The organism is Lactonifactor sp. BIOML-A5, assembly GCF_009677585.1.
Classification (GTDB): Bacteria; Bacillota; Clostridia; order Lachnospirales; family Lachnospiraceae; genus Lactonifactor.
In genome coordinates this window covers 1-57671 of sequence record NZ_WKYV01000006.1, presented here as the reverse complement: position 1 = coordinate 57671, position 57671 = coordinate 1, and the positions used below count along the sequence as shown (strand labels likewise).

The following is a 57671-nucleotide window of genomic DNA, read 5'->3' as shown; positions in this document are numbered from 1 at the left end:
GGAATCAGTCCGAAGGGCACTGCGTCGCAGAGTCTGGTCGCTCCCAGATTTACGATAAAATCAGGTGCCACAGGGATATTTCTCCTCTCCAGAATCACGTCTGCCTCTGGAGTGGTGGGTATATTGGCAGCTTCCACAATCAGCTTAAACTGCAGCTTTTCAGCATTCTTTTCGTTGATCACCCCGTCCAGAGCTGCCGGCATAAAGATGTCACAGGCGATTTCCTCCCACTGCGTGTTCTTCATCACCTGATATTCCGGAAGGAAGGCTTCCTGGTTCAGATAGCCTCTGTCTTTTACAGAGTTTATAAGGAGATCCACGTCCAGGCCGTTCTCACAGTATACCATGCACTTGGCATCGCTGATGGCCACAACCTTGTAGCCCATCTCGCTGAGACAACGGGCTGCCCCGGTCCCAACAGCGCCGAAGCCCTGAATCATAACAGTGGCTCCAGGCCCGCCGCCCATCTGCTTCCAGCTCTCATCCAGCCCTGCCGCCGCTCCGTAGCCGGTTATAGCATCGTACATCACAAAGCCTCTGTACGGCATATCAAATAAGGTATCGTTGTCCTTTAATCCCTGGATAATCTTAGGGTCGCTCTCATATTTCTTCGCAACCAGATGGGGAACGCCCGGGATGGCCAGCTCTTTGTACAGATCCATCACCTGTCCGTATCCAATCCCCAGATCGCCGCCCAGTGATACTCCGTTTTCCAGATAGGGGGCTATGGCCAGAAGGAAGCGCTTTACTACCTCTAGTTTATCCGGTTTTGTATTGTCATACCGGATGCCGGCCTTGGCTCCGCCCCCCACTTTGGAGTGGCAGGCAGCGTATTTGTATCCCATTCCCGTGGCCAGCTTAATTACTTCTTCTCTGGTAACCGTCTCGTGTACCCGCAGGCCGCCGCTGCAGTAGTTGCTCACAAAGTTAAAACAGCACAGCCAGCCCACAGCATCCGTTTCCGTATCATTCCATTCAATTACAATATAAGGTTTATTCAGCATATTCATATCCTCCTTCAATTGATTCCTCATGCCTCTGCCTTCTTTGGGGCATCTCCAAATACATTCTCTCTCCTGCTCTTCTTATACAGAAGGAAGGCGCTGATCCCCCCTGCGGTCAGAAGTACCAGGGTAAATATAAACATATAAATATATCCCGTATTTCCGTACTTATCCAGCCAGTGTCCGAACAGCGTATGCTGGAACAGATCCGGCGCATAGGCGATGGCTGCATACAGCCCCATAGCCGTCCCGCTTGCATTTCTGGCCACATTGGCCTCCGGTGTCATAGCCAGACAGATGTTGGTAAAGAGTGTGGAAAGTACTCCGGTTCCCAGAGATACGGCCACAAGAACTCCCACCGGCACATAGGCTGCAAAGAGCAGTACCAGCACAAACAGAGTAATCAGGAATACTGCCCCGAACACTACCATCCGGGAGACATACTTTGTCTTTGTAGCAATCTTGCCCAAAATAGGGCTGAAGAGTCTGCCTCCATACATATTCAGCACGCCCAGCACGCCTGCAAAGGTAATGGCAACTCCGAACACATCATGGAAATAAGGAACAAAATACGATGCGGTAAGGGTTGTGGAGTATAGACAGAACCCGCAGATAATCATCATCCAGAGCCCCGGCTCCTTCATAACCAGCAACAGCTGGCTGAAGGTGAACTTATCTTCCTCTTCTCCCTCTTTTTTCACATCCTTGACCTTTCTGAACACCAGCATGCAGCCCAAAGCCGCAACCAGGGTAAACGCCGCATAGGTCCACACTACCCTGGAAAATGCCGTTGCCTGGCTGACCTTGTTCTCCGACAGGTTATACACATACAGGGAGGCAAAATTAATGATCATATAGCTGATGGACTGGGCAAAGGAAAAAAATCCAATGGATTCTCCTACCAGTTCATCCGGAACTATCATACGGGGCATTTTAAATATTGCGGGGTTAAACACAAAGAATGTGGTCAGTCCGAACAGCCCCCAGATAATATACATGTTAATTACCGACGGAGCCAGCGCCAGCCAGACACTTAAAATTGTGGTCCCCAACAGGGACACAACGATACATTTTTTGTAGTCCAGTTTATCAGTCACAAATCCCCCGATGAGGTTAAACACAATATTTCCGAACCCATACACGGACATGATCAGCCCCAGCTGCGTGTTGGAAGCGCCTGTTGCCTCCATCATGGGACCATAAAATACACCTTTAATATAAGGCAGGGAGTATGATGCCGCGTAGCATAGTCCTGCGATCATTAATGCGGCCATCACCCATCCGCCAAGACCCTTTTTCTGTTCCATCCCTTTCCTCCTTTCGCGCACTGCGCCTTCCCGTTGCTTCTGTTATGGTTTTTCACTCAATACCACCAGCCCGTCGGCAGCACTGACCCCCTCTTTATCGGGGTATACAAATACAGGGTTAATGTCCATTTCCACAAGGGTATCCTTATACTCTGCCGCCAGATTGCTTACCTGCACCAACACCCGGGCCAGAGCCTCCGTGTCAAGGGGCGGTTTCCCTCTGTAGCCGCGAAACAGCTTACTGCCCTTTAAAGAGAGTATCATCTCTCTGGCCTCCCATAGATTCAGGGGGGCGGGATAGAGGGCGGCGTCCTGGAATACCTCGGTAAAGATACCTCCCAGACCAGTGAGAATCATAGGTCCAAGCTGGGGATCACAGGTTACTCCCACGATGGCCTCCATGCCCGGTTCCAGCATTTTCTGTACCAGAACTCCGTGAATCAAGGCCTGGGGATTATACTTCTTCGCATTTTCCAGAATCTTGCGGTATGCGGTTCTCACCTCTTCATCGCAGGCAATCCCTACTTTCACGCCTCCCGCTTCTGATTTATGGAGAATATCCCCGGATTCTATTTTCAGCACCACCGGATAGCCGATGGCAGCCGCAGCCTGCACTGCCTCTTCCTCTGTCTCCGCGATCTCCTCAGGGGGACAGGGAATCCCGAATTTCTGAAACAGCAGCTTTGACTCATGCTCTGACAGGGCAGTTTTTACCGGTTCCCTCCCGCTGGCCTCACTTTTAGTTACAATAGAAAGCGTCCGGTTTTCCATTGTCTCCAGATAGTCTGTGTAATCCAGGAGTTTTTTTATGACCCGGTATCCATAGTGGGGCGGAGGGAGAATGGGTACCCCTACGGCCCGCAGGCGTTCCAGCACCTCTTCCTCTCTGCTGGATTCAATCAACGGCACCACGGCCACCGGCTTTTTCTGTTCCTTTTCACAGTGCCGGATGAGACCGTTCAGGAAATCATAGATGGTGATATCTGAGATCTTTTTTGTAATCTGCAGAGAGGTGATGAGCATCTCAATGCCCGGATCCTCCAGCACAATATCAGCCACCCGTTCAAAGGTATCCCCGTTGGAGCCGCCGGTGAGATCCATTGGGTTCTGGGCTGTGGCAAAGGCGGGCAGGACTTCCCGCAGCTTCTTTGCAGTCTCAGGGGAAAAGTCGGGCAGCTTCAGTCCGTGAAGATATCCTGCGTCCGCGGAGATGGTAGTCTCCCCTCCTGAAATATTGACAAAAGCCAGCTTATTGCTTCTGGGAAGCACCGGCAGGGTTGCAATAGCGGTACATACAGAGAGCAGTTCCTCCAGGTCATCCACCCGGATGACACCGAATTTCCGGAAAAATGCATCTACATTTTTATCGGAACCGCTTAAATTCCCTGTGTGGGAGGCCGCCGCTCTGCTGCCCTTTTCCGACCGCCCGGCTTTCAGCACTACCACAGGTTTTTTCTTTTCTGCGGCTTTTTTCAGCACCGCTGCAAATTTCTCCGGATTCTGAATCCCCTCAACATAGGCTGCCACCACCCGGGTATCTTCGTCATCCACCAAAAATTCCAGATAATCCTCAATATTTACAATTTTACAGTTTCCTGCAGAGATGACGTAGGAGAAACTGGTCTTCTCGCTCTCCATCAGCGCCATACAAACCTGGCCGCTCTGGGATACCAGCCCTACCCTGCCGGCGGATTCCCTGGCGTGAAAGAGGAATCCAAAAGCGAATACCCGATCCACGAAATTCAGAAATCCGGCGCAGTTAGGTCCCATTAAGGCCAGATCCAGTCTTTGGCACTGATCGATCAGCTCCTCCTCCAGCTTTTTATCTTCCACCTTCCCGGTTTCCCCATATCCGCTGGCAAATACAACAGCACCTTTTGCCCCCTTTTGGGCCGCCTCCTCTAAAAGGCCGGCGACTGTCTGTTTGGGAGTGCAGATCACCGCCAGGTCAATGGTTCCCGGCAGTTCACTCAGGGTACGGTAGCATGGGATCCCGAATACAGTTTCATTTTTGAGACTGACCAGGTACAAGTCTCCGCGGCGTTTGCCGCACTGTTCAATAAACATTCTGCTGGCGAATCCTGCCATAGTTTCTTTTTCTGTCGCTCCGACAATTGCTATTTTTCTCGGGCGCAGCAGCCGGTTTAAGTCCACACGGTTTCCCCCTCTCTATACTCCCTCATACCCGGCACGATATGCCGCTTTGTTTTTCTCATTGTACTTACCTTTTCCCTTTTTCTCGAAGAAGCCGCACATTGCCTCCTCCAGTTCCTCTCTGGTAAAGAGATTTTCCCTTCTGGCCAGCGCCCCCAGGACAGCGATGTTTGCCCCTTTGGGATTCTCTGCCTCTGCGGCCAGATGGTTGGCTGCCACGGGAATGGCCTGGATATCTTTCCTGAAGCTGCGGCCGGGGTCTACCATATCTGAGTTATAATAGAGGACTCCTCCGGGCTTCAGCATATCTTCAAACCGGTCCAGAGAAGGTTCATTCATTGCAATCAAAAGATCCAGCTCACTGCAGTATGGATTCCCGATTTCTTCATCGCTGATTTTTACATTGCAGTTTGCGGTTCCTCCCCGCATCTCCGCGCCATAGGAGGGATACCAGGTCAGCCTGCAGCCCTTTTGGTATGCCGCCTGAGCCAGTATCAGCCCTGTGGTCAGCACTCCCTGGCCGCCGAAGCCAGCGCAAATAATTTCTGTAGTCATATGCTCCTCCTTTCTTATCCTAAAAATTCCCCTGTCGGGAATACCGGCAGAATCGTTTCTTTGATATATGCAGCAGCCACGCCGGGATCCATATTCCAGTTGGTGGGACAGGGAGAGAGAAGCTCGATAAAACTATACCCTTCCCCGTTCATCTGCTTTTCCAATGCTTTTATAATATATTTCCTGGCCTTCTTAATATTCCCCGCATCGCATAGGGCTGCTCTTGCCAGATACGAAATATCCATATCCTTCAGCATCCTGACTACATCCATAGTGGCCCCTCCCTCTTCCATGCTTTTCCCATGGATGGAGGAGCTGGTAACCTGCCCCTGCAGAGAAGTGGGAGACATCTGGCCCCCGGTCATGCCGAAGACACAGTTGTTCAGCACAATAACTGTTATGTTGTCATTTCTTCTGGCTGAGTGTAGGGTCTCCGCGATACCGATAGAGTATGCCGCCCCGTCCCCCAGATAGGCAATCACTGGCTGGGAGGGTCTTGCCATCTTCACTCCCACTGCGGTTGCCACCGGCCTTCCGTGGGCAGCCTCTATGGTATCGTAGCGCCACACATCAATGGGCATCCCCCCGCAGGCCACATCCAGAGAGATAATGGCCTGTTCTTCCAGGGCAAGCTCCTGAAGAGCTTCGCCGATGAGACGAATGGCAATCCCATGGCCGCAGCCAGGACAGAAGGAATGGCCGTCTGTATATGTAATCCGTTCCGGTGCCTTAATAACCATCTAAAATACCTCCTTATCCATCTTGCCTTCTAATATTTCCACGGCATATTTCACTACATCCGCACTCTTTGGAACCTTGATTCCGGTTCCGTATGTGTATACCGGATATTTGCATTCCACAGCCAGCTTCACATCCTCGGCCATCTGTCCGGTAATGCTCATCTCCACGGTCATCAGCGCTTTACATTCCCCTGTAAGCTCGGCAAATGCTTTTTTCGGATAGGGATAGATAGAGATGGGCCGTATCAGTCCCAGGGGAATTCCCTGGCTTCTGGCCTTTCTCACCGCCTCCTTGCAGACTCTGGCACTGATTCCATAAGCCACCAGCACCAGCTGGGCATCCTCCACACAAATCGCCTCGTAACGCTGTTCATTCTCCGTCATTCTCTGGTATTTGTCCCGCAGAAATGAATTATAGTCGTCCATGTAATAGAATACATTGGTTATTTTTTTCGACTCTTCCTCTCCCTTACAGCCTTTCACTGTCCAGTCATCCCGGTCGATGTCAACCTCTTCCATAGGCGGAAAGCTGACAGGTTCTACCATCTGCCCGATGGCGGCATCAGAAAGAATAATCACCGGATGCCTGTATTTCTCTGCCAGTGGAAAGGCTTCCATCATCAGGTCCACACTCTCCTGTACCGATGCCGGTGCCAGCACCAGAAGATGAGAGTCTCCGTGGCCGTTGCCTCTGGTGACCAGCTTATAGTCACACTGTCCCTGGCTGATCTCTCCGATTCCGCTTCCGAACCGGGCAACGTCTACGATGACAGCCGGGATATCCCCTGCGATAAGATAGGAGATTCCCTCCTGAAGCAGTGAAAATCCGGGGCCGGAGGATGAGGTCATCGCCCTGGCACCTGCGGAGGCTGCGCCCAGCACCATATTAATCGCTGCCAGTTCTGATTCTGACTGTACAAAAGCGCCTCCCGCTTCCTTCATCCGCCAGCTTAAATATTCCAGAATCTCATTCTGAGGTGTAATGGGATAGCCGCTGAAAAAACGGCAGCCCGCACGGACCATAGCCTCTGCCAGGGCTTCATTTCCCTTCATTAACCCTTTTTCCATAGTTTGCATCTTCCTCCTTACGCTCCTTTTTCCGGTTTACATACTTCAAATACATAGTCGGGACAGACGGTATAGCAGGTTGCACAGGCGATGCATTTCTCCTGATCCACCTGGATCACTTCATATCCTTTTTTGTTGCTGGCGCCCGATTTTGTGATTGCGCCTTTTGGACACGCACGTATGCAGTTGTAACAGCCTTTACATCTTTGCAGTTGCAATACAATTTTTTCCATTTTATTCTCCCTTTCTACTTTTTGTGCGCAATTGTGCTACTTGTCTAAAAAAATGCATTTTTATCTTTAATATTTAGTAATTTTATGTTACAATATCCCCTAAGGGGAGAGTCAATAGAAAGTTAAAATTTATGAAAAATTATTATAAAATCGGAGAAATATCAAAAATCAAACATGTGACCATCAAGGCCCTTCGTTTCTATGACCGGGTAGGACTGCTAAAGCCCGCCTATGTAGACCCTGAAACCGGATACCGGTACTACAGCTCCGAACAGCTGTTTCAGGTAGAGATGATACAGTATCTGCGCAGACTCAATGTCTCAGTGGCAGAGATTAAATTTTTGTTTGAACACTCAGAGCTTCCTGCCTGGAATGAGGCATTTGAAACCCTGCAGACAGCTATGGAGGAAAAACTGGTCTCTCTCCAGAGAGATGTTCTGAAGCTGAGAATGTTTCAGGCCCATATCTCTTCCATCGAAAAGATACAGAATCTGGAGGGTTTCTACCTCCGGCCTATGGAAGAGAGGAAGATTCTGAGTGTTCCCTGCACCTGTCCTCCATCCTCCAGCGAGGCGGTCAGCCGTTTCCAGGGACTGTACCAGGAGATTGCCAAGGAAAATCAAGTCACCACCTATCAGTCCGGCTCTCTTTTTTCCTGCGGGTTCCCCTATCAGGAGCTGGTTCGGACAGAGATTTTTCTGGATATTAATTCTGTGGCTCATGACCCTCCCATGTACTCCAGGGTTCTTCCGGCCGGCACCTACCTCTGTCTGAACCATCAGAATTCTGATTTTGAGAGTAACTCAGCCTATGAGGACGCGGCGGACGCGCTTTTGCAGTTTATCCGCAAGAGACATATAAAGCCTCTTCTGATTCTGGAAAAGGAGGCCTTTTTGGATTTTATCGGATATACGCGGCCCCTCACCGCCTTCCAGGTACTGCTTCAGGAAGATCAGATACCGGGAGATATACCTTACATCGACTGAGACTGTCTTCCCACCAGCTAAGATATGGAGAAAAAACTTATGAATTATGCAGTGAAAAAAGTACTGAGGGCGCTTTCCTATGGTTCTCTGGATGTACAGGCAGAGAGACGGCTTGCCGAGCTTAAGAAGCTGGACCCTATGCGGATTTTCGCCAGGAAGCTGGATGTACATATTATGAATGGAACCCATGAAGTTCCGGTACGAATTTACTTCCCCACCCAAAAAATGCTGGAAGAAGAGCTGATCTTTCAGTACAGCGGGAAGGTTCTTTTATTTTTCCACGGGGGAGGATGGGTGACAGAAAGTGTTGAAACTTATGACCGCATATGTTCCCGGATGGCCCAGTCCACGAATCAGCTGGTACTCTCCGTGGAGTATCGGAAGGCTCCGGAACACCGCTTCCCCACTGCCCTGATGGATGGGTACGCAGTTGCCGAGGTCTTATTTTCCGGCCAATACCTAAAAGGGGTGAGACCGGAGAATATCACACTTATGGGAGACAGCGCCGGCGGCAGTCTGACTGCCGCCCTTACGCTTCTGGCCAGAGACCGGAATGCCTTCCGCCCAAGACAGCAGATTTTAATCTACCCTGCCCTGTGGAATGACTATACAGAGACCTCCCCCTTTCCCTCCGTACGGGAAAATGGCCGGGATTATCTCCTCACTGCGGTTAAGATGGAGGAATATATGAATCTGTACCAGAGCAGAGCGGAGGATCGGAACAGCCCCTATTTTGCTCCCCTTCTCTCGGAACATCTGGAAGATCTTCCCCGCACCCTGATTCTGACCGCCCAATACGATCCCCTCAGAGACGAGGGGGAGGAGTTCGGGCGAAGACTAAAGGAAGCCGGAAATGAGGTTACGGTAAAAAGAATCGAACATGCCCTGCATGGATATTTTGCTCTTGGCATAAAATATCTGTATGTGCAGGAAAGCTTAGAGATTATCAATCAGTTTTTAAAGGAGGCGTAGCCAATGTATCCCCCTAAGAGAATACGAAGAAAACTTGACAATGCCGCAATTGCCTTTCCCGCAGCAGCCGGGAAGAAGGACAGCAGGGTGTTCCGGGTGTACTGCAAATTAAATGAGCCCGTACAGCCCCAGGTTCTTCAAAGAGCATTAGAGCAAGTAATTTTAAAGTATCCTCTGTTCCAATGCAGGTTACAAAAAGGATACTTCTGGTATTATTTTGAGCCAAGCAGTATCCGCCCTGTGATAAAAAAGGAGAAAGACGTACCCTGCAGTGCCATTTTTTCGCCCGGCCGTGATAATCTGCTCTATAAGGTTACCTACAACCGGGACAGTATACATCTGGAGGTGTTTCACGCATTGACAGACGGCACCGGGGCATTTTGTTTCTTGGCAGATCTTGTGAAAGCTTATCTTGGCCTCCTGCACAGGATTGACGGGGAGGATGCCGGGGGCGCAGGGACACTGGAAGAACAGGAGGAGGACAGCTTCTCCCGCTATTATTCTCCGGTCCGTACCGCGGTACAAATCAGAAAAAGCAGCCGTGCCTATCAGATGAAGGGGCGGAAGGTAGCCCAGGCTGATATGAAAATTATGGAATATACGGTCTCCGTCAAACAGCTTCTGCAGCACAGCCGGGCCTGCCAGGTTTCTATCACGGTATATCTAACCGCCGTCCTGCTTCAGGCGCTCTCCCGAAAGATGACAGAAGCTCAGAAGAAAAAACCGGTTGTAGTCATGATTCCGGTTAACCTGAGAAATTATTATCCTTCGAAATCCATGACAAACTTTTTCGGCTGGATGGAAATTGAGTATAGATTCCATAAAAAAGATTCCTTTGAGGATATACTGCTGCATGTGAAAAAACGCTTTTCCCAGGAACTGCTCCTGGAGCAGGTGGCCTTCCGCATGAACCATTATGTGAGAATTGAAAAGAATCTGCTGTTAAAATACATTCCCCTGGGAATAAAAAACTTCTTTATCCGGCTGGGAACTGGTCTGGGAAGCGGTAACGTATCTGCTGTATTTTCTAATATGAGTGCCCTCAGAATGCCTAAGTCCTATGAGCCATACATCAGGCGCTTCGGAGTAATCTCAAGCACAGATAAACTCCAAATGTGTGCCTGCTCCTACCGGGATACCTTCTATTTCAGCATTACCTCAAAACTGGAAGATGTAAGCGTCCAAGAGGATATAGTGTCGTTTCTCAAAGCAGAGGGATTAGATCTTGCAGAGGTTCCCTAAAAGTAACTGCGAAAGCGGGGTCCGGCATTGTTAGAATTATGTCCCCAATGCCGGACCCCGCTTTCACAGTTACTGCTTTATCCATATTTACTTTACTAACCGATACCCTTTCTCCTCTAACAGCTTATCCGCTTCCTCATAAGACTGAACAGTGTTAAGCCAGGAGATAGACTTGCCATACGGTTTTTCATTTACTCCCTCGGGCAGCTCGTATACCTTACCGTTTACATACATCAGCGCCCCCCTCCACTGGGCATGGGAGGCGGAATTCTCGTCGGTGGCATACATGACCATAGTGCCGTCGTTCAGGTAATAGGGTCTCCAGTACATCTCTTTTCCGCCCTCATAGGCAGTGCCTTTGGTAAACTGGGAGGATACTTTCAGCAGAGATCCCCGCTTCTTGTATATATCTTCGATCAGATACTTCCTGTCATCATATTTGCTTCCATCCGCCAATTTTCCATCGTAAAAGTTCTTGGCAAGCGCCAGATATCCGCCTAAGGAGGTCTCATTGCAGGGACAGATAAAGTCTATGTTCATCTTCCCGTCTGCCTCTACAAAGAAGTCTACCTCGTATTTCTGGTGGTACACCGGACACTCTGTGTCTTCCTCCTCACAGTACCCGTTCTTCACCATATACCCCAGAATATCCTGCCCCGCTGCCTGTTTCAGTTCCACAATATCTGTGCATTCTCTCAGGGCATCCTCCCCCGCATAGGCAGCCTTAAAATACCGCTGCATGCTGCTCCGGCGCACCTCACAGCTTCTTGTCTTTGCCTTGCTTATGTATCCGGTGAGCGCAGGGATTAAAATTGCCATCAGGATTCCTATAATCACAAGCACAACAATAACTTCTACTAAAGTAAACCCCTTTTTCTTATATTCCCTTCTGTATTCCTTCATCTCTGTATCTCCTGGTAGTTTAATCCATCTCCTCATAGCCAGACTCCTCTTTATGATCCACATCCTCCAGCTCCCGGAAATCGGCAATAGGGTAATAGAAAATGTCCCGGGGATACTTTCTCATAACCTGTTTTCCTCCCACATCACCGGAGAGGTTCATCAGCTCATCGGTATACATTTCATGAAAAATCACGGGATTCCCCGGCCTCCCATCTGCGGACATGCACCCAATCCTCTTGTCCTGACAAGAAAATGCCTGAAAGAAATCCTCCACACTCTTCTTTTGAAGATAAGGCTGATCCCCCACAAAAAAAGCATAATAGACTGCCTCTTTCTCCTCACCCGGCCGCCTTCCCCGCAAAGAATCCAGGCCAATCTGGAGGGAAGAAGAAATCCCCCGCTCACTGTGAGGATTCCAGAGCACAGGTATCCCCATCTCTTTTAGCCCGCTGCGCACAGCCTCATGCTGGGTCACCGCGGTCAGAGAAACTGTCTCCGCCTGGTCCCTCAGCACCGCCGTGAGAACCTCCGCAATATATCGGTACATCGGTTTTCCGTCTATCTTGTAAAGCAATTTATTTTCACCAAATCTCTTACTGAAACCAGCCATCAGCAGAATCATATGAATCTTCATCTCAGTTCCTCCCACCGGCCGCCACCTCTGAACCTTCTGTCCGGAAATGAACTTAGTATCTCTATCATATATAACATTTTGGGAAAAGTCACGTAAAAATTATAATTTTGTGTATGTGAAGCTCGCCGGCAGGCGGAGGATCGCAGACGGCAGTGTTTGCATAACCAGGCCTCCCTCCCGCCCGAACCAGACAGCCTACCGCCGCGGGATTTCCTCACCGTCCCACTCTTCCAAAAACCTCTCCACCCTCTCCTGGGCATTTTCTTTCAGGTTGTAATAATAAAACCGGAAATCAAACCTGTGAAATATCCCCAGGGGAAAGTGTCCCACGTCCGAGCTGTGATAAACTGCCGGATCTACGGTAGAGCAGATCACCGTTCCCCGCTCTTTGTCAATTCTGGCATCTGCAAATCCCTCCAGCTTTTGTTCCCGCCCTTCTACTTTGATGAGAGAACCGGCATTCTCAGAAGCAGAGGCTGGGGTTTCGTCCCTGGTCCAGGAGATGGGGTTGATACAGATGGCTCCGGGCAGAACGGTGGGATTCTTTTCTGTCATCCCCGGAGCCTCTGTGTTGTAGGAAATAATCACCCCGGTATCATCCGGCCCCTCGGCAAATTTCAGATAGGGATGCTCCTGAAGCTCCTGTTCTGTGACAGAGTAGCCAATTACATAGGCAGCCACCATACGCTTATATACCTCAGGATTTTTATCCATATAGTCAAACAGTATCTCCTTGACCATCACTGCACCCTGGGAATGGCCTACCAGGAGAAAGGGCCTGCCCTGATTGTAGTGTTTGATATAGTAATCAAAAGCAGCGATCGCGTCTGTTTTTGGCACACCTCCATAGTACGCTGTCTGCTCCTCCTGATCCCTGTCCAGGATAAATGCAGCCTCAACCTGGCGGTAATAGGGAGCATACAGATTTCCGGCCATATCGAAAACTCTTGCCTGGGACGCCGCCACACTTCTTGCCCGCTTTCTCATATTTTTATCCTGTATTGTGCTGACAGGATAATCCTTTTTATCTTTTCTTGCCCAGCTGGTGGGATAAAGATAAAAGACATCCACAGGTTTCTGCCCCTTCTCTTCCAACAGCATCCAGTTTTTTTCTTTTGCGTAATTAGAAGGGACTATTTCCTCCCCTGCAACGGGAACGCGGGAATTGCTGTCCTGTGCTCCGCAGCCCCACAGAGCCAGGAGGAACAGAAGAATTATACTCAGCAGTTTTTTCCTCATGACAGTACTCCTCTCATGGTATTCTTTATATTATGCCCGAAGGGCACTTCTTCGTGCATACCCTGCGGGGGGATATACAGCTCTTGCTGTATATTAAAATATACTATCATAAGTTTTGCCCTTTGAAAGAGATGTAATCACCACTGGCATATCTTTTATCAATTGCCTGCACTTGGACGCTTTTTCTCTGCGTTCTCTGGTATCTCCCTGATTCAGGATTACGGTAACCGGGATATCTTTGCCTGTCTCTCTCAGAGGGAGCAGATATCCTTCCCTGAGCAGCACCGCCAGATCTTCCGGTGTGATTCTGTGCTCCTGACTGCAATTGAGTATCCGGGCAGCCAGCTCCCTGCGGTGGCATATCTCCCCCAGTTCACTTCCCAGACAGGAAAGTCCGGCAAGCAAAAGTATTTTTGTGGTCTGGGGAACAATCACCGGCTCATGGGGGGCAGGCACCTTCACAGGCAGCCCCCGGGAGCCGTCCCCTTCTATCAGGGTAACATCCGCCTTTGCTATTACCCGTGACAGTATCTCTGGGGGAAGCCCTTTTATTTTATCTACACTGCCCTCTTTCAACGGGATGCCGGCAACCGCATATCCTGTCCCTTCCAGTGTCTGCAGGATCTCCTCTGCGGTTCCTCTCAGGCAGGCGCCTGTCAGAGGCCGTCTCATGTGGGTTGTTGTAGTTACCAGCACACGTTTTCCCATACTTGCGTATTTCTCCGCTAAATAACGGATGCAGGTAGATTTCCCACCTGCACCTATCACTGTAATAATCTCTTTTTCACTCGTCAGTTCTTCCCAGCCATTCACTTTTTTCTCCTTCGCCAAACCGGTCATGCCAGGCCTGCTGCCCCCCTTCCCAGGCGCATACAAGCTCCAGCACACTTCCGGCAATACACCTTGCTTTGTCGGAAATCGTATCACAGTAAAGTACGGCATCCTCTCTTGGGTCTATGTCGGCAATTTTAAAACCTTCTGTTACCGGATATCCTTCCCGTATCATGCCTCTTACAATTCCTGAGATACTGGCTCTCACGGGAATCCAGTTCTCAGAATCTTCCGGCTTTTTCTGTATCTTTCCTATAATCCGGTCCTTTTCCACCCATTCACCGATCCCGGCCAGGGGGAAAAACCTTCCCGCCCCTCCGGCATGAATCACCCGTTCCTTCCCATAACCGCCGATGATTCCAGGAATCCCAGTATTGGGTACGGCGCTTCCCCTGGAAATAATCCGGCCAAGATCATGCCCACGCATAGTCTCAATAACGTAATGGGTATCCTCACCCGCTGTGAATCCCGGCCCCAGGGCAATGGTAAGATTCCCCATATCCCGCCTGGTGCCCATATTCCTTTTTGCCAAAATGGCATCGATTAAAACGTCCGGGTGATATTCCCTCAGGATATCCCCCAGGGGATCTACCAGAAGTACGGGGGAACTAGGGGACACCGCTTTCTGTGCCTCTCTCCAATCTTTTGCCAGACGGCAGGTAATGCCTTCGACTGTCATACTTCCCTCATAGACAGCTTCACAGAAGGAAACCCTCCTGCGGATGGCAGACGGCTGCCCGGCCTCCAGGATAATGACCGGATATCCGCTTCTGCACAGACGGTGGATCGTCCCGGTCGCAAGATCCCCTCCCCCTCTGACAATAATTGGTTTCATCTTCCGCTCTCCTTATGGTCTGATGATTTTGGCGGCCTCAGCCTGTGTCTCTGCAATCACATACATATTCGTAACCGTACCGGCAGCCAGCTTCTCTCCTAATCCGTAATGGTTCAGGCAGGTACCGCAGGTCAAAACAGCAGTGCCGGCCTGCTCCAGAGCCCTGAGGTCTTCCACTGAATCCGATCCCTCACAGGAAAGCTTAGCCCCGCCGTTGTACAAAAGCACAGTTTTTGGAGGAACCGGCAGCTGGGTAAGGGCATAGATAAATCCCTTCATGAGTGTTCTTCCCAGTGCCTCATCTCCCTCGCCCATTTTATCTGAACTTATGACTACTACCGTATCTTCCTCCGGCAGGCAGCAGTCTTCATCTGCTGGCTGAAGGGCTGAATCCTCTCTGCCCTCCCCAGTGACTGTAATACGGACCTCATACTGTTTCTCTCCCTTTTGAACAGATGCATATTCTGCATTCTGGGATACGGCCAGCTTCTGCAGATTGCTCACCGCAGTCTCATTATCTGCCTGTACAAGCAACACTGTACCGGGAGCGGCTTCCTCCATTGCCTTTTTTGTCATGATCACTGGTTTCGGACACTGCTGTCCTCTGGCATCAATGGTTTTTTCCATGTCTGTGGTTCTCCTTTAGTTGAAATCTGTCTGATACTTTCCCCGGGAAATATACTGTCCCTGTTTTTCTGAGACCACCTTTCCCTGATCTACTACCAGATTACCACGCAGATAAACTTTGTCAATAGTGCCTTTCAGATTCCAGCCCTCAAAGGGTGCATAATCCATATTATATTCCTGTGTCTTTGCCTGGATGATCCCTGGCTTATGAGGATCCAGAATCACAAGGTCGGCATCGCTTCCCGGCTCCAGGCAGCCCTTTTTCGGATACATCCCATAAAGCTTAGCAGGATTTTCCGAGAGCACCCTGCACATTTCCTCCAGGGTCATTCTTCCTTCCTCTACCCCGTAGGTATAGAGCAGTACTCCTCTGGTTTCTACGCCAGGCATACCGTTGGGGATCTTGGTGAAATCTTCTTTTCCCATCTCCTTCTGCGCCAGAGTGAAACTGCAGTGATCTGTGGAAACGGTCTGGATATCCCCTGTTTTTAAAGCCTCCCACAGGCATTCCTGATCTACCTTTTTCCTCAGCGGCGGAGAACACACATATTTGGCAGCCTCAAATCCATTCTTTTTATAGCAGCTCTCATCCAGAAGCAGGTACTGAGGGCAGGTTTCTGCAAATACGATCTGCCCTCTAGCCCGGGCTCTCTGAATCTTGGCAAATGCCTCCCAGCAGGTCAGGTGAACCACAATCACCGGTGCATCTGCCTCCTTGGCGATGGCAAGCAGACGGTTTACCGCCTCCGCCTCCAGGCCTGCAGGCCGCACCCTGGGGTGGGTATCCGGTCCCAGATGCCCGGCCGCTTTTGCCTCTGCAGTCAGAGCATCGATCACCTCGGCATTCTCACAGTGAACCCCGGCGATCCCGCCCTGTTTTTTCAGCTGTTTTAAGATACGGTAGAGCTCCCCATCTCTCAAAAGCATATCCGGGTACGTCATGTAAAGCTTAAATGTGCTCACCCCGGCGTCAATCATGGCCTGTACCTGGGTTTCCCCGGCCCCTTCCAAATCAGAGATCGCCATATGGAATCCATAGTCGCAGGAGCACCTTCCCTCCGCCTTTTTGTTCCAGTTTTCCAATGCCTCTTCCAGCGTCTCCCCCTTGTACTGTGTGGCAAAGTCTACAATGCAGGTGGTCCCCCCCGCAACAGCCGCCCGGGTTCCGGAGTAAAAATCGTCTGCGGTAACCGTTCCTGCCACCGGCAGATCCATGTGAGTATGAGCATCAATAAACCCCGGGAAGATGAGCTTTCCCTTGGCATCAACTACCTGGGCTTCCCCGTCGCATATCTCCGGAGATACTTCCCTGATAATTCCGTTTTCAATTAAAATGTCCTTCTTGCAGCAGCCTACCCCTGACACTACCGTGCCGTGTTTTAGTAATTGCTTCATCCTCATTCCTCCATTTCCATCTTCCTCCATACATCCGAACCCCGGTGAATGGCTCTCTGTTATTATTTTGCTTTCCTGTAGAATGTATTCTCCAGTGGAAGCCTTGTTCGCTCGATTCCGTCATAACGGTAATAGGCATGGGCACAGGCGGGAGCTGTGGGAACGGAAGAGATCTCCCCTACTCCCTTAGCTCCGCAGGCTTCCTTTAGCACTTCATCTGAAGTAATCAGGATCGCCTGAACCGGCGGTGTCTGGCTGGCTCTTAAAAGTCCCAGTTTTCCATAGTTCAGTGTGGGCCTTCCTTCTACCATAGGGAAGTCTTCCGTAAGGGCATATCCCAGTCCCATCACAACGCCTCCCTCCACCTGTCCCTCGCAGGACTGCACATTTACTACCGTTCCCACATCATGGGCGGCAACTACCTCCGTTACCTTTCCGGCCTCATCCAGGATCACTACCTGGGTGGCATAGCCATAGGCAATATGGCTGACCGGATTGGGCTTGGAAGATCCCATGGGGTCTGTCTCTCCCAGGTATTCCCCATAATAGCTGGTCCCCTCCAGTGCTTCCAGTGAGCCTTTCTCTTCCAGTGCCTCTCTCAGAAGTGTGGATGCCCTTCTTGTGGCTTCCCCTGTAAACAATGTCTGGCGGGATGCGGTACTAGTTCCGGAATCTGGCGTTCTCTCTGTGTTGGGCCTCTCGTGCACCAGAAGTGCAGGGGAAAGTCCGGTAATCTCACAGACAATGTGGATGGTCACAGTCCCCACTCCCTGTCCCATACAGGCGGCGCTGGTAAGTACATGAACTTTGCCGTTTTCCACAGTAAGCCGGCATCTTCCAATATCAGGGATTCCTACACCTACCCCGCTGTTCTTCATACAGGAAGCTATCCCCGCATACGGATGGGAATCATACACCTCTTTTACTGCCTCCAGAGTCTGGGCCAGGGCACAGTCTTGTGTGGCAATCTGCCCGTTTGGGAGCGTCTGCCCGGGCCGTATGGCATTCCTGTAGCGGATTTCCCAGGGAGTAATGCCTGCCATCTCTGCCAGCAGATTCAGATTGCATTCGGTGGCAAAGCAGCTCTGGGTCACCCCGAATCCCCGGTATGCCCCCGCCGGAATATTGTTGGTATAAACCCCGTATCCCACAATATCCACATTCTGGTAATTATAAGGCCCAGCCGCGTGTGTGCACGCCCGTTCCAGTACCGGTCCGCCTAAGGAAGCATATGCGCCGGTGTCAGAATAAAGCACTGCCTTCATCCCTGTGAGATATCCATTCTCATCACAGGCAGTGGTAAAATCCATCTCCATCGCATGGCGTTTTACATGCACCAAAAGGCTTTCCTTTCTGGAAAACTTCACCTTTACCGGACGTTTGGCAAGCCACGCCGCTAGAGCCGCATGGTGCTGGACACTCATATCTTCTTTTCCCCCGAAGCCTCCGCCCACCAGCTTGCTCTCCACAATCACCTTTTCCGCAGGGAGCTTCAAAATACTTGAAATCTCATGCTGTTCATCATACACAGACTGTCCGGCTGTGTAAAGATGTACGCCGTCCTCCCCCTCGGGAAATGCAATGGCGCATTCCGGTTCCATAAAAGCATGATCTGTAAAGGGTACGCTGTAATGACGGGTTACCACATATTTTGAGCCGGCAATGGCGCCCTCTGCATCCCCTCTTTTACACACCTTCTTTGTCAGAAGGTTGCCGCCCTCATGTACCTTTGGGGCGCCCTCTTTTAAGGCATCTATGGGATTCGTTACCGGAACAAGCTCTTCTGCATCCACCTGGATCAGAGAAAGCACTTCCTCCAGATTTTCCTTATGATTCACAACCGCCAGCGCAATGGCATCTCCGATATACCTGGTAATTCCTCCCTCTGGAATCAGAACATCCCAGTCCTGAACAATATGTCCGCAGACATTATTTGGAACATCTTTGGCGGTATACACAGCCACGCAGTCCTCGTGAGCCAGCGCCCGGGTGATATCAATCTTGTGAATACGGGCTCTGGGATAAGGACTCCGAAGCGCTTTTGCATAGGCCATATCCGGAAGTATAATATCGTCAACAAATTCCCCGGTCCCCCTGACCTTTTCCTCCACATCCACCCGTTTAAACCGCTGGGTAAGACCCAGATGCTCCGGATCCTCCGGAATTATACGTTTTTCTCTGAAATATTCTGCTGCCATGAGGATAGCATCCTCAATCTTCTGGTAGCCGGTGCACCGGCAGATGTTCCCGTGTATGGCCTTTTTTACCTCTTCCCGGGTAGGATTCAGATTGGCATCCAAAAGGACCTTAGCGGAGATGATCATACCCGGAATACAAAAGCCGCACTGAACCGCCCCCGCTTCCGCAAAGCAGTGGACATATACCTTCATCTCTTCCTCCGGGATTCCCTCCACGGTAGTAATGCTTTTTCCCTCAAGCTTTGACAGCTTCAGGATACAAGCCTTCCCTTTTTTTCCGTCTACAATTACGGTACAGGTTCCGCAGGTTCCCTCGCTGCACCCCTCTTTCACTGCTGTCAGTCTCAGTTCGTCTCTCAGATAGTCAATCAGCCTCCCGTCCCGGCTGCTCTGACATTCCTTTCCATTCACTTTAAATGTAAACATTCTTTAACCTCCCAATACCTTACTGCCTATACTAATGTTTCGTAAACCCCTTCTGCCTCAATCTGGCTGTCCTTCAGAAATTCCTCCAACGCCTGTCTGTCACTGATGTCTGCACACCAGGAGATTCCGCAGCCTGCCGAGATAGCCCTGGGCACAGGTATCAGCCTTCCCGGAAGATTCCGCTCCCTGCATCTTTGCTCCATAGCCATAGCATGTGCTGTTGTATGAAAAGTTATCACTAGTTTTAAGACTCTCTCCCGCATGTAAATACCCTCTTCTTTGGTTTTATTTCTTACTTATGATGCCTTAAATATACCACCTGATTATTTAAATAGCAATACTTCCGGGAAAGAAAATCAAAAAAGTTTTAGATTGCCTAAATTTTTTTGTAAAAAACTCTTGTAATTTGAAAAAAGTGTGTTATGATGGACTTATAAACAACGTCTGGCAGCACAGAGAAAGGAGTTTATTATGGGGCGACTGACCTTACTGAAACAAATTGCACATGGGCTGGCCCAGCAGTTCGGCTCAGACTGTGAAATTGTAATTCACGACTTAAAAACCCAGGATCTGGAGCACTCAATTGTATACCTGGAAAACGGACATATCACAAACCGCAAGCTGGGCGACGGCCCATCCAACGTAGTACTAAAAGCGCTCAAACAGGATCCCGACTCACTGGAAGACCGTGCCGGCTATCTCACGAAGACATCCGACGGCAGGATTTTAAAATCCTCCACCTTCTATATCCGGGATGAACATGAAGTCATCCACTACATTTTCTCTATTAACTATGATATTACAAAGCTTATGATGGTGGAAACCGCCATCCACTCCTTTACAGACACTCAGGGAAAGGATACGGAGGCAAAAACCACAGAGATCACCAGAAATGTCAACGATCTGCTGGATCAGCTCATCGAAGAATCCGTGGCCCTTGTGGGCAAACCGGTGGCTCTTATGACAAAGGAAGACAAAGTAAAGGCCATTCAGTTTCTGAATGACTCCGGTGCATTTTTGATTACCAAATCCGGGGATAAGGTTGCTAATTATTTTGGTATTTCCAAATATACTTTATATAGTTATACCGATGTAAACAAGTAGCATAACCGATGCAGCAAAAATATTTTAGGAGGGATTTTTACAATGGAACAAATGAAATGGACACCCAATGAGATGCCGAAGACAGATGACACACAGCTGTCTGTCATGTCTCTGGAAAACGTAGTGAAGGCAAGAACCTTTCACGAGAGCTTTCCCCAGTATTCCCAGACACCCCTTGCCCGCCTGCAGCACATGGCAGACTATCTGGGAATCAAAGAGCTGTACGTAAAGGATGAGTCCTACCGCTTCGGGCTGAATGCCTTCAAAGTACTGGGCGGCTCCTTCGCCATGGCCCGTTACATAGCAAAACAGACAGGAAGAGATGTCTCCGCACTTCCTTACAATGTTCTCACTTCAGAGGAACTGAGAAAAGAGTTCGGCCAGGCAACCTTTTTCACTGCCACAGACGGCAATCACGGCCGGGGGGTTGCATGGGCAGCCAACAAATTAGGACAGAAATCCGTTGTACTGATGCCAAAAGGTTCCACCAGGACCCGTCTGGAAAACATTCGGAAAGAGAATGCCCAGGCTACCATAGAAGAAGTTAACTACGACGAATGTGTCCGCATGGCCAATGCCCTGGCCGAAAAAACCCCTAACGGCGTTATGGTTCAGGATACCGCCTGGGACGGCTACGAAGAAATCCCCTCATGGATTATGCAGGGTTACGGGACTATGGCTATGGAGGCAGACGAACAGCTTCATGAATATGGCTGTGAACGCCCCACTCACGTATTCATACAGGCCGGCGTGGGCTCCCTGGCAGGGGCTGTGCAGGGCTATTTTGCCAACAGATACCCGGAGAATCCCCCCAAGGTTATTGTTATGGAGGCTTCCGTAGCTGACTGCCTCTACAAGGGAGCTGTTGCCAAAGACGGCAGCGTTCGATTTGTGGATGGGGATATGCAGACCATTATGGCCGGTCTTGCCTGCGGGGAACCCAATACCATCTCCTGGGATATTCTGAAGAACCACGTGACAGCTTTCCTCTCCTGCCCTGACTGGGTATCAGCCAAAGGTATGCGTATGCTGGCTGCCCCCTTCAAAGGAGATCCCCAGGTAGTCTCCGGGGAATCCGGCGCTGTGGGAATGGGAGTCATCGCTTCTGTCATGCAGATGGATGAATACAAAGAGCTGAGAGAATTCCTTGCACTGGATGAGAACTCCAGGGTTCTCATGTTCTCCACAGAGGGGGATACTGACCCGGACCGCTACAAAGAAATTGTGTGGGGCGGCAAGCAGTACGAATAGACAGTGATCACGCAAACCAGGAAACAAGCAAACATATATAAGGATTAGGAGGATATTACCATGGACTATAACAAAATCAAAGAAGCCGCACAGGGTTACGAAGGGCAGATGACAAAGTTTTTGCGCGATTTGGTGCGCATCCCCGGAGAAAGTGCCGATGAAAAGGGACACATCGACCGAATTGCAGAGGAAATGAGAGCGGTTGGATTCGACAAGGTTGACATTGACCCTATGGGCAATGTATTAGGCTATATGGGAACCGGAAAAACTTTAATCGGTTATGACGCTCATATTGATACTGTTGGTGTGGGCAACAGAGACAACTGGGAGTTTGACCCCTACGAAGGCTTTGAATCCGATACCGAAATCGGAGGCCGGGGCACCTCAGACCAGTTAGGCGGTATTGTCTCTGCGGTATACGGTGCTAAAATCATGAAAGATCTGGGCATGTTAAATGATAAATACAGGGTAGTGGTTACAGGCACGGTTCAGGAAGAAGACTGTGACGGACTCTGCTGGCAGTATATCATCAATGAAGGTAAGGTACGTCCCGAATTCGTTGTATCCACAGAGCCTACAGACGGCGGTATCTACCGGGGACAGCGGGGACGTATGGAGATCCGCGTGGATGTGCAGGGCGTTTCCTGCCACGGTTCTGCTCCGGAGCGGGGCGACAACGCCATCTACAAAATGGCTGACATCCTGCAGGACGTGCGTGCGCTTAATGAAAATGACGCAGAGGAAGGCACAGAGGTGAAAGGTCTGGTTAAGATGCTGGACGAAGCATACAACAAAGATTGGAAAGAGGCCCGTTTCCTTGGCCGGGGTACCATTACTACCTCAGAGATATTCTTTACCTCCCCAAGCCGCTGTGCGGTAGCCGACAGCTGTTCCGTTTCCCTGGACCGCCGTATGACAGCCGGAGAAACCTGGGAAAGCTGCCTGGATGAAATCCGCGCACTCCCAAGTGTTCAGAAATACGGGGATGATGTAAAGGTATCTATGTACAATTACGAGCGGCCTTCCTATACCGGACTGGTATACCCTATCGAGTGCTACTTCCCAACTTGGGTAATCCCGGAGGATCATGAGGTAACCAAAGCCCTGGAAGAAGCTTACAAAGGCCTGTACGGTGACAGCCGCATCGGTACTGCCGAGACAGCTGACATGAGAAAAGTCCGTCCTCTAACAGACAAATGGACCTTCTCTACCAACGGTGTGTCCATCATGGGAAGAAACGGGATCCCCTGCATCGGATTCGGACCCGGAGCAGAAGCCCAGGCACACGCTCCCAATGAAAAGACCTGGAAAGCTGACCTGGTATGCTGCGCTGCTGTATATGCTGCTCTTCCTGCCTGCTACTGCAAATAACAGACCTATCCGTTACGTTCGGCAACTATACTCATTTCCTGTCCTGCCCTCCTTTTTCTGCCCTATTTGGCATAACAGGGAATGAGTCTCTAACTACCAACTATTTATATAAAAGAAAGGATTACGCCCATTATGAAAACTTTACAGGATTATATCGATAAATTAAATAAATTAAATTTCAAGGAAATGTACAACAATGACTTCTTCCTCACCTGGGAAAAGACCGATGAAGAACTTGAGGCTGTCTGGACAGTAGCTGACGCACTCCGCTTTATGAGAGAAAATAACATCTCTACAAAGGTCTTTGAGAGCGGCCTTGGAATCTCTTTATTCCGTGACAACTCCACACGCACCCGTTTTTCTTTTGCCTCAGCCTGTAACTTATTAGGACTGGAGGTACAGGATCTGGACGAGGGCAAATCTCAGGTGGCACACGGAGAAACCGTACGTGAGACCGCTAACATGATCTCCTTCATGGCAGATGTTATCGGTATCCGTGACGATATGTATATCGGCAAGGGAAATGCCTACATGCATGAGGTAGCTGATTCAGTAGAAGAAGGTCACAGAGACGGTATCTTAGAACAGCGTCCTACCTTAGTAAACTTACAGTGCGACATTGACCATCCCACCCAGTGTATGGCGGATATGCTCCACATTATCCATGAATTCGGCGGCATTGAGAATTTAAAAGGAAAGAAGCTTGCGATGACATGGGCGTACTCTCCTTCTTACGGAAAACCGCTCTCTGTTCCCCAGGGTGTCATCGGTCTGATGACCCGTATGGGTATGGAAGTTGTCCTGGCTCATCCGGAAGGGTATGAGGTAATGCCAGAAGTAGAAGAAGTTGCCAGAAAAAATGCCGAGAAATCCGGCGGTTCCTTCAAGAGAACCAACAGCATGGAAGAAGCCTTCAAAGACGCTGATATTGTATATCCCAAGAGCTGGGCGCCTTTTGCAGCCATGGAAAAACGCACCAATCTTTACGGTGAAGGGGACTTTGACGGCATTGATAAGCTGGAAAAAGAACTCCTGGCACAAAACGCACAGCACAAAGACTGGGCTTGCACCGAAGAGCTGATGAAGACCACAAAGGACGGAAAAGCGCTTTATCTCCACTGCCTGCCTGCCGATATCACCGGCGTAAGCTGCGAGACCGGCGAAGTTGACGCAACCGTATTTGACCGCTACAGGACACCTCTTTACAAAGAAGCAAGCTTTAAGCCATATGTTATCGCCGCTATGATTATGCTGAGTAAATTCGCAGATCCGGCAGATGTATTGAAAAAACTGGAAGAAAAAGGCACACCGAGAGTCTTTAAATAAGTAAAAACTGCCCGGGCGGTTGTGCGGCGCGCATAGTTGTCCCGGGCTCAATCTATTTTTAGGGGGAATTTACAATGAACAAAAAAAGAATCGTTATCGCATTGGGCGGCAATGCCCTGGGAAATACCCTGCCGGAACAGATGGCTGCCGTTAAGATCACGGCAAAGGCCATTGTCGACCTCATCGAAGAAGGACATCAGGTTATCGTGGCCCACGGGAACGGGCCGCAGGTAGGAATGATTAACAATGCCATGGCAGCCCTTTCCAGGGAAGACCCTGCACAGCCCAACACCCCTCTCTCCGTGTGTGTGGCCATGAGTCAGGCCTACATTGGCTATGATCTGCAGAACGCACTGAGAGAAGAGCTTTTGAATCGCAGCATCAAGGACATTCCTGTGTCCACCATGGTAACGCAGGTCCGGGTTGACGCGGAGGATCCTGCCTTTTTGAACCCTTCCAAACCTATCGGAAAATTTCTCACAAAGGAGGAGGCCGATACCGTTGCCTCCAAATACGGCCATATTATGCGGGAAGATGCCGGAAGGGGCTACCGCCGTTTTGTGGCGTCTCCCAAGCCAAAAGAAATTGTGGAGATCAAGGCCATACGCTCCCTGGTGGAATCCGGTGAAGTGGTTATCGCCTGCGGCGGCGGCGGGATCCCTGTGACCCTTCAGGGCAACCATCTCAAAGGCGCCAGTGCGGTTATAGACAAAGACTTTGCCAGCTGTCTGCTTGCCAAGGAACTGGATGCCGACTATCTGATCATTCTGACTGCAGTAGAAAAAGTTGCCATTAACTTTGGGAAAGAGAACCAGGAATGGTTATCGGATCTGAAGGTAGAACAGGCCCTTCAGTACGCGGAGGAGGGGCAGTTCGCCCCTGGTTCTATGCTGCCTAAGGTACAGGCTGCCATTGATTTTGCATCCTCCAAGGAAGGGCGCACGGCTCTGATTACTCTGCTGGAGAAAGCAAAAGACGGAATTGCAGGGGAGACGGGAACTCTGATTCATAAATAAAGCCTCTCTTACTTAAAAGAGGGTTTGGACAGCTGCAATGGCAGACAGTCCAAACCCCTTTGTGATCTCTATCCGATTTTCAGTCCCTCCCGGGCTGCCTCCCCTTTTTTTGCCGGTCCACAGATAAGTCGGTCCTTTGATATATGGTAAAGCGCCATACTCTGCTCCAGATACAGATTCAGGCACTCTTCTTCCCCCTGAATCTCCGCAGCTACGATTCCCTCCGCTTCATGTTGAATCCAGCCGGACAGGCCCATCTGATCTGCCAGAAAAAACAGTTTAATCTTCAGGTCCTTTTGATTATTGCTTTCCATAATTCTAAGTCTTTGTCTTATCTTCATTGAATGAAACCTCCCCTTTTTTCTATTTCAGATATTCCTCCAAGGTTATCTGCCTCTCCGTAATCTCTCTGGCTGCCTCCTTTCCCACATAACGGAAATGCCAGGGCTCATAGTCAATCTTGGTTATCTCCTCCTTGCCCTCTGGATACCGGAGAATAAAGCCGTATTTGCTGCAGTTTTCCCTCAGCCACCGGTTTTCCGGCGTATCCACCTGCGTCTCGTCCAGCATTTGATTGGAGAGAGCCGTAATATCCACTGCCAGACCGGTTTCATGTTCGCTGTACCCTGCAGGCATTACCGTTCTTGTTACATTTTGATAAGCAGTATCATAATCCATACCTTTTGCTGTTAATTTCCGGATATCCTGATCCAGAATCTCCTGCTGCCTCTCCGAACTTCTGTAACCCGATGCAATGCAGAAGCTCAGTCCCTGGGCATTCCCCGCCGTCAGCATATCCCGCAGATCGTTATAAATCACTTCGGCAACGCTTTTATTGCCGCTGTTGAGCACTTTCAGCTCAGGATCGTAATCCTTGGGCAGCGGTGTATCCTTGTTCACAAGAAGCAGCAGCGGGTCCTCCTTATTTACTGATTTGGAAGCCCCTTCAGCTTCCGCCTCCGCTTCCTGTATGGTCTCTCCTTCGGCCTGAGAGGTTGACACATCCCGGCTTTTTTTTGGAGAGCATCCAAGAACGCAGAGGCCTGCTATGATAACTATCGAAAAATGGTAGTATAATTTTCTTCTCATGCAGCATTCCTCCTCTTATGTCTCTTCTCTGACTTAAAGGATAAGCCTCTCTTGCATCGAAAACGTTTATTTTTTGTATCATAGTTGTATCATTTTTCTTCTGTGGTATTGCTGTCTGTCCAGTCCAGCATACTGCCGAGCCCAAGCTGGGCATAAAATCCCCTGTCATCAAAGGTCTGCCTGCTTTTGATGTCAAATTTCGTTTGCCCCAGAACCGCATGCATCCAAACCTCTGTTTCCATCCCCACAGCATTCCAGGATCCCTCCTCTACCTTTAGGTAGTCGGTGGCATATGCCTGAATACTTTCAAAGATTTCCTCATAATCCACCATAGACTCCGACCTGGACGCATCCGTTGCAGATATTCGGTAATTCTCCAGCATCTCCCTGGAATAAGAAATCCTCTGGAGAACATTTATGCAGTATATGGTATAGGTATATGCATCGAGGCATACTTCCCCGTAAAAGCCGTCGCTGTTCTCGAACTTCAGCTGCCAGAATAATACACTGTCTCCTGAATTTTCTGTGTCAGAGCTATCCTTTACGCTATAAAGCTGTGCCGACTGAAAGCAGTCTTGCAGATCGTAGGATAGCATCCTGTCTGTCATACTGTTTGCTGACATCTGTTTCAGCTCTTCGGTCAGCTTTTCCACAAGCTTTTCCTGGCTGACCGCATTTTCTCTTGTCTGGCGGACCGGCCGGAGGGGTTCACCGCCGCTCTCCTCCCGGGTCAGTATCTTTATTTTCTGCTCTATGGAGGTATCATATTCATGGGAGATGAGACTTTGTTCTCTGGAAAACAGGGTGACATGTTCCTGATATTTGCCGTCCCACAGCCTTGAGTACGCCTGGGGAAGAAAGATAGCTGTGATCACCAGCATACAGACCAGCAGAAAGCTGAAGACATATTTCCATCGCCCTCTATGCATTGAGTTCCTCCTTTCCGGGAAAGAAGATAGAGATAGATGTCCCCTTGCCCTGATCACTCTGAATCTCCCATCTGGCTCCGTGCAGATATACAATTCTGCTGCAAAGAGTCAGCCCCAGCCCTGCTCCCCCCTGTTTTCTGGAACGGGATTTGTCTACCATATAGAAGGCCTCTGTAATCCGGCTGAGCTCCTCCTTAGGAATACCGCAGCCATTATCCCGGACGCAGACTTCGTAACCCTCTCCCCGGCTCCTGCCCCAGAGGGATATTATGCCTCCTGCTTTCAGCGCTTTTCTGGAATTATCCATCAGATTTATGAACAGGGACATGAGAAGATCTCTGTCCCCTTTGACCTCCCCCTCCTCTATGTCCTCCTCCAGATGAATCTTTTTTTCCGCCAGGGATGCCGCCACTACCCGTCCAGCCTCCTCCAAAAGAGGCTTTACAGAGAGTAATCGAAGCTCCTGATCCTGGTTATCGGTCACGATAAGCTCCAGCAGTTTTAAAGACAGGCTCTCCAGGCGCTTTCCCTGGGAATAAATGTAGTTGGATGCCTCCATGATCTCCTCCCGGTTCAGATCCATCATACGGAGCATATCGGCATAGCCGATAATGGAAGTGAGCGGAGTCTTCAGCTCATGGGCAAAAGAAGCCGTAAAGTCCTCCTGTTTTCTGGCTGCCTCCTGAAGCTCCTCAATTTTTCTGGACAGCTTGTCCGCCATACTGTTAAAGTCCTTAGTCAGCTCTCCAATCTCATCCCCTCCGTAATGCCTGGCCCGGATCTGATAGTCCCCCTTGGCAAACCGCCTGGTGATTCGGGACAGGGATACCACGGATCTGGTGAGCAGCTGAGAGAGAATCAGGGTTACACACCCGGTGAGAACCAAAAGAACCAGAATGGCTATGCGGTATCTGGCAAACAGAGCTTCTCTTTCCCTGTAAATATATGAAATATCCATAATATTTTCCAGATAAAAAGGACTTTCCTTTTCTCCGGCCCTGCATATGACTGCCAGATAATACCCGTCGTTTCTCTCCCCTGGATCATGGTAGATTTGATAGCCCCCTGCCGCCCCGTCCAGACTGGAGATAAAGTCCATATCTGTTTCCATGCCTGTATTGTCAAACAGCAGCTTTGCCTCTCTGTCATACACCCGGATAAAACTCTCTCCCCCCGCACTCCCGTCCCTCATAGAGTTGGAGATATCCTGGAATACGCTGTCCTGCATCACAACATATTCTTCTCCAAGAGAATCCAGGGCCATCTCAAAAGCGAACTGAAACATCTGGTTCTCAGACTTTCCCCGGTCAATTTCCCTCTCCAGAGAGGTCTGAAAGGTAGCATTTACCATCCACGCCCCGAAGATACTGAAAATCAGAGTAATGAAGGATATGAAAATGAAAAAGATCTTCCAACGGAATTTCATCTATGCCTCCAATCGGTATCCCACTTTATACACAGACACTATATGCTTTTCCCAACCCAGTTTTTTCCGCAGCCGCTGTACGTGGAGATCCACCGTTCTGCTGTCTCCCAGATAACTGCTCTCCCATACATTTTCATAGATGGTCTCCCGGTAAAGCGCTACATTTTTGTTTCTCACAAAGAGCAGCAGCAGTTCAAACTCTTTCAGAGTGAGAAGCACCTGCTCCTTGTTCTGTCTTACGATCCGGGAAGGCACATCAATCTCCACATCCAGGATCCGTATTATCTTCTGGGCCTTGTGATACCTTCGGAGAGTGCTCTCCACACGGGCCAGAAGCTCTACGATCTCAAAAGGCTTTGTGATATAATCGTCCGCTCCCTGGCGGAGCCCCTTCACCTTATGGTTCAGGGTTCCCATAGCTGTAATAAAAATCACAGGAAGGTCCAGTGTCTTGGCATATTCCAGCAATTCGTACCCATCAATCTTAGGCAGCATGATATCTAAAAGGATCAGATCATATCCCCCTTCCGCCATTCGGTCCGCCGCCTCCAGACCGTCAAAGGCGCAGTCACACAGGTACCCCGCCTTTCTAAGATTTATCCGTATAAGATTCGAAATTGGTTCTTCGTCTTCCACAATCAGTATTTTGATCATCTTTTTCTCCCCTGTATCATTTGTATCCATTATACCTCAAAGATGTATCAAAATTGTATCATTTCCAGGATTTTCTGCAGAAATGAAGGGATTAATCTGTTCCTTCACCGGAAGCCGGGATCGCTTTATATGCGTACAGTGCATCCTCCACATGCACCGGTTCTGTCTGATGGTTCCCCTCCCCTTTCGCAGATACAAAGATATATTCCCTTCCGTCCTTCTCTGCCAGACTGGCCAGGCAAAGCCCTGCCTCCTGGGTATACCCGGTCTTGCCGCCTTCGATTACTCCCCCCGGAAATGTCGGGTCCTCCAGACTCTGAGAGAGCGTACTGTAAAAAGTGATGCCCTCCGGATGCAGATTGGTTCCTCCCGTGGAGTATCTGGAGGAGGTAAAAATCTCCCGGAACGTATTGTTTTTTAGGGCATTGTCCAGAAGACAGGCAATATCCTCTGCCGTAGAATAATGGTTCTCATCCGGAAGCCCGGTGGTATTGGTAAAGTGTGTATGCTTCATCCCTAATTTTTCTGCTTTTTTATTCATCAATGCGGCAAATTCCTCCTCGGATCCGGCTATTTTTTCGGCCACCCCCACACAGCACTCCGCGCCGCTTGGAAGCATGGCTCCGTAGAGAAGATCTCTGGCTTTCACCTGTTCCCCCGGCTGGAAGCCCGCCATAGACGCCCCCTGGGCGTACAGCGGGTCGAAAAGCTCTGCCGGGAGGAGAATCTCCTCGTCCAAATCCGGGAGCTGTTCTATTGCTGTAAGCACTGTCATGATTTTGGTAAGAGAAGCCGGATAGATCTTCTCCCCGCCGCCTTTTTGAAACAATATCCGGCCGTCCTCTCTTCTGAGTAAGACTGCATTCGGACTTTTTACATCTATCTGTAATACTTCCCCTGGTGCGGCGCTGTCTAATCCGGTTTTCCCTGACACAAGCCCTTCCATCTGCCTGCTGGCCGGCAGAAGCAGAAGCAAAAGAACCAACAGCAGAAAAACTGCGGCCAGATTCCCCAGCCTCTTCATCCCTCTTCGTCTCTTTCTTCTTTTTCTCGTCATAACTACTTCCTCCTATCTATAACAATTAAAGCACAGACAAGGAATGCATTTGATCCTATTCTCTTAGTAAGCTCTTAAAAATTACTTAATTCTGCCCCTGATATCCTCCTCTCTTCTGCTAAGAAAAGCTTTCTTTAGAGATCTAACTATGTTATGATTTAAGAAATTGTTAGAAGGATAGAGAGGAAGCTATCATGGGAAAAAAGACACTGCCGGAAGTGGAAGCGCTGGCCGGAAAAATATTAAAAACCTATTTCTGCGACTCTGATCTGGAATTTATGATCTCCACTTTTGCGGATGATATCATATGGCTGGGTGGAGGGGAAAAGCAGAAAGCAGAAGGCAGGGATGCGGTAGAAGCCTGCTTTCGCATGGGAAAAGATGATATGATTGCCTGTGATATGTCTGATGAGGAATATCACTCTTTGGATCTGGGCGGAGGCTCCTATCTCTGCGAAGGCGTCAGCCGGCTGCGGAGCAAACCGGGGTGTGAGGCGTATTTAGATGTCTGGCAGCGGGTAACCTTTATCTTCCGGGAGAAAGGGGAAGCCTTAGAAACCGTACATATCCACAACTCAGTCCCTTATGCTGCCATTAAAGATGACGAATTATTTCCTGTTGAGGCCGGCCGGGAGGAATACCAGCGTCTGCAGCTGGCTCTGAACGCAAAAAGCCTGGAATACGAACAGCAGGCCCAGTTTCTGGAACATCTGTACAATACCATTCCCTGCGGGATTATACAGTTTGCCACCAAACCGGATCACGAAGTGATATCCGCTAATCCTATGGCCTGGAAAATTTATGGGTACTCCTCGGAAGAGGAATTCCGCCATAGGGCAAAAAGCCCTCTTCTGGAGGCGGAATCCGAGGACTATACACGTATCGCCTCTATAATAGAAGAGCTGACGCTGAACGGGGAGGCGGGAACCTACCGAAGGAGATGTTATAGGAAAAACGGGGAGGAAGCTTGGATCAATGCTGTTATGAGAAGGATTATTAACAGTGACGGTCTGGAGGTCATACAGGCGGTGATTACAGATATCACTGAGCAGGTATCCCTGGAGAAAGCTCAGGAGCAGGAACGGGTTTTGGAGAACCGGTTTCTTAGGGCTGCTATTCATACGGCCTATCCTCAAATAATGAGCCTTAATCTGACCAAGAATACATACAGCCGCTTTTCTTACAGCCAGAATGGCTATTCCACACCAAAAGAAGGTCTGTACACTGACATGATAAACAGCAGCCTTCCCGATATTTATGCTTCCTATCAGAGTGATTTTGCCGCTACCTTTTGCAGGGAAGAGCTTATAAGACGCTTCACTGCGGGAGAGCAGGAAGTATACATGGAGCTTCAGCAAAAAGATGCAGACGGCATCTACCACTGGATATCTGTCCATATGATCAAGGTAGAGAACCCCTTCAACGACGACATCCTTGCCATTGATTTGGTTAAGGTTCTGGATTCCCAGAGGAGGGAGAAGGCACGTCAGGAGCAGCTTCTCCGGGATGCTCTTGCCTCTGCCAAAGCCGCCAGTCATGCCAAATCTGACTTTCTGTCCCGCATGAGCCATGATATCCGCACACCTATGAATGCCATCATCGGTATGAGTACCATCGGGCAACTGAAGCTGGAGGATAAAAAAGTCGTTCAGGACTGTTTTAGAAGAATTGATGCCTCCTCCCAATATCTGCTCTCTCTGATCAACGATATACTGGACATGTCCAAAATTGAAACCGATAAGATGGAGATCGCCAGAGAACTTTTTAGCTTTAAGGCATTTCTGGATGAAGTGAACGGTCTCATATACTCCCAGACTGTCGAAAAGGGGATCTCTTATGAAATGCGGCACCAGGAGCCTTTGGATGCTCATTATATCGGTGATTCCCTGCGCATGAAGCAAATATTGATGAATCTTCTCTCAAATGCATTAAAGTTTACCCCCTCCGGAGGGAAAATCACCATAGATGTAGAAGAAGAAAGACGGACCAACGGGTTTGCCTATCTGCAGTTTACAGTCAGCGATACGGGAATCGGCATGTCAGAAGAGTTCATGAAACGGATGTTCCAGCCATTTGAACAGGAATCCCCTGGCAGCGCACGGAACAACGTGGGCAGCGGACTGGGCCTTTCTATCGTCTATAACCTGGCTCAGCTTATGGGAGGAGAAGTAAAGGCAGAGAGCACTAAGGCAGAGGGAAGTAAATTTACGGTTACGATCCCCTTCCAGCTGGTTTCTGATGACGCTGAAAAAGAGTGGAACCGGAAGCGTCAGAATCTCCTGAAAGGGTTTCACGTGTTAGTGGCAGACGACGACCCTTCCGTGGGAAAGCAGACTGCTTTCATTCTGGCGGATATCGGGGCCAAAACGGTCTGGGCCGCATCCGGCTTTGAGGCAATCGAAGAAGTGAGCAAAAGCCTGGAAGAGCACCGGGTGTTTGACATTGCTATGATCGACTGGAAAATGCCCGGCATGGACGGGATTGAGACTGCACGGCGTATTCGCCGCATGGTTGGCCCGGATACAATGATTATTATGATCACAGCATACAGCTGGATCGAAATCGAGCAGGAGGCCAGAGAGGCCGGGATAGATTATTTTCTTGCCAAGCCGCTGCTGCGCTCTTCCATCTTTGATACGCTTTCACAATTGGATAAAAAAGATATGGCCCCCAAAGAGGCCTCTGACTCCCCATTGGAGGGCCGGCGGATTCTTCTGGTTGAGGATAATGAGCTGAATCAGGAAATAGCCAAAACACTGCTGGAGCTTCATGGGGCCGCAGTAGACGTGGCCTCCAACGGAAAAGAAGCTGTGGACGCTTACCAGAGCCACCCCCCCGGTACCTATCAGGCAATCCTGATGGATATCCGAATGCCTGTTATGGACGGCCTTGAGGCCACAAAAGCAATCCGGACAATGAACCGCAGTGATTCCTCCACATTGCCTATTCTCGCCATGACAGCCAATGCCTTTGAGGAAGATAAAAAAGAAGCGTATGCCGCCTGTATGTCAGGCTATCTTATAAAACCGCTGGATATCACTACACTGCTCAGGGAACTGAACAGAGTACTGTAATCATAAAAGACACCTCAGGCACAGGAAATTGCATTCTCAGCCTGAGGTGTCTTTTCAATTTTAACTGCTCTTTGGTCTGTCCGTTAGTCCGCCTTTCTCATTCTCTCAGAGAGGGTCTCCTTCTGCAGCATCTGAACTCCGTACCGTGTCAAGCCTGCCTGCATAGCGCCTAGTACAGCTACAAACAGAAGAACCGGAATCCACGGGTACTGGTATTTGACACTCATTCCCATCTGATCCAGGGCGTCGACCAGCCCATATCCCAGCAATCCCCCAAAGGTCAGCGTACAGACAATGGTAGCTGCCACATAGATGAGACTTTCTCTGCCCAGCATCTTTCTCATCTGCTCCCTGGTCATCCCCACTGCCTGAAAGATTCCCAGCTCCCTCTTTCTGGTAAACAGATTCGTCAGTACGGTATTCATCAGGTTAATCACTCCAAACACTACCAGGAATCCGGCAAGAACAAAGAGAATAATCTTTGCCGGCAAAAACATCTGGTCCAGATATGCCATGTTTTCTGTCTTTGAATTGAGAAACAGGTTCTCCTCGGTGCCGTACAGCTTTTCCAGCGTTTCCCCTACTTCCCCGCTCTTGGCAGGGTCTGTCTCAATCTCAAACCCATAGGTGGTATCCATGCCGGCCCAGTCATCAAGGATTTCCGACGGCATCAGCAGCGTACTTCCCATAATGGTTATAGGCAGCTTTTTATTCTCCTTTCTGTGATCCATCATCCAGGATATATAGTGAAAAGTACCCACTACCGGGAAATCTTTTTCCAATCGTTCTCCCCTGCCGTTATAAGTGACAACATGAATCATATCCCCTCTTTTTACCGGAAACTCTTTAAAGTTCCTGTTGCTCTCGGTCTCAACAATCAATCCCGGCTGGCTCATAAGCTCCTCATATGTCTGAGGGCCGTCATAACCCATCTGCTTCACCCATTCAAATTCATCCTCACTGAACCCATTGATCCCCAAATTTGTCTCCTTCTGAAAAAGATCCGTACTTACATTCAGATATCGCCAGGGACGGGTCGCAGTTACGCCGTCGATCCCCTCCACTTCTTTTCTCGTCTCATTACCGATGATACCGCTGCTCTGCAGCGCTGCATACTGCTTCATTCTCCCTTCTTCACTGAGATCCTGATTGCCAAACCCGGATTCCGCAGAGAGCTGAAGCTGGTAATCCCCGTTGGGAAAAGAGGATTCTACAGAAGCGCCTGGATTGTAGGAAATCACAAAGCTGCTGATGGCCCCCAGCAGAACACCGGCAAGCACAAGAGAGCACAAGGTCAGAAGGGATTTCTTTTTGCTTCTCTTCAGATTCAGGACCGCCAGATTCCCTGGGGTCAGATAGGAATACCTTTTTTTGGATGAACCCTGGTTCTGGGAATAGCCTGTATAACTGATGGCCTCAACTGGTGCTGTTTTAGCTGCGATCTTTCCCGGCTTGCTCACAGATATACGCACGGCTGCAAGCCCTAACACGGCACACACAGCCATCCCACCAAGAGTGGTCTTCCAGTCCCAGCCGCCGGGTATCAGCACATATCCCATAACAGCTCCGATGATAAGTCCCAGAGGTATGCCCTTTGCAGCCAGTGCAGTCCCCTCCCGGGACACCAGGGCCCTGACCTGTTTTCTGGTCATACCCAGGGTCCTCATCTGTCCGTACTCTCTCACCTTTCCTGCCACAGCGATATAGAAAATATTATGGATTACCAGCCCTGCTGCCGCTAAGATAAGAATTGCCACAAGGGCCAAAGCCGCCACACTGTTCATCGTAAGTCTGGATATGCCTGCCTGATTAAAGAATGCCTCGCTGACTTTAATCTGTTCCTGGGTCAGCCCTGCCTTCTCACCCAGCGCTGCCGCAGTCTCCTCTGCCTGAGGGAATGTCATATTTACTGCCTGGTTCAGATTCACCGTGGCATCCAGAAGACTTTCTTCATCTCCGGTAAGAGCAATCGCGCAGGGCAGTGAGACATAGATCCTGTGGTTATTGCTGGTCTTAGATGGGGTATCCACAATTCCCGTAACCTTATATTCTCTTTCTGTGTTATCTCCCAGATCCAGGGAGACCGTATCACCTGGCCGGATTTTCAGGCCCAGCTGCGTCAGGTAGTCCCGGGGTACCATAATCTCCCCGTCCTTTTGGGGAAGCTCGCCAGTATAAGAGATTTCATTTTTTTCCATCATAATCTCATCCTGATAGGTTACGCCCAAACGGTTGCTGCCCACTTTACCGCTTCCCACACTCTTGGATAAGCCCAGCCATTTTATCTCAGGAAACCCTTTTAACTGTTCCGCCTGCTCCGGGGTGATGTCCATATAAGATACCTGGGGTGTCTCTTCCTGGGTCCTAAGCTGCTGCTTTGAATTTCCAAAAAGATATAATACAAAGGTGAGTACCAGGGCCACTCCCATGGCTATGGTAAGACAGGTGAATATATTTCTGGTTCTGCTGCCCGCAAGGCTTTTCTTTGCAATCTGTCTTATCACAGCCCCATTGTTGTTCTGATCCATCTTCATTACTGCCACCTGCTTTCTGCGATTTTTCCATCCTCGATACGGATAATGGTATCTGCAAGCTGCGCAATCTCTTCATTATGGGTAATCATAACAATGGTCTGCCCAAACCGCTCCCCGGTTGTTTTCAGAAGTCCGAGAACATCCTGACTGGTGCGGGTATCCAGATTTCCTGTAGGTTCATCCGCCAGTAGGATTGCAGGTTTGGCTGCCAGCGCCCTGGCGATTGCCACACGCTGCTGCTCCCCGCCTGACAGCTGATTGGGCATGCTTTTCAGCTTTTTCTCAATGCCCATAATTCCCACTACATCCATGACGAAATCCTTATCTACTTTACTTCCGTCCAGCTGAATAGGAAGCACAATATTTTCATAGGCGTTCAGTATAGGGACAAGATTATAAGCCTGAAACACAAACCCGATCTGCCGGCGGCGGAAAATCGTTAGCTCATCGTCGCTCATCTGGGATATCTCACGTTCTGCCACTTCAACACTTCCGCTGGTGGGCACATCAAGTCCCCCCATCATATGAAGGAGGGTGGATTTGCCGCTCCCCGAAGTTCCCACAATTGCAGTAAAGCTCCCTTTTTCTACTTCCAGATTCACCCCATCCAGGGCTTTCACCTGAGATTCCCCAGAACCATAATATTTTTTTAAGTTTTCAACCTTTAATATACTCATGATACCTTCCTCATTTCCTTCGTTTTTCTATAGTCTTATCCTATCACGCAATTGTTGCAAAACCCTCTCACAGAAAAAGAAAATGGTATCAATTCTGAAACATTCATCGTTGATCATTGGGTAGATACAGCGAGAATTCTGTACCCTCCCCCGGTTTTGAGCGGACGCTTACGTATCCTCCCTGGAGAGAAATAATCTTCCGGGCAAGATAAAGACCCACACCGATTCCCTTTGCCTCATGTACCTTGTTTTCCCGGTAAAACCGTTTAAAGATATCGTTCCTGTGCTCCGGATCTATCCCGATGCCCGTATCCCGGATACTGATCTTGGTGTAGATCTGCCACTGACACATGGAGATGGTTATGGTTCCTCCCTCCGGCGTATATTTGACAGCATTATCCAGCACATTAAAAACAGCCTCCTCGGTCCACTTGGGATCGTGCCACAGGCGTATTCCTTCCCTGCACTCTGCTTTAACAGTTAGATTTTTTTCCTGTGCCGACAGGGTTACTGCCGCCACTGCCCTGGCCAGGGTATGGTATAAATCCCCCTCTGACTTTTTCAGAACGATCAGATTGCTCTCCAGACGCGACATTTTAATCAGGGCCTGCACCAGAAATTCCAGTTTTCTTACTTGTTGGTGCAGAACCTCCAGGAACTTTACTTCCTCCTCTCTGGGCAGCTCACAGTCCCGTATGGTATCCGTGTACATCAGGATATTGGCAATGGGGGTTTTCAGCTGGTGAGAGATATCGGAGATAATCTGCTGCACTTCTGTCTTTTTCCCATTGCTTTCCTCTACGGTATGGCGGGTAATCTCAGCCAAGGTCTCCAGCTTTGCGGCTATTTTGGAAGAAATCCGTTCTTCCTCCCGGTTGATCTGCGGTTCTTTTCCCGCAATCAAATCATCCACGCAGCTGCAAATACGGCCCGTCAGTTCCAGATAGATTCTCCTGTGCATCCGATATCCAAGGAACACCATCACAGCCATGGCCAGCGCAAAACCCACACAGCTTACCTGTATCCTTTCCACGCTCCAGACTTTGGCTCTCAAAAAAACAGTACACAAAAAAGCTGCCATTATCAAAGCAAATACACTCCAGTAACAGACCGTCTCTCCTGATCGTTTCTTACTCATCTTCTCCCTCCGTCCACTGGTATCCCATACCGTATATAGTTTTTATGTATGAATTCTTCTCATCTGAAATCTTGGATCTGAGGCGGCTGATATTGATGGTCAGAGTGTGCTCATCCACAAAATTCCCTTCACTGTCCCATAGCTTATCCAGCAGCATTTCACGGGTAAGCACCTGCCCCGGATTTCTGCAGAAAGCCTGCAGAAGCTTGAACTCTGTGGGGGTGAGTGTGAGGGGCTTTCCCCCCTTTCTTACGGTCATAGAGGCAAAATCTACCTGAAGATTTTTGCAGCAGTAAACCATGTTTTTCTCTTCTTTCCTGCATCTGCGCAGGATTGCCTCCATCCTCTGCATCAATATCTTAATATTAAAAGGTTTCGTAATATAATCATCCGCACCTGCCTCAAATCCCCGGATCATATCCTCATCCATATCCTGAGCCGTCAGGAATATAATGGGGGTATTCGTTTTTTCTCTTATTTTACGGGCAAAAGAAATCCCATCCCCGTCAGGAAGATTTACATCCAGCAGAATCAGTGCAATGGTATCTTTCTTAAGTACTGCTTCTGCGGTCTTTAGATCGTATGCTGGCACGGGCTGCCTTCCCCCTTTCTCCAGGTGAAAGCACACACCTGCATTTAACATTTCATCATCTTCTATAATTAGTATTTTATCCATACAGCACCTCTCGCCTTCTGCTTACTTATACAGCCTGCACAGTGCGGCAGGCACACATAGTATATCATATTTTGAATCCCATTCCTATAATGGGGATTTCGGTTATTGGATGCTCCTGCCCTGCAATAGAGCAGCCGCGCTGTATCTCCTTCGAGTTACAGCGCGGCTGCCGGGTATCTCCTGTTCCATCACATTTTTACACTTCTGTCACTGTCAAAAATCCGGATGCTCTACCTTCAGCACCACAGAGCGAATCCGTTTCCCTTCCATCTTTTCTATGATAAACTTTACAGACTCCAAAGCAACACTCTCATTCTTCCCGTCTGGAATATATCCAAGAGTCTCAATGAGAAACCCGGACAAGGTGTCATAATTCTCTGTTTTCAAGTCCAGATGCAGCTGTTCATTGATCTCCTCAACCAGAACACCTCCGTCCAGGCGATAAGTGTCATCCTCTATTTTTTCTATATCCGGAGTTACCATATCATACTCATCATTGATATCTCCCATGATTTCTTCCACAAGATCTTCAATGGTGACAATGCCGGAAAATCCTCCGTATTCATCGATCAAGACTGCCATGTGATCCCTGTTCCTCTGCATTTCCCGGAACAGTTCGTCTGTGTTTTTACTGTCCGGAACAAAGAACGCAGGGTGGATCAGTGCTCTGATGTCCAGATCCGACCATGCCGTTTTGTGCATCTCTATCATGAAATCTTTCATATGTAGGATTCCTACAATATTATCAATACTTTCTTCATAGACAGGAATCCTGGAATGACGGCTCTCCAGTACCTCATCAATATATGCCTCAAATGGTTCGCTCAGATCGATAGCAAATACGTCCCTTCTGGGAATCATAACATCCCTGGCCAGTTTATCGTCAAAAGAAAAGACTGAATTAATCATATCCCTCTCTTCTTTATTGAAAACCCCTGCCTCGCTTCCCATTTCCAGCATGGCTTTGATCTCTTCCTCCGTTACTGCCTCCTCCAGATGATCGGTCTTCATCCCAGCCAGACGGAGCACGCCGTTGGTGGACAGCGACAATAATTTGATAAATGGGGACAGGATCCTGGAAATAATATAAATCGGCTTTACCGTCATCATACTGAACTCTTCTGCTTTCTGTAAAGCAATCCGTTTGGGAACCAGTTCTCCGAAGACAAGATTAAAATAAGACAACAGTATGGTAAATGCCACAACTGCAATGGTCCCGCTGTAAGGAATCCCAAACTGTTTCAGCCACTCACCAAGAAGCTGCGAGATGCCCGTAGCCGCGGAAGCACTGGAAAGAAAGCCAGCAAAGGTAATCGCCACCTGTATGGTAGACAGGAATTTGGTGGAATCTTCAAAAAGGGTCTGCACAAGCATTGCCTTTTTGCTGCCCTCCTCGGCCAATACCTTAATCTTATTCTTGTTTACAGAGACCACTGCCATCTCCGCTCCGGCAAAAAAGGCATTCACCAGTGTCAGAAATACAAGAAACAGCAGCTGAAACATAATAGAGTTCCCGTCAGGGTCTGCGTCCATAAAAAATACTCCTCCTAAAAATAATTTTTAGAAGGAGTATACCATAAAATTTAGGGGGAGTGGAGACATTTATAAAAGATTAACGAAAAATTTATATTCCCCGAACCCCTTTTTCTACTTCACCAGTTTCTGTATCTTTTTGCTTTTTTCTGTTCCTGCCCTGACGAGCAGCTCAAACAAGACGGATTCACAAGTGGTTAATACTGCGCCTTCCGCCTCAGCCCGCCTGAGGGCTATGGCTTTATCCTCCGGCTTTCTGGAGGATATACAGTCTGTCACAAGAACGGGAACATACCCATTGGCCGTAAGGTCCAAAAGCGTCTGAAGGACACAGATATGTGCCTCAATACCGCAGAGTATGACATATTTTTTCCCCTGAATATAGGGAAGGACTGCTTCATACGCACTGAAGCTTATCTTTTCCGTATACTGTTCTGTGCCGGCTGCCTCTGTGATCTCCCCTACTGTCGTTCCCAATCCTTTGGTATACTGCTGGGTTATAAAAAGAGGGATGTCCAGCACTCTCAGCCCCCTCAGCAAAATGTCTGACGCCGCTGTCAGCTTCTCTCTCTTTGCCATCACAGGCATTAACCTCTCCTGATAGTCTATCACAATGGCAACTGTTTCGTCTGCTGTTATCTTCACACTAATTTCTCCTTTCCTTCTCATAGTTTCAGCATACCTGATATTCCCCCCTCTGTCCAGCATTTCCCAAGTATCGCCCTGGTTGATTTAGACAGCCTGAAGTCAACTTCTGCTCCCTTGTTCCCGGGAGTCCCGGGCTTTACAATAGAAGCACAAACTAGTAAAGAAGGTGACCTCAATGCAAAGACAAAGAACAGAAAAAGATATTCTGGTAATCCGGAATTTTTCCAAATCCTACCAGAAGGGGAAGAAAGCGGTAAGCGATCTGAGCCTTTCGGTTCAGGCAGGAGATATCTATGGATTCATCGGGCATAACGGGGCAGGAAAGACAACTACCATCCGGGCCGTAGCAGGCATTCTGGAATTCCGTGAGGGAGAGATATTGATCTGCGGCCATTCCATTCAGAAAGAACCCATTCTCTGCAAATCAGAGATCGCGTACATTCCCGATAACCCGGATCTCTACGAATATCTCACAGGGATTCAGTATCTTACTTATATCGGCGACATTTTTCAGGTGTCTGCCGCACAGAAGGAAGCACGTATCCGCAAATACTCTGATCTTCTGGGGCTGACGGATCATCTGGGCGACTTAATTTCCTCCTACTCTCACGGGATGAAGCAAAAGCTGGCCATTATATCTGCCCTAATCCACGACCCACGCCTCCTGATACTGGATGAACCCTTTGTAGGCCTGGATCCTCAGGCTTCCTACCACCTGAAAAACATCATGAAAGAGCTGTGTGACAAGGGAAGCGCAATCTTTTTCTCCACACACGTTCTGGAGGTGGCTGAGAAGCTATGCAATAAGATAGCCATAATAAAAAACGGCAGTCTCATTGCCAGCGGCGCAACCGAAGAGATTCGTGGCAGCAGCAGCCTGGAAGAAGTATTTCTGGAGGTGGCAAAAGATGAATAGCTATAAGGTTTTGCTCAAGGTTCAGCTTCTCTCCTCCTTTGGATTCAACCGTTTCCTCCATTCCACGGACAAAAAAGACAGGAGAAACTGTATCCTGATGGGAGCTGTCTACGGCGTCCTGTTTTTGATGGGTACCTTCTACAGTATTGCCATAGCTTATGGCTGCCAACAGATGGGGATGACAGATCTTCTTCCCTCCCTTACGCTGATGGTCAGTGCTGTCCTCACTATAATCGTTACTTTTATGAAGACAAACGGGATACTGTTTGGAATGAAGGACTATGACATGGTAATGTCACTTCCTGTCCCCGTTCCCGCCCTGCTCTTATCCAGGCTTACTGCCGTGTACTTTATGAATCTTGCGGCTTCCGCCATTGCCATGCTGCCTTCCGTGATTGTATACGGACTGGAGCATCAGAGCAGTCCCGGGGGCTGGTTTATCATGATAGTATCTGTCTTTCTGGCTCCGCTCCTGCCCATGGTTCTGTCTGCCGTGGCAAGCACTCTGATACTGTCTGCTGCACTCCGGTTTAAATACAGAAATCTGGCAACGATCCTTTTAAGTGTAGGGGCAGTGCTGCTGGTGGTGGGCGCTTCCTTCCGTATGCAGAATATGAACGCAGAGGATTTTGCCGCCATCGGACAGGCAGCCGCACAGCAGGTGAATGCCGTATATCCCCCGGCCGCCCTTCTCTCAGGGGCTCTGAATCACGGCAGCATTTTGTATTTCCTGTATTTTGTCCTTTTATCCCTGGGAAGTACCGGACTGTTTTTGCTGCTTTTGTCCCTGAGCTTTGCCAAATTAAACACAGCCCTCTTTTCTCATCACACCAGAGGGGCCTACAAAATGCAGCGGCTGGGCACAGCGTCGCCTCTGGCTGCTATATATAAAAAAGAGCTCCGCCGCCTTATGTCCTCCTCCATCTACCTGCTGAATACTTCGGTGGGTGAGATTTTGCTTCTTGTCTTAAGTGTCTTATTTCTCTTTACAGACCAGGGACAGCTGCAAGATCTGCTGGGAGGATACGGAATTATCCTGGAATTCTCCCGGTCTATTCCCTTTGTCATCTCTCTCTTTATGATTATGAGCTGCACAACCTGTGCATCTATCTCTCTGGAGGGAAAGGCCCGCTGGTGCCTTTTTACGGCCCCCGTGGCGCCCGGTACCATCTTTCTGGCGAAAATAGGAGTAAATCTGACACTTATGCTGCCAGCAGCAGGGATCGCCGGCATCCTCTTTGTGATACACTTCCGGCCGGATCCCCTCACCGGAATTTTCTTTTTCCTGACGCCTGCTGCCTACGCCTTCTTTACCGCAGTCCTTGGTCTTGCCCTGGATCTGAAGTATCCCCGGTATGACTGGGCTACGGAGTATCACGCGGTGAAGCAGGGACTCCCAGTCCTTGCAACCATAGGAGCCGGAATGCTCATGGTTCTGCCGCCCCTTGCCGTTACCTTCCTGCTTTCCTCATGGGCCCTGCCTGTAACGGTCTGCTTTACGCTTCTTGCAGGGGGAGGCGCCTGGTATTTATACAGGAGAATCTCTTGTTTCTTTTCTTCAAATCTATTACAATAAAAGCGTGTTCCTTTAGAATGGAACGAGACTTAGGAAGAAAAGAAAGGAAATGAAAATGAAAAATTCAACCGATTTAAAGACGCTGCTGCTTGCAATTAACCATAAAAGTTATCCGGCCTATAAAGATACCCGGGGGAGCTACCAGTTCCCCGGGTATCTTCTGTCCATTGACCACGTACAGGGAGATCCCTTTGCTTCTCCCTCCAAGGTAAGCCTGGTCATCGAGGGCAGACAGGCCGGCTTCCCTGCCGGACTTTTTGACACGTCCTACAAGCGGACCGCGCTCTGCGACTACCTCACACGTATCTTTGGTCAGAAAATTGACCGATATAACTTTAAAGCAAAAGGCTCCGGCAAAAGCGGCCTTATATCGGTCAGCCGCTGCGGGCAGGAGGTCCTGGAGCGTACTGCCTGTACCATTCACCCCAGGACCGGTACTCTTACGGTTCATCTGGAGGTAGGCTTTCCGGCTAACGGAAGAACCATTAATTCCTCAGAGCTCATCAAGATCCTCTATGATTTTCTCCCTGACTGCGTCACCTCTTCCTTTTATTATCAGAAGCTGAATGCCCGTCAGGTAACCGAAGTCATCCATCTGGCAGAGGACCAGGAATATATCCGCAGCCAGCTCTCCTCTCTGGGTCTCACCGCTTTTGTGGCAAATGGCTCCATACTTCCAAGGGAAAGCGGTGTCTCCAGCCGTCCCATGAGACAGGCGATTCCCTTCCAATCCCCCAAGTCCCTGGAAGTCACTCTGGAGCTTCCCCACCGGGGAGCTCTTTCCGGAATGGGACTGCGCAAAGGCATCACAATCATTGTAGGGGGCGGTTATCACGGAAAATCAACCCTCTTGAAGGCGCTGGAACTGGGGGTATACAATCATATTAAGGGAGATGGAAGAGAGTATGTTATCACGGACCCCACAGCCGTTAAAATCCGGGCGGAAGACGGGCGGAGCATTAAAAAAACGGATATTTCTCTGTTTGTCAATGACCTGCCCAACGGAAAAGACACCGTTTCCTTCACCACAGAAGATGCCAGCGGCAGCACCTCTCAGGCTGCCAATGTGATCGAAGCCATGGAGGCGGGAACCTCCCTGTTTCTCATCGATGAGGATACCAGCGCCACCAACTTTATGATCCGGGATGAGCTGATGCAGCGTGTGGTTCACAGGGATCAGGAGCCTATCACCCCATTCCTTGAGAGAGTCCGCCACCTGTACGAAGCATACGGAATATCCTCTGTGATTGTCGCCGGCAGTTCTGGTTCCTTTTTCCACATTGCCGACCGGGTGATTCAGATGGACCGGTATCTCCCCAAGGATATAACCGAACCGGCAAAAGAAGAGGCCAAAGCGTTTCCAACTCTCACCCTTCCTGGAAAACTTCCCGCCGTCCCCTCTTTTCTGCGGATGCCTGGTTACAGCTCTTCCGTGAAGGGAAACAGCCGTGTAAAGATTAAGGTAATGGGAAAAGACGGAATATCCATGAACAAAGAGACCATTGATTTAAGGTATTTGGAACAGCTGGCAGACAGTGAACAGACTGCCGCCCTGGGTTACATGATAAAGTATGCGGAGTGTAATCTTTTGGACGGAAAAAAAGATTTGAGAACCATCGTGGACCTTCTGGAGAATCTCATCCGCCAGAAAGGGCTGGCCGCAGTCACTGAGAGCAGCTACCTCCCCTCCAACCTGGCCATGCCAAGGCGGCAGGAGATTTTTGCCTGCTTTAACCGGTACAGAGGATTATCCCTGAAGTAATTTTCCTCCTTTTCCAACAGGATTCTCCATTTACACTTTTCCTTCTTTTTAACCTTTAGACTGGCAAACCTTCTTTTATTAGTGCTATAATAGTGTCAATACTCAAGTCAATCATAATGTAGGAGGAATAAAACATGCCACATCTATTTGAGCCTTTCATTACCAAGCATCTGTCGTTAAGAAACAGATTGGTCTTTCCGCCCATGGCCACCGCCAAATCCCAGGCTGACGGTACCATCACTCAGGACGTTCTGGATTATTACCGGCAGAGGTCTCAGGGGGGCTATATCGGAATGATCATTGTAGAGCACAGCTATATTTCCCCCCAGGGGAAAGCCACAGCCCATCAGATGGGGATTCACAGCGACGACTGTCTCCCCGGTCTGAGGCAGCTGGCGGATGTCATAAAGAAAGACGGCAGCAAAGCCGTCATTCAGATTAATCATGCAGGAAGCGCCTGTGATCCTGATCTGAATCTCCATCCCACCCTGGCCCCCTCTCCCATTAAGAATATACGCAAAGGGTTTCTCCCTGACAAGGTTATGAACAGAGATGACATGCTTCAGGTAATTGAAGAATTTCAACTGGCCGCCCGGCGGGCAAAAACCGCCGGCTTTGACGGGGTGGAGATTCACTGTGCCCACGGATACCTTCTGAATCAATTCTACTCTCCTCTCAGCAACCACCGCACGGACGAATACGGGGGAACCCTGGAAAACCGCCTTCGTCTGCCTCTGGAGGTTGTCACTGCGGTCCGCTGTGAGGTAGGCCCGGACTATCCGGTTCTGCTTCGTCTGGGCGCCTGTGACTACATGGAGGGAGGCACAGTACTGGAGGACAGTATTGCAGCCGCAAAAATGTTTGAGAAAGCAGGCGTTACCCTGCTTGATATCTCCGGAGGCCACTGCGGCTACACTATCCCGGAAGCCTCCGCCCAGCCCCAGGGTTATTTTTCTTCCCTGACCCAGCCCATAAAACAAGCCGTATCTGTTCCTGTTATTCTCACAGGGGGAATCACGGATGCCAGAGCTGCCGATCACCTTTTGGTTTCAGAAAAAGCAGATCTGGCCGGTGTAGGCAGGGCTATCTATAAAGACTCTGCGTGGATGCAGAGGGCCTGTGAGGAGTATCTTCTATAGTCCAAGTGACAACCGGCAGTCTCCGTGCTATACTATTAACCAGAGACTTCTCTTAATTTTGTATTACAGAAAGGCAGGTATTATATGAGTTTCAAAGAGATATCACCAGATCAATTACAATTTAATCCCTTTACTAAAATCGGAAAAGAATGGCTGCTCATCACTGCAGGCACCAAAGATAAATTCAATACTATGACCGCCAGTTGGGGCGGTGTAGGAGTATTCTGGGGCAAGGACACTGTGACCACCTATATCCGTCCCCAGAGGTATACCAAGGAATTTGTGGATGCCAATGACACATTTACCCTTGCATTCTTTGACCCGTCCTACAAAAAAGCCCTGAATCTCTGCGGCACCGTATCCGGAAGAGATACAGACAAAGTAAAGGACGCGGGACTGACCCCTCTTTTTGTGGATGAAACAGTTGCGTTTGAGGAGGCAAATCTCATCCTAGTGTGCAAAAAAATATATCAGGACACCATGCCGCCGGAAAACTTTATCGCAAAAGAAATGGACGAAAAATGGTATCCCAATAAAGACTATCACACCATGTACATCTCTGAGATTGTAAAGGTACTGGAAAAGGAATAAGACAGCGTAAGAGAGGGCAGGGGGTTTTGTAAATTTCCCCTGCCCTCTCTTACTGTTTGTCATTTACTCCACAGCAAATTCCGGGAACTTTTCCTGGAATACGCTCTGTGCCATCCTGCGTATCTCCTCCTCCATCTCTTCATATCTGCGCAAAAGTGAATTTCCTTCTTCAGTCAGAAAGCTGGCGCCCCCGCTTTTCCCCCCATGCTGTCTTTGAATCACCCGGTACCCAAGCTGTTCTTCCGCCCTGTTGATGATGGTCCATCCTTTGGTGTAGGACATATTCATCTGCCTGCAGGCTTCTTTCATAGATCCGGTATACTGTAAAAGTGTCAAAAGCTGGGCCGTACCTGGGCCGAAAATCTGCTGTTCTTTCATAATCCTCACAGTAACCGATGCAGTATAGAGCTGACGGCTCCTCTCTTCCAGGAGTTCTTTCTTCCCGTGGACTTCCCCTGCTCTGAGAAGAATCCCCTCATCCTCTACCTGCACCAGAGTCCGACCGCAGGACGCTGACTGCATGGCGCCTGCCAATCCCCGGCTGCCGTCATAGGACAGCAGTTCCGGGATCACAGAGGTATTGATAAGGACGGGATGGCCTTTTCTCTCCTGGTATACAGGCACCCCCAGAGGAGCCTTAGCATCCATCAGCCGATGGAGGGTATGAACTGACACCATGGGAAGATCCACAGGGGTACAGATCACTTGTCCGCAGAGATCTTTTATATATTCCAGTCCTGCTTTGATGGTATCAAACATCTGGGCACTCTCATATTCTCCGTAATGCATACAGATGACTCCCATTTTAGATACTGCTTTTTCAAGGTCTTTTGCCCGGTATCCGGTAACCAGGACAATGGGAGAACACCCGGCCTGCCGGAGGGTCAAAATCAGCCTCTGAACTGCGGTCAGGGCCCCTATTTCCAGCAAAGGCTTAAATTCCCCCCTGTAAAAGTCAGCCCTTGCGGCTGTAATTACCGCGCCGGTACGTATCTTTTTTTCCATAGGCTGTTCTCCTTATCTATCAGTCAGCACGTCCTGTTTTCTTCTGGCCCTCTCCTGTATCAGCTCCCCGGCAATGCTAATGGCTATCTCTGCCGGTGTCTCTGCCTGGATATCGTTTCCTACAGGCATATGGCATCCTGCAATCTCTTCCTCTGTAAATCCCTGTTCCAGCAGTTTTTCAGTAACCGCAGCAATCTTCCGGCGGCTGCCCATGATTCCGATATAATAAGGCCTCCGCTTTAATACCTGAGCCTGTACCTGAAGATCTGACAGATGGCCCCTGGTCATAATAATCACGTAATCTTCCTCTGTAATGGTGACGTAGTCCCCGATTCTGGAAAAATCACAAACCAGTACCTCCCCGGCCCCGGGAAATCTCTCTGGACTGGCAAACTCCGCCCTGTCGTCCAGAACCACGCAGGAAAAATCCAGGTGGCTGAGCACCGGAACTGTCTCCTGGGCTACATGCCCGCCGCCAAACACATACACCTTTCCGGACGGCAGCAGGGGTTCACTGTACAGGCATCTGCTTTTTTCCCGGAGAAATACCGCCCGGTTTTTAAGCGGGAGATTTCCAAGGGATCCTTCCATTCCCCAAAGCCCTTGTTTCTTCGTATATATCCCCATGTTCCAGGATTCCTCTTTCGTAATCTCCAGGATCATCCAGGCGCCTTCCTCCCCCTGGCACATATCCTTTAGTTTCCTGCAGATCATGCGTACTTTGGCGTCTTCCCGGGAGAGAAACTGGAAATAAACAGTGATCCTTCCTCCGCAGATCATACCCAGATCAGCCGCCTGACCAGGTGCCAGACTGTAGTTCAAAATGAGGGATTTTTTTCTCCTCAGCACCTCGGATGCCTTTTTGGCAGCCTCATATTCCACGGCCCCTCCCCCTATGGTACCCAGGCAATCCCCATTCTCACTTACCAGCATCTTTGCGCCCGCGCCTCTGGGGGCGGAACCGGATCCGTCTATTATCGTAACTAATACAGCATCCTGTCCAGACTCCAGCCTTTCACTTGCCTCTTGAAATATTTTATACATATCATCCCATCCTGCCATTTTTATCATTATTGTACAAAAGTTGCTGTCGAGTGTCAATCATATGTTATTCGGCGGTTTTTTCGGTAAAATTTCAGAGATTCTGGCGACACTGTTCATGCAGTTGAGCGCCAGTGTATTGAAATAAATCTCCTCTTCCAGCTTCCCATAGACCCGGAACTCACTGCCTGCTGTGAGAAAACTGTTCAGTTCATTCTTTGTAAATCCCCTGCGTATCCGCTTTAACGCCTGCTCCATATTCCCGAGAAGTTCCTCAATGGCGGGATTTTCCCTGGGGCTTACCTTATATTTCTTCAAATACGCATGAATCTGCTCGATCTCTGAGAGGAGCCGGCGGTTGATGGGCAGCAGCCGGCTATAGAACTGCTTCTCATTTTCCCCCATATTTTCCTTCATATAATTCCGGATCTCCTCAGAGAGGAGATTTGAGACCATCATATACTCCCGAAGCAGGCTGGGATCCTCTTCATCATACAGGCTTTTTTGCAGTTCACCTACCAGCTTCTCATCAATATCAAGCAGATCGTTAACGCTTTTTAGAAATTCCGATTTTGCAGTAATCGGAAGAATAAAACGGTTGGCCAGCCATACGGTCACAGCAGCCAGCCCCACACATAAGATTCGAAGCGCAATGGCCTGACCCGTATCCAGGCTTAAGGTAGTCAGGGCCATCCCGTAGCAGGTACTGTACATAGGCATCGTCCAGGAGGTTACCGGAACATAGTACATCAGGCAGGTCATCACCACTATGATCCCGATATGCCCCCAGAAGGACTTAAAAATCTCGGTCAGGAAAAAGGTAATAAAAAGTCCCGTCACAGTGCCGATGATACGGTTATTCAGCTTGAGCATACTTTCTTCTGAATATGGCATCAGCATTAAAAAAGCACTCATAGGAAACCAATAGCCGTGTTCCAGGGAAGTAATCCTGCAAAAGGCAAATGAAATACAGAGCACGACAGACAGCCTCAGGGCAAACCGTACCTGAAATCTGTCCGGATGAAATTTCCGCAAAAACTCCTTCGGACCTCCTGTCTTGCCTCTGGGCCGTCTCCACTCCCTCCCCCTGTTTGCTTTATCTGTGGAAGTTACCTCCTTTAAAGCAAAACAGATAAGTCCAAGAATAAACTCCATGGCCTGATTCAGCTTCTCATCTCCCAGTCTCTCATGACTCTGGAAGTAATTGATCTCTGAGATCAGCCCATGATTATCCGCCTCATTCATCTGCTGTTCCACATTCCGGAAGACCCTCGCCAGCTGCCTGTGATACTCCTGCTCATTGAACGCTATACCCTTTTTTGGATCCAGCAGCTCTGTCATATAGTAGCGGAACCGCTGAAAGACAATCATAAAGTAATAATTTATCTTTCCATATCCGTCAGCCAGATACCTGTAATTCCTGCTGGCATAGATCACCTGATTCATATGGTACATCATCTGCACCAGATCCGCCATATCCCCCCGGTCTCTCCTTCCTTCCGAAAGTTTCTCCAGCTGCAGCGCCATATTTGCCATTCCACTGCGCACAGTGCCATAATGCCGCTTTTTTCTGAATATTTTTCTGTGAAGATATAAAGCTGCCGTCAGAAAACAAAACGCATACAGCAGAGCCCCTATACGTACCAAAAGCAGCTTTGCCGGTATGGGCAGCAGCTGCAGAAAGACAAACGCCATTCCATACACAAAATAGGCTTTTGGTGTAAATTTGTCCGTGAGAAGATATACAAGCAGAAAGGGAACCAGCAGGTTCAGCAGAATACAGAGAGGGAGGTTCCGGGTCGCCCCATAGGCTGCCAGACCTGCCAGCAGGATCCTTCCGTAAGCCTGGAGCAATTCCCCGAAAGTAAAATCCTGAGTACTTTTTGTCTTGAAAAAGAGAGTTAAAAACGAAACCAAAATCACCTGCTTGGAACCAAACAGAAAAAATATAGTAAAAAACAAAAAAAGAGAGACAAAAATAGTAGGAAAAGCGACACGCCATTTTGTCAGCAGCTGGGCTGTCTTTCCATCATCTGTCATGGTCTTTCCCCGCCGGCTTGCACTTATAATCATTTGTCTCCTCCCTTCTGTCTCAAATGGAATCAGGGACACTGCCAGCAAGCAGTGTCCCTTTTATTGTATCCCCGTTTACAGCAAATAGGAATAGTCTTTTATTACGGCTGCCATGAGATCTCTCAGGCCTTTGGGGATTCTCTCGTTATCTTCAGAAACTTTCAGCGTTACTTCGTTCCCAAACAGTCTTACCCTGCACAATCCGGCCTCTCTGTCCAGTACGGCAAAGCCCTGGTTCTTGCTGTCTGCCATATCCTTCTCGTTGGCAAACAATGTGAATTTATCCAGATAAGGAGCACTGGCATATGGGCAGAAACTCTTGCAGTTGCCGCATTCATTGCACATATAGTCCACGTGGATAATCTGGGCCATAGGCATTCCCGGCACCTGGATAGATATATTTGCCCGGTTTGGACATACATCCACACAGTTTTCACATACAGCGGCACAATTCAGGCAGCGTTTGCTCTCATGAGGAGCCTCGTTTTCGCTGACCAGAATCCCTTTCTTGGCAAAACATTCTTCCCTGGATCCTTCCTTTTCACATTCACTGACTGCAGGACTGCTAAGGATCGCCGCAGCCACCTTCTGCGCATCCCGGATTCCCTCCACTACAGTCGCCGGACCGCCGAGACCGTCACCGGCCAGATAGATCCCCTTCTGACTGGATTCCAGGGTTTTGTCATCCCTGTATGCTTTTCCCCTGTCGTCTGTATTCAGCCCGTTAGCCTGGTAGAATTCTGTGGGGACCTTCTCGCCTACCGCAACAATTACTGTGTCGGCCGGCACCGATTCTTTTTCCCCAGTCCCGCTTACGCTCTGCCGGCCGGATGCATCCAGGGCACCCAGCTGCATCTTTTCACAGAGAAGCTGGCCGTCTTCCAGAGATATAGGAGCCAGAAGCTCCCTGAAGATAACCCCATCCTTTTCTGCCATATCTAATTCTTCCTCGTCAGCCGGCATATAGCGTTTGGTTCTCCGGTATACCAAATAGACATGTTCCACCCCTTTGGTGCGTTTCGCCGCTCTTGCTGTATCCATGGCAGTATTTCCGCCTCCGATGACAACCACATTTCTGCCCAGTGAAAGATCTCCGTCTTTTTCCTTGAATTCTCTCAGGAATTCCAGGGCATTCATGGTTTCCCCTTTCTCCAGCTTCAGACTTCCGGGCTTGGAAGCACCCAGAGCAAGCACAATAGAAGTGAATCCCTCAGCCTTCAGTTCCTCCAGAGAAGTTATCTCTGCATTGGTCTTAACAGTCACTCCCAGCTTTTCAATGAGGGCAATGTCTTTGTCAATAGATTCCCCGGAAATTCTGAATCCCGGGATTACATTGCGGACCACACCTCCAAGAGAAGCCTCTTTCTCGAATACTGTAACCCCCACGCCTTCCCGTGCCAGGAAATAGGCAGTAGCGATGCCTGCCGGCCCTCCTCCGACTACAGCAACCTTTTCCGCTCCGTTTACAGGCACCGGCTGAATCCGGGAGGCAACGGCATCATAAGCCTTCTCTGCTGCCTCCAGTTTCACACCCCGGATGTTGACGGCCTCTTCGTAGAAATTTCTGGTGCATTTTCCCATACAGTTATGAGCACAGATAGTACCGGTGATAAAGGGCAGAGGATTTTTCCGCAGGATAACCTGAAGCGCCTCTTCATACTTGCCTTCTCCAGCCAGCGCTATATAATTGGTGATATCCTGGTGAATGGGACATCCCTCCTCACAGGGTGCCATAAAACAGTCCAGAAGAGGAACCGTCTCCTTAGTCTTTCTGCTGGGAAGCGGTTTCGCGGCCTTCACATGGTGGCTGTCTTTCTTTGCGTCCTCCGCCAGCTTTGACAGTGCATCCACATCTACCCCGCAAAAAGGCCGGAAGCCCTGCTTTGCGAGCAGATCTGCCATCTGCGTACCCCTGTTGTATCCCCCTGGCTTTAACAGGGTGGTTGCAACGGTAACCGGCCAGATACCGGCACCGATAATTCGGCCGATATTATAGTAATCTGCTCCTCCGGAGTAGGCAATGCGAAGTTTCCCGTCAAACTCTTTGGAAAGCTTTGCAGCCAGAGAGATGGACAGAGGAAAGAGAGACTTTCCTGACATATACATTTCTTCGCTGGGAAGCTCACTCCTTGTTACATCCACTGGGAAGGTGTTGGTAATCTTCACGCCGAATGCCAGGCCCAGTTCCTCAGACAGCTTCATCAGCCGGCGGAACATGGGAATAGCGTCTTCATACTGAAGATCGTCTTTAAAGTGGAAATCTCCGAATACCATATAGTCATATCCCATGTCGTCCATAGTTTTTCTGGCAAAATCATATCCCAGAAGAGTGGGATTGCACTTGATAAAGGTGTTCATATGTTTTTCTGTAAACAGATAATTGGCTATGCTTTCAATCTCCTGGGGAGGACATCCGTGCAGAGTGGAAATGGTAGCCGAGTTGCAGATATCGGAAGGAATTTTCTCCGCATCCTCTGCCGTGAACCGTTCAAACATATCAATATGGTCCAGAAGCCACTGTCTGCACTCCCTGAAGATATCCGTATCCTTAGCTTCCTTCATGCTTTCAATGAATGTATCGATCTTTTCCGACTTGATTCCTGCCAGATCATACCCCACGCTGATATTGAACTGAAAACCGTCCTGGCTTCCCAGCCCCCATTCTTTTGCCATCACGTGAAGGGCAAACCATGCTTTAATATATTCACCCATAGCCTGGGGAACAAACAGCTCTGTGGACCACTCACAGTTATAGCATTCGTCCTCTGCCAGAATACAGGGCTTGTTAACGCAGGCAGACAGTTCATCTCCGTCCATGATCTGTACCGTTTTCAGTTCGAAAAAACGGCTTCCTGTATAGTAGGCAGCAATAATATTCTGGGCCAGCTGGGTATGGGGACCTGCGGCCGGTCCGATTGGGGTCTCCAGCTTTCTTCCGAACAATTCCAGAGTCTCATCACCTGCTGCATAAGGACTGTGGGTACCAAATACTGTATTTCTCTTCTTCTTTTCCTCCATAATCCAGGTCATTAACTGGGAAAATGGCATACATGTCATCCGATCACTCATTTTATCTACCTCCCGCACTATCTGCTGTTAATATCATCTGCCAGTTTTTTGGCTTCTTCTCTGCATTTTGCCAGAGTCGCTTCCTCGTCAATACCGGTGAGCACTCTGTCTCTCATCAATACCTTCCCGTTACATACAGTGGTAGTAGTATCTCTTCCCTGCATGCCGAACAGAATATGACCGTTGCAGTTGTCACCATTCATAGGAGTCAGTGGATCATAATCTACTACTATCACATCTGCCGCCGCACCTTTTTTCAGTACACCCAAAGGTTTTTTAAAGTATCGTCCCGCTATCCTGGCATTTCCCTCGAACAGCATCTGAGGAACCTCTGCCCAGGCAGCATTGGGATCGCATAAATGGTGTTTGTGAAGTACATTGGCTACTTTATAGGATTCTGTCATATCATGGGTATACCCATCGGTTCCAAGCCCTGTAAGAATTCCCTTGTGAACGATTGCCATAGTTGGCGGGCATCCGCAGGCATTGCCCATATTCGATTCCGGATTATGTACAACCATGGTGTCTGTCTCTTTGATCAGATCCATCTCATGATCATTTACATAGATACAGTGTCCAAGAAGCGTCTTATCCCCAAGCACATTACAGTCCATAAGCCGGTCTACGATTCGTTTTCCATAGGTTTTCAGACAATGGTGGAGATCTTCTATCCCTTCCGCCACATGAATGTGGTATCCCACTTCCCCGGGTTTGTTCTCAGCCGCAAGGGCCATGGTCTCATCCGATATGGTAAAGGACGCATGCATTCCCATCATCCCCGCAATCATATCGCTCTCATCTTCCAGGGCATGTTTTATAAATCTGGCATTTTCCATCACGGATTCTCTGGCCTTTTCTTTGCCGTCCCGATCCGACACTTCGTAGCACAGACAGGTCCGGATTCCCAGCTCCTTTGCCGCGTCTTCTATAGTAAACAAGCTGTCTGTAATATGGCCGAAGCTTGCATGGTGGTCAAACACTGTAGTCACTCCGTTTTTAATGGAGTCCATGTACGTTGCCAGCGCACTGTAGCGGATCTGCTCAGGAGTCAGATGCCGGTCAATGGTCCACCACATACCGTCCAGGATATCCAGAAAACCGTCAGGATTATACCCATTGATGGACAGCCCTCTGGCAAAGGCACTGTATATATGCTCATGCACATTGATAAAGGCGGGCATAATGATTTTTCCTTTTGCATCTATGTATTCTGTCTGCGGATAAGCACCTTTCACCGCTTCTGTGGTTCCTGTCATCACGATGGTGTTTCCATCCATAGCCACTGCCCCATTTTCGATAAATGGATTCTCTGCATCTCTTGTAATCATTCTCCCGTTGCCAATTACCAGCATATGTGTTACCTCCTTCATTTAGAAAAAAATATAAAAACCCTCTTGATAGTTAGAGTGTACCATGGAAAATAAGCAATAGCAATAGTTTTTAACAAAAATTTTTAAGTATATCTAAAAATTTTTGTATGCCATGTCGGAAACTTAACCAAACAGAAAAAAGCTGAGGAAAATTGTCCCAAAAATTCTGGGGTTCCTCAACTTTTTCTTATGCTTTTTGAATTATTTCAATTATTTTCTCAACTTCTCCACCTGGCTGTCCAGTTTATCCTTTTCCCTTGGAAAATAATCATAAAATGCCTGAGTGGCCGCTTTTGTAAACACCTCCATCTCCTGGACAAGGCCTGTGTTCATAGGAAGCCTGTACGCATTCTGCAGTACTTCCTTTGCGATTTTCATGGTAATGTCTTCATCCTTCATGGACATCATTCCCATAAGCTTCGTTCCGTACCCCTTATCCGTTGCGCAGAGATGGTAGTAAAAGGAACAGAGATGATAAATCTCACGGTAAAGGACCTCCCTGCCCGTCTCCCCGTACTCTTCCGCCTCGGAAAATCCCATTTTTTTTATGGTTTTCCTCAGCTCTTTTGCAGCATACCGGAAGCCGAAAAGCCCCCCGTTATTCCTGGAAAGATAGAGCATCTCCATCCATCCTCCGATATAATTGTCCACCTGCTGGCCGGTGTTTTTTTTGTCCCTGGAGACATAACGTATTTCCCACAGCTTCTGCCTCAGATCATTCTCCGAAACTCCCGGGTGCTGCCGTATCTCTTCCTCCAAAAGTATCCTTCTGAGCCCGGGATCTTTTTCGCTGTAGTAACTCTCCGGCCATGTATTTTGCGTAGTGCCTTCCATATCCCCCGTTCCTCCTATTTTCCTCCCAGCATAAAGCTCACCAGAGCGGTTGCTATCGTCTTGCCTGACTGTTCTCCCGTGCATTTGGCAGAGACATTTACCAGATGTCTGCCGCACCGCTCCATCTTGGCGGTTACCAGCATATCATCCCCCTTCACTGCCGGGGAGAGGTAATTTATGGTGAGATTAATGGTGGGTGTAACCATATTTTTGCTTCTGTTGCCAGAGAGTATGCCGCAGGTAGTGTCCACTGCGGCGGCTATAAGTCCTCCGTGCATGGAAGACATATGGTTCAGCGCCCAGTCCTCCACCGGATAGCGCACCGTCAGCCACTCTTCCCTGGCACTGCAGGCACAGAACCCGGGCTTCATCATATTGTAAATATGCGTAGCGGGTTCTGAATCTATTCTTCTAATCCTCTCTCTCATGGCTTTCTCCATGGCTTCCTGCTCATCCCTCCAGAAAGCTTCGCTCTTATCTTGTTCTGTCATTTTGTCTTCTCTCCTTTTCTCCTGTACCTTCCCTAATATTTCACTTCCGCCAGAATCAATCCCCTGGCAGGAGCTGTATAGCCTGCTAGTTTCCTGTTTCTTCCCACCAGAATCTCTTTCATAGAATCCGGACACCGTTTCCCCTGTCCCACTTCTATCAGAGTACCCGTGAGGATGCGCACCATATTGTACAGAAATCCATCCCCCTCGTAAGTAATCTCAATTTCTCCAGCTTTTTCCCGGATGTCAATCCTTCTCAGTCTCCTCACCGTTGACTTTTTCATTCTTTTATTTGAACAGAAGCTTTTAAAATCGTGTTCCCCTACCAGAAGAGCAGCGGCCTCTCTCATCCCGGCCACATCCAGTTCCTTCCCCAGAGGATAGTAATACTTTCTTTCAAATACATTCTTATACGCCCCGATGCCAATCCGGTAACGGTACACCTTTCCTGAAGCATTCAGCCTTGCATGAAAACGGTCAGCTGCCTGCCTTACCTCTACCACCCCGATGTCCTCCGGTAGATACAAGTTCAAATATCGGCAGATTTCATCCTCCGAAGCATCCGTATCCAGATACACACTGGCCACCTGACCCAGCGCATGTACCCCCGCATCTGTCCTGCCGGCCCCCTGCACTTCCACAGGAGCCTGTACCATCCGTGAGAGAACCTCCTCAATCCTCCCCTGAATCGTATTCTCAGTATTGCCCTGCCGCTGCCATCCGTCATAGCGGGTACCGTCGTATTGGATAATTAGTTTATAATTCATATGATTTGAGTCCTATCTGTGGTTTTTTGTATTATACCATAGAATTCTTTAAAATTAAATTATAGTTTTGTGTATGTAAAGTTCGAGATAAAATAGTCGGCGAGCGGAGTGTCGCAGACGGACGGTCAAGGGAGGAGGTCTTGGGGCCAGGGGTACTGTGTGGATCTGCTTGCTACTGCGTTTCT

At 49.1% G+C, this 57671-nt stretch carries 50 protein-coding genes (1 of these 50 running past the window's edge); 14 read left to right on the top strand and 36 right to left on the bottom strand.

The window, feature by feature from the left end:
- The 7 genes in view from GKG41_RS06055 to GKG41_RS06025 are tightly spaced (at most 42 nt apart) and all read right to left on the bottom strand, a layout consistent with a single transcriptional unit that may run on beyond the window.
- A protein-coding gene (locus tag GKG41_RS06055; RefSeq protein WP_243140976.1) for a Glu/Leu/Phe/Val dehydrogenase dimerization domain-containing protein crosses the window boundary here: on the bottom strand, positions 1-1004 show its 5' portion. It extends 175 nt beyond the left edge of the window; 1004 of the gene's 1179 nt are visible here — the first part of the coding sequence; it begins with the start codon at positions 1002-1004; its stop codon lies beyond the left edge, outside the window.
- A gap of 26 nt (positions 1005-1030) precedes the next feature.
- Complete coding sequence (locus GKG41_RS06050; RefSeq protein ID WP_154257647.1) at positions 1031-2311, bottom strand: MFS transporter; 1281 nt, start codon at positions 2309-2311, stop codon at positions 1031-1033.
- A gap of 42 nt (positions 2312-2353) precedes the next feature.
- Entirely contained in the window at positions 2354-4465 is a 2112-nt protein-coding gene (locus GKG41_RS06045; protein ID WP_154257646.1) for an acetate--CoA ligase family protein, read from the bottom strand.
- Between the two features lie 15 nt (positions 4466-4480).
- Positions 4481-5020, bottom strand: coding sequence for a 2-oxoacid:acceptor oxidoreductase family protein (locus tag GKG41_RS06040; RefSeq protein ID WP_154257645.1), 540 nt, complete (start codon positions 5018-5020; stop codon positions 4481-4483).
- 14 nt (positions 5021-5034) lie between these two features.
- Entirely contained in the window at positions 5035-5760 is a 726-nt protein-coding gene (locus GKG41_RS06035; protein ID WP_154257644.1) for a thiamine pyrophosphate-dependent enzyme, read from the bottom strand.
- On the bottom strand, positions 5761-6828 hold the full coding sequence (gene vorB / locus GKG41_RS06030) for a 3-methyl-2-oxobutanoate dehydrogenase subunit VorB (RefSeq protein WP_154257643.1): 1068 nt from the start codon (positions 6826-6828) through the stop codon (positions 5761-5763).
- Positions 6829-6845: 17 nt separating this feature from the next.
- Positions 6846-7061 carry a 4Fe-4S dicluster domain-containing protein gene (locus tag GKG41_RS06025; RefSeq protein WP_154257642.1) on the bottom strand — a complete coding sequence of 72 codons (216 nt, stop codon included), beginning with the start codon at positions 7059-7061 and terminating at the stop codon, positions 6846-6848.
- A 131-nt stretch (positions 7062-7192) separates the two neighbouring features.
- Between GKG41_RS06025 and GKG41_RS06020 the strand changes: the two genes are divergently transcribed.
- From GKG41_RS06020 to GKG41_RS06010, 3 genes are read left to right on the top strand one after another with little or no spacing between them, the layout of a single operon-like run.
- Complete coding sequence (locus GKG41_RS06020) at positions 7193-8047, top strand: helix-turn-helix domain-containing protein (RefSeq protein WP_154257641.1); 855 nt, start codon at positions 7193-7195, stop codon at positions 8045-8047.
- A gap of 39 nt (positions 8048-8086) precedes the next feature.
- The gene (locus GKG41_RS06015; RefSeq protein ID WP_226902629.1) at positions 8087-9019 is read left to right on the top strand and encodes an alpha/beta hydrolase; all 933 of its coding nucleotides are present in this window, start codon (positions 8087-8089) and stop codon (positions 9017-9019) included.
- A gap of 3 nt (positions 9020-9022) precedes the next feature.
- Complete coding sequence (locus GKG41_RS06010; protein ID WP_154257639.1) at positions 9023-10261, top strand: alcohol acetyltransferase; 1239 nt, start codon at positions 9023-9025, stop codon at positions 10259-10261.
- Between the two features lie 87 nt (positions 10262-10348).
- Here the strand turns inward: GKG41_RS06010 and GKG41_RS06005 are convergent, their stop codons facing one another.
- From GKG41_RS06005 to GKG41_RS05965, 9 genes are all read right to left on the bottom strand, one after another.
- Positions 10349-11200, bottom strand: coding sequence for a prepilin-type N-terminal cleavage/methylation domain-containing protein (locus tag GKG41_RS06005; RefSeq protein ID WP_173015527.1), 852 nt, complete (start codon positions 11198-11200; stop codon positions 10349-10351).
- Positions 11184-11798, bottom strand: coding sequence for a nucleotidyltransferase family protein (locus GKG41_RS06000; protein ID WP_154257638.1), 615 nt, complete (start codon positions 11796-11798; stop codon positions 11184-11186). Before GKG41_RS06000 ends, GKG41_RS06005 begins: the two co-directional genes overlap by 17 nt.
- Before the next feature lie 195 nt (positions 11799-11993).
- Complete coding sequence (locus GKG41_RS05995; RefSeq protein WP_154257637.1) at positions 11994-13037, bottom strand: DUF3089 domain-containing protein; 1044 nt, start codon at positions 13035-13037, stop codon at positions 11994-11996.
- 93 nt (positions 13038-13130) lie between these two features.
- Positions 13131-13850, bottom strand: a complete 720-nt coding sequence (yqeC, locus tag GKG41_RS05990) for a selenium cofactor biosynthesis protein YqeC (RefSeq protein ID WP_173015526.1) — start codon at positions 13848-13850, stop codon at positions 13131-13133.
- Entirely contained in the window at positions 13822-14703 is an 882-nt protein-coding gene (yqeB, locus tag GKG41_RS05985; RefSeq protein WP_154257635.1) for a selenium-dependent molybdenum cofactor biosynthesis protein YqeB, read from the bottom strand. The genes yqeC and yqeB overlap by 29 nt, the downstream gene beginning before the upstream one ends.
- A gap of 12 nt (positions 14704-14715) precedes the next feature.
- On the bottom strand, positions 14716-15330 hold the full coding sequence (gene yedF / locus GKG41_RS05980) for a sulfurtransferase-like selenium metabolism protein YedF (protein WP_154257634.1): 615 nt from the start codon (positions 15328-15330) through the stop codon (positions 14716-14718).
- Positions 15331-15345: 15 nt separating this feature from the next.
- Positions 15346-16725, bottom strand: a complete 1380-nt coding sequence (gene hydA, locus GKG41_RS05975; protein ID WP_154257633.1) for a dihydropyrimidinase — start codon at positions 16723-16725, stop codon at positions 15346-15348.
- A gap of 62 nt (positions 16726-16787) precedes the next feature.
- Positions 16788-19349, bottom strand: a complete 2562-nt coding sequence (gene xdh / locus GKG41_RS05970; protein ID WP_154257632.1) for a selenium-dependent xanthine dehydrogenase — start codon at positions 19347-19349, stop codon at positions 16788-16790.
- A 26-nt stretch (positions 19350-19375) separates the two neighbouring features.
- On the bottom strand, positions 19376-19612 hold the full coding sequence (locus GKG41_RS05965; protein WP_154257631.1) for a DUF3343 domain-containing protein: 237 nt from the start codon (positions 19610-19612) through the stop codon (positions 19376-19378).
- Between the two features lie 208 nt (positions 19613-19820).
- Between GKG41_RS05965 and GKG41_RS05960 the strand changes: the two genes are divergently transcribed.
- The 5 genes from GKG41_RS05960 (at position 19821) to arcC (ending at position 25417) form a co-directional block, all read left to right on the top strand.
- Entirely contained in the window at positions 19821-20453 is a 633-nt protein-coding gene (locus tag GKG41_RS05960) for a helix-turn-helix transcriptional regulator (RefSeq protein ID WP_072848606.1), read from the top strand.
- A 42-nt stretch (positions 20454-20495) separates the two neighbouring features.
- A complete protein-coding gene (gene dpaL / locus GKG41_RS05955; protein ID WP_154257630.1) occupies positions 20496-21704 on the top strand; it encodes a diaminopropionate ammonia-lyase in 1209 nt (402 codons plus the stop codon).
- A 60-nt stretch (positions 21705-21764) separates the two neighbouring features.
- Entirely contained in the window at positions 21765-23075 is a 1311-nt protein-coding gene (locus GKG41_RS05950; RefSeq protein WP_154257629.1) for a YgeY family selenium metabolism-linked hydrolase, read from the top strand.
- 132 nt (positions 23076-23207) lie between these two features.
- On the top strand, positions 23208-24401 hold the full coding sequence (gene ygeW, locus GKG41_RS05945; protein ID WP_072848610.1) for a knotted carbamoyltransferase YgeW: 1194 nt from the start codon (positions 23208-23210) through the stop codon (positions 24399-24401).
- Positions 24402-24475: 74 nt separating this feature from the next.
- Entirely contained in the window at positions 24476-25417 is a 942-nt protein-coding gene (gene arcC / locus GKG41_RS05940; protein WP_154257628.1) for a carbamate kinase, read from the top strand.
- Between the two features lie 68 nt (positions 25418-25485).
- Here the strand turns inward: arcC and GKG41_RS05935 are convergent, their stop codons facing one another.
- From GKG41_RS05935 to GKG41_RS05910, 6 genes are all read right to left on the bottom strand, one after another.
- Positions 25486-25758, bottom strand: a complete 273-nt coding sequence (locus GKG41_RS05935; protein ID WP_154257627.1) for an acylphosphatase — start codon at positions 25756-25758, stop codon at positions 25486-25488.
- A gap of 22 nt (positions 25759-25780) precedes the next feature.
- Positions 25781-26506 carry a M15 family metallopeptidase gene (locus GKG41_RS05930; RefSeq protein WP_154257626.1) on the bottom strand — a complete coding sequence of 242 codons (726 nt, stop codon included), beginning with the start codon at positions 26504-26506 and terminating at the stop codon, positions 25781-25783.
- 89 nt (positions 26507-26595) lie between these two features.
- A complete protein-coding gene (locus tag GKG41_RS05925) occupies positions 26596-27435 on the bottom strand; it encodes a hypothetical protein (RefSeq protein WP_154257625.1) in 840 nt (279 codons plus the stop codon).
- Entirely contained in the window at positions 27428-28861 is a 1434-nt protein-coding gene (locus tag GKG41_RS05920; protein WP_154257624.1) for a HAMP domain-containing sensor histidine kinase, read from the bottom strand. The genes GKG41_RS05925 and GKG41_RS05920 overlap by 8 nt, the downstream gene beginning before the upstream one ends.
- Positions 28862-29515: a response regulator transcription factor gene (locus GKG41_RS05915; protein ID WP_154257623.1), complete on the bottom strand. Its 654-nt coding sequence runs from the start codon at positions 29513-29515 to the stop codon at positions 28862-28864. It lies immediately after the preceding gene.
- Positions 29516-29606: 91 nt separating this feature from the next.
- On the bottom strand, positions 29607-30572 hold the full coding sequence (locus GKG41_RS05910; protein WP_154257622.1) for a D-alanyl-D-alanine carboxypeptidase: 966 nt from the start codon (positions 30570-30572) through the stop codon (positions 29607-29609).
- Between the two features lie 194 nt (positions 30573-30766).
- Between GKG41_RS05910 and GKG41_RS05905 the strand changes: the two genes are divergently transcribed.
- Complete coding sequence (locus GKG41_RS05905) at positions 30767-33646, top strand: response regulator (RefSeq protein WP_154257621.1); 2880 nt, start codon at positions 30767-30769, stop codon at positions 33644-33646.
- Positions 33647-33729: 83 nt separating this feature from the next.
- Here GKG41_RS05905 and GKG41_RS05900 read toward each other — a convergent pair whose 3' ends face one another.
- The 6 genes from GKG41_RS05900 to GKG41_RS05875 form a co-directional block, all read right to left on the bottom strand.
- Entirely contained in the window at positions 33730-36180 is a 2451-nt protein-coding gene (locus GKG41_RS05900) for an ABC transporter permease (protein ID WP_154257620.1), read from the bottom strand.
- Entirely contained in the window at positions 36180-36857 is a 678-nt protein-coding gene (locus GKG41_RS05895; RefSeq protein ID WP_154257619.1) for an ABC transporter ATP-binding protein, read from the bottom strand. The genes GKG41_RS05900 and GKG41_RS05895 overlap by 1 nt, the downstream gene beginning before the upstream one ends.
- 103 nt (positions 36858-36960) lie before the next feature.
- Positions 36961-37995 carry a HAMP domain-containing sensor histidine kinase gene (locus GKG41_RS05890; RefSeq protein ID WP_154257618.1) on the bottom strand — a complete coding sequence of 345 codons (1035 nt, stop codon included), beginning with the start codon at positions 37993-37995 and terminating at the stop codon, positions 36961-36963.
- Positions 37988-38671: a response regulator transcription factor gene (locus GKG41_RS05885; protein ID WP_154257617.1), complete on the bottom strand. Its 684-nt coding sequence runs from the start codon at positions 38669-38671 to the stop codon at positions 37988-37990. Before GKG41_RS05885 ends, GKG41_RS05890 begins: the two co-directional genes overlap by 8 nt.
- A gap of 213 nt (positions 38672-38884) precedes the next feature.
- Complete coding sequence (locus GKG41_RS05880; protein WP_154257616.1) at positions 38885-40204, bottom strand: hemolysin family protein; 1320 nt, start codon at positions 40202-40204, stop codon at positions 38885-38887.
- A 114-nt stretch (positions 40205-40318) separates the two neighbouring features.
- On the bottom strand, positions 40319-40849 hold the full coding sequence (locus GKG41_RS05875; protein WP_226902605.1) for an isochorismatase family protein: 531 nt from the start codon (positions 40847-40849) through the stop codon (positions 40319-40321).
- Between the two features lie 205 nt (positions 40850-41054).
- Between GKG41_RS05875 and GKG41_RS05870 the strand changes: the two genes are divergently transcribed.
- The 5 genes from GKG41_RS05870 to GKG41_RS05850 all read left to right on the top strand — a co-directional run bounded on the left by GKG41_RS05870 (position 41055) and on the right by GKG41_RS05850 (position 46836).
- On the top strand, positions 41055-41768 hold the full coding sequence (locus tag GKG41_RS05870) for an ABC transporter ATP-binding protein (RefSeq protein WP_226902828.1): 714 nt from the start codon (positions 41055-41057) through the stop codon (positions 41766-41768).
- On the top strand, positions 41761-43344 hold the full coding sequence (locus tag GKG41_RS05865; protein ID WP_154257613.1) for a hypothetical protein: 1584 nt from the start codon (positions 41761-41763) through the stop codon (positions 43342-43344). The genes GKG41_RS05870 and GKG41_RS05865 overlap by 8 nt, the downstream gene beginning before the upstream one ends.
- Positions 43345-43399: 55 nt before the next feature.
- On the top strand, positions 43400-45106 hold the full coding sequence (locus GKG41_RS05860; RefSeq protein WP_154257612.1) for an ABC-ATPase domain-containing protein: 1707 nt from the start codon (positions 43400-43402) through the stop codon (positions 45104-45106).
- A gap of 134 nt (positions 45107-45240) precedes the next feature.
- Positions 45241-46245 carry an NADH:flavin oxidoreductase gene (locus GKG41_RS05855; protein ID WP_154257611.1) on the top strand — a complete coding sequence of 335 codons (1005 nt, stop codon included), beginning with the start codon at positions 45241-45243 and terminating at the stop codon, positions 46243-46245.
- An 84-nt stretch (positions 46246-46329) separates the two neighbouring features.
- Positions 46330-46836 (top strand): flavin reductase, encoded by a 507-nt coding sequence (locus GKG41_RS05850; protein WP_154257610.1) that lies wholly within the window; start codon positions 46330-46332, stop codon positions 46834-46836.
- 63 nt (positions 46837-46899) lie between these two features.
- On the opposite strand, the gene GKG41_RS05845 is transcribed toward GKG41_RS05850, so the two are convergent.
- The 8 genes from GKG41_RS05845 to truA form a co-directional block, all read right to left on the bottom strand.
- A complete protein-coding gene (locus GKG41_RS05845; RefSeq protein ID WP_154257609.1) occupies positions 46900-47841 on the bottom strand; it encodes an NTP transferase domain-containing protein in 942 nt (313 codons plus the stop codon).
- Between the two features lie 12 nt (positions 47842-47853).
- Positions 47854-48885: an XdhC/CoxI family protein gene (locus GKG41_RS05840; protein WP_154257608.1), complete on the bottom strand. Its 1032-nt coding sequence runs from the start codon at positions 48883-48885 to the stop codon at positions 47854-47856.
- A 57-nt stretch (positions 48886-48942) separates the two neighbouring features.
- Positions 48943-50955 (bottom strand): FUSC family protein, encoded by a 2013-nt coding sequence (locus GKG41_RS05835; protein WP_243140974.1) that lies wholly within the window; start codon positions 50953-50955, stop codon positions 48943-48945.
- A gap of 75 nt (positions 50956-51030) precedes the next feature.
- Positions 51031-54024: a putative selenate reductase subunit YgfK gene (gene ygfK, locus GKG41_RS05830; RefSeq protein ID WP_154257607.1), complete on the bottom strand. Its 2994-nt coding sequence runs from the start codon at positions 54022-54024 to the stop codon at positions 51031-51033.
- A gap of 17 nt (positions 54025-54041) precedes the next feature.
- A complete protein-coding gene (gene ssnA / locus GKG41_RS05825; RefSeq protein WP_154257606.1) occupies positions 54042-55376 on the bottom strand; it encodes a putative aminohydrolase SsnA in 1335 nt (444 codons plus the stop codon).
- A gap of 228 nt (positions 55377-55604) precedes the next feature.
- Complete coding sequence (locus tag GKG41_RS05820) at positions 55605-56228, bottom strand: DUF6553 family protein (RefSeq protein WP_154257605.1); 624 nt, start codon at positions 56226-56228, stop codon at positions 55605-55607.
- Positions 56229-56242: 14 nt separating this feature from the next.
- Positions 56243-56719, bottom strand: a complete 477-nt coding sequence (locus tag GKG41_RS05815; protein WP_154257604.1) for a PaaI family thioesterase — start codon at positions 56717-56719, stop codon at positions 56243-56245.
- Between the two features lie 32 nt (positions 56720-56751).
- Positions 56752-57486 carry a tRNA pseudouridine(38-40) synthase TruA gene (truA, locus tag GKG41_RS05810; RefSeq protein WP_154257603.1) on the bottom strand — a complete coding sequence of 245 codons (735 nt, stop codon included), beginning with the start codon at positions 57484-57486 and terminating at the stop codon, positions 56752-56754.
- Positions 57487-57671: the final 185 nt, after the last annotated feature.

Coding starts and splice junctions, on each gene's coding strand:
- GKG41_RS06050 (WP_154257647.1), bottom strand. CDS start 2,311: ATGGAACAGAAAAAGGGTCTTGGCGGATGGGTGATGGCCGCATTAATG.
- GKG41_RS06040 (WP_154257645.1), bottom strand. CDS start 5,020: ATGACTACAGAAATTATTTGCGCTGGCTTCGGCGGCCAGGGAGTGCTG.
- GKG41_RS06035 (WP_154257644.1), bottom strand. CDS start 5,760: ATGGTTATTAAGGCACCGGAACGGATTACATATACAGACGGCCATTCC.
- vorB (WP_154257643.1), bottom strand. CDS start 6,828: ATGGAAAAAGGGTTAATGAAGGGAAATGAAGCCCTGGCAGAGGCTATG.
- GKG41_RS06025 (WP_154257642.1), bottom strand. CDS start 7,061: ATGGAAAAAATTGTATTGCAACTGCAAAGATGTAAAGGCTGTTACAAC.
- GKG41_RS06020 (WP_154257641.1), top strand. CDS start 7,193: ATGAAAAATTATTATAAAATCGGAGAAATATCAAAAATCAAACATGTG.
- GKG41_RS06015 (WP_226902629.1), top strand. CDS start 8,087: ATGAATTATGCAGTGAAAAAAGTACTGAGGGCGCTTTCCTATGGTTCT.
- GKG41_RS06010 (WP_154257639.1), top strand. CDS start 9,023: ATGTATCCCCCTAAGAGAATACGAAGAAAACTTGACAATGCCGCAATT.
- GKG41_RS06005 (WP_173015527.1), bottom strand. CDS start 11,200: ATGAGGAGATGGATTAAACTACCAGGAGATACAGAGATGAAGGAATAC.
- GKG41_RS06000 (WP_154257638.1), bottom strand. CDS start 11,798: ATGAAGATTCATATGATTCTGCTGATGGCTGGTTTCAGTAAGAGATTT.
- GKG41_RS05995 (WP_154257637.1), bottom strand. CDS start 13,037: ATGAGGAAAAAACTGCTGAGTATAATTCTTCTGTTCCTCCTGGCTCTG.
- yqeB (WP_154257635.1), bottom strand. CDS start 14,703: ATGAAACCAATTATTGTCAGAGGGGGAGGGGATCTTGCGACCGGGACG.
- yedF (WP_154257634.1), bottom strand. CDS start 15,330: ATGGAAAAAACCATTGATGCCAGAGGACAGCAGTGTCCGAAACCAGTG.
- hydA (WP_154257633.1), bottom strand. CDS start 16,725: ATGAAGCAATTACTAAAACACGGCACGGTAGTGTCAGGGGTAGGCTGC.
- xdh (WP_154257632.1), bottom strand. CDS start 19,349: ATGTTTACATTTAAAGTGAATGGAAAGGAATGTCAGAGCAGCCGGGAC.
- GKG41_RS05965 (WP_154257631.1), bottom strand. CDS start 19,612: ATGCGGGAGAGAGTCTTAAAACTAGTGATAACTTTTCATACAACAGCA.
- GKG41_RS05960 (WP_072848606.1), top strand. CDS start 19,821: ATGGGGCGACTGACCTTACTGAAACAAATTGCACATGGGCTGGCCCAG.
- dpaL (WP_154257630.1), top strand. CDS start 20,496: ATGGAACAAATGAAATGGACACCCAATGAGATGCCGAAGACAGATGAC.
- GKG41_RS05950 (WP_154257629.1), top strand. CDS start 21,765: ATGGACTATAACAAAATCAAAGAAGCCGCACAGGGTTACGAAGGGCAG.
- ygeW (WP_072848610.1), top strand. CDS start 23,208: ATGAAAACTTTACAGGATTATATCGATAAATTAAATAAATTAAATTTC.
- arcC (WP_154257628.1), top strand. CDS start 24,476: ATGAACAAAAAAAGAATCGTTATCGCATTGGGCGGCAATGCCCTGGGA.
- GKG41_RS05935 (WP_154257627.1), bottom strand. CDS start 25,758: ATGAAGATAAGACAAAGACTTAGAATTATGGAAAGCAATAATCAAAAG.
- GKG41_RS05930 (WP_154257626.1), bottom strand. CDS start 26,506: ATGAGAAGAAAATTATACTACCATTTTTCGATAGTTATCATAGCAGGC.
- GKG41_RS05925 (WP_154257625.1), bottom strand. CDS start 27,435: ATGCATAGAGGGCGATGGAAATATGTCTTCAGCTTTCTGCTGGTCTGT.
- GKG41_RS05920 (WP_154257624.1), bottom strand. CDS start 28,861: ATGAAATTCCGTTGGAAGATCTTTTTCATTTTCATATCCTTCATTACT.
- GKG41_RS05915 (WP_154257623.1), bottom strand. CDS start 29,515: ATGATCAAAATACTGATTGTGGAAGACGAAGAACCAATTTCGAATCTT.
- GKG41_RS05910 (WP_154257622.1), bottom strand. CDS start 30,572: ATGACGAGAAAAAGAAGAAAGAGACGAAGAGGGATGAAGAGGCTGGGG.
- GKG41_RS05905 (WP_154257621.1), top strand. CDS start 30,767: ATGGGAAAAAAGACACTGCCGGAAGTGGAAGCGCTGGCCGGAAAAATA.
- GKG41_RS05900 (WP_154257620.1), bottom strand. CDS start 36,180: ATGAAGATGGATCAGAACAACAATGGGGCTGTGATAAGACAGATTGCA.
- GKG41_RS05895 (WP_154257619.1), bottom strand. CDS start 36,857: ATGAGTATATTAAAGGTTGAAAACTTAAAAAAATATTATGGTTCTGGG.
- GKG41_RS05890 (WP_154257618.1), bottom strand. CDS start 37,995: ATGAGTAAGAAACGATCAGGAGAGACGGTCTGTTACTGGAGTGTATTT.
- GKG41_RS05885 (WP_154257617.1), bottom strand. CDS start 38,671: ATGGATAAAATACTAATTATAGAAGATGATGAAATGTTAAATGCAGGT.
- GKG41_RS05880 (WP_154257616.1), bottom strand. CDS start 40,204: ATGGACGCAGACCCTGACGGGAACTCTATTATGTTTCAGCTGCTGTTT.
- GKG41_RS05865 (WP_154257613.1), top strand. CDS start 41,761: ATGAATAGCTATAAGGTTTTGCTCAAGGTTCAGCTTCTCTCCTCCTTT.
- GKG41_RS05860 (WP_154257612.1), top strand. CDS start 43,400: ATGAAAAATTCAACCGATTTAAAGACGCTGCTGCTTGCAATTAACCAT.
- GKG41_RS05855 (WP_154257611.1), top strand. CDS start 45,241: ATGCCACATCTATTTGAGCCTTTCATTACCAAGCATCTGTCGTTAAGA.
- GKG41_RS05850 (WP_154257610.1), top strand. CDS start 46,330: ATGAGTTTCAAAGAGATATCACCAGATCAATTACAATTTAATCCCTTT.
- GKG41_RS05845 (WP_154257609.1), bottom strand. CDS start 47,841: ATGGAAAAAAAGATACGTACCGGCGCGGTAATTACAGCCGCAAGGGCT.
- GKG41_RS05840 (WP_154257608.1), bottom strand. CDS start 48,885: ATGTATAAAATATTTCAAGAGGCAAGTGAAAGGCTGGAGTCTGGACAG.
- GKG41_RS05835 (WP_243140974.1), bottom strand. CDS start 50,955: ATGATTATAAGTGCAAGCCGGCGGGGAAAGACCATGACAGATGATGGA.
- ygfK (WP_154257607.1), bottom strand. CDS start 54,024: ATGAGTGATCGGATGACATGTATGCCATTTTCCCAGTTAATGACCTGG.
- ssnA (WP_154257606.1), bottom strand. CDS start 55,376: ATGCTGGTAATTGGCAACGGGAGAATGATTACAAGAGATGCAGAGAAT.
- GKG41_RS05820 (WP_154257605.1), bottom strand. CDS start 56,228: ATGGAAGGCACTACGCAAAATACATGGCCGGAGAGTTACTACAGCGAA.
- GKG41_RS05815 (WP_154257604.1), bottom strand. CDS start 56,719: ATGACAGAACAAGATAAGAGCGAAGCTTTCTGGAGGGATGAGCAGGAA.
- truA (WP_154257603.1), bottom strand. CDS start 57,486: ATGAATTATAAACTAATTATCCAATACGACGGTACCCGCTATGACGGA.